The organism is Amycolatopsis sp. 505 (assembly GCF_031625235.1).
In the GTDB taxonomy this organism is placed as follows: Bacteria; Actinomycetota; Actinomycetes; order Mycobacteriales; family Pseudonocardiaceae; genus Amycolatopsis.
This window is the reverse complement of record NZ_JACKQP010000019.1, coordinates 1-57671: the sequence shown is the minus strand read 5'-3', so window position 1 is coordinate 57671 and position 57671 is coordinate 1. Positions and strand designations below refer to the sequence as shown.

Genomic DNA, 57671 nt, shown 5'->3' with positions numbered 1-57671 from the left:
CCGTCAGCGCGGTCGCCACGACCAGCGCGTCGAGGACGACCATGAACGACGCCACCGCGGTGATGACCAGCACCCATCTTCGCTGGGCGGCCCCCGCGGCCACGGGGGTGGGTGAAGTCGTGGTGCGCACTCGTGTCTCCTTGCTCCGGTCACCGGCGTCTCGCCGCTTCCGAAGACTTGGACACCGCGAAGTCCCCGAAGGAATCGGTGCTACCGCGGAACCGGCTCCTGCGCCGAGGCCGCCGGTTCCGCGAAGGTCCGGGCCAGGTGGTCCTGCAGGAGGCCGAACACGAGCCCGCTGACGAGGGTGTTGACCGCCGCCGTTTCCACCAGGTCGCCGAACTCCGGCGGGAACCCGTTCGCGACGGCCCGTCACCGGGCCGTGGCCCAGCCCGACGACGAAGCCGCCCAGCGGTGCTCTTCCTGGTGCTGCTGGCTTCCACGTGCCGCCAGGAGGCCCGCAGCGCCCCGGGACGACGTCGGTTCAGCCGACCGCCCGGCCGAACCTCGCTGCCAGCGCCCGGACGTGGTCGACGAGCTCCGGTGGCTCGTGCACCTGGAAGTCGAACCCCTTGCCGGCGACGTAGATCGCCAGCTCGTCGAGCGAGTCCGAGCCGGCGCGCAGGGTGCAGCTGTGCTCGTCGATCGGCTCCAGCGCCGCGGTGGTGGGGCTGATCCGCTCGGCCGCGGTCTCGGCGCTGACGTGCAGGGTGAACCGGCCCTGGTAGCGGTAGGCCGAGGTCGAGATCGCCCGGGAGGTGTACCCGCCGAGATCGGGGTCGGGCGGGGTGCGCGGGGTGAACCGGGGCCCGGTGGGCGTGCGGGGTTCGAGGCGGTCGACGCGGTAGGTGCGCCAGTCTTCGCGGTCGACGTCCCAGCCGATGAGGTACCAGCGCCGCCCGGTGTGCACCAGCCGGTGCGGCTCGGTGGTGCGGACGCTTTCGGTGCCGTCGTGGGCGCGGTAGCCGAAGCGCAGCCGCACCGAGTCGCGGACGGCGGCGGCGATGGCGGTGAGGGTGTCCGGGTCGGCGGTGGGGCCGGTGTTGGCGAGCGGCACCGTCGCCGACCGCAGGGCGTTGATCCGGTGCCGCAACCGCGACGGCAGCACCTGCTCGAGCTTGGCCAGCGCGCGCACCGACGTCTCCTCGATGCCGGTGATCGAGCCGCCCGCCGCCGTGCGCAGGCCCATCGCGACGGCGACGGCCTCGTCGTCGTCGAGCAGCAGCGGCGGCAGGTCCGCGCCGGCGCCCAGCCGGTAGCCGGCGGTGCCCGCGGTGGCCAGCACCGGGTAGCCGAGCGCGCGCAGCCGTTCGACGTCGCGGCGCACGGTCCGCGGGGTGATCTCCAGGCGTTCGGCCAGTTCCGCTCCGGACCAGTCGCGCCGGGTCTGCAGGAGCGAGAGCAGCCGCAGGAGCCGTGCCGAGGTTTCCCACATGAACTGCATTCTGCCCCGAAGCTAGGACCGAACCTGACCTAACCGGCTCCTAGGGTTGGAGACATGCAGAACAACGAAGAGATCCGGCCCTTCACCATCGACGTCCCCCAGGCCGAACTGGACGACCTGCGCGACCGGCTCGCCCGCACCCGCTGGGGCGCGGACCTGCCCGGGGTGGGCTGGAGCCGCGGGGTGCCGGTCAGCTACCTCAAGGAGCTGGCCGGGTACTGGCGCGACGGTTACGACTGGCGCGCCCACGAGCGGAAGCTGAACGCCTTCCCGCAGTTCGTCACCGAGATCGACGGGCAGGACATCCACTTCCTGCACGTCCGCTCGGCCGCGCCGGACGCCCTGCCCCTGCTGCTGATCCACGGCTGGCCCGGGTCGGTCGTGGAGTTCCTGAACGTGATCGGCCCGCTGAGCGAGACGTTCCACCTCGTGATCCCGTCGATCCCCGGCACGGCCTTCTCCGGGCCGACTCGCGAGGCGGGCTGGGACACCGGCCGGATCACCCGCGCCTTCGCCGAGCTGATGGACCGGCTCGGCTACGACCGCTACGGCGTCCAGGGCGGCGACACCGGCGCGGTCGTCGGCCCGGGACTCGGCCGGCTCAACCCGGACAAGGTCGTCGGCGTGCACGCGAACGGGCTCTACGCGTTCGGTGCGCCGGACGACGACGTCGAGCTCACGGACGCCGAAAAGGCGCGGCTGCAGCAGTTCGAGTACATGCGGACCGAGCAGGGCGGGTATGTGGCGGTGCAGACGACCCGGCCGCAGACGCTGGCGCACGGGCTGCACGACTCGCCGGTGGCGCAGCTGGCCTGGATCGTCGAGAAGTTCAAGGAGTGGACCGACCCGGCGGCCGAGCTGCCCGAGGACGCGGTGGACCGGGACCTGTTGCTCACCAACGTGATGCTCTACTGGCTGACCGGCACCGGCGGTTCGTCGGCCAACTGCTACTACGAGACGGCCCACGCCGGCGCGTGGGGCGCGAGCGAGCGGTCCCCGGTGCCGACCGGTGTCGCGGTGTTCCCCCTGGACCTGTCGATCCGCGGCGCGCTCGACCGCGAGCACACGATCGTGCACTGGTCGGAGTTCCCCCGCGGCGGCCACTTCGCGGCACTGGAGGCGCCCGATCTGCTGGTCGGCGACGTCCGGCAATTCTTCGCCGAACTGGCGGTGAGCAGCGGGTTCGCCCGCACCAGGTGAGGCCGGAACACCCGGGCCGGGCCACCGTGGGATGGCCGCCGCCCGTCTCCGGAGGTTCGCATGGTGCGTGCCACGCTCACCGATGTCCCGGCCCACCGGTTCCGCAAGCCCCGGCGGCGCCGGGGCCGGGACCGGCGCGCACCTGGCCCGTTCCGGGGACTCGCCGACCGGTTCGGCCGCGGCGCGCAACCGCCGCCGGTTCCGTGGCCGCCCGAGACCGGGCCCGGGACCGGCGGTGTCCCGCTCCCCCGCGCGCTCGTCGTGCTGCTCGGCGCCGCCGCCGCGGTGGTCGTGCTCGCCGGCGTCCAGGCCGTCGCCTGGTTCGCGGGGCCGGTCTTCCTCGCCCTCGTCGTCGTCATCACCCTCGACCCGGTGCGCACCTGGTTGCGGCGCAAGGGATGGCCTCGGTGGCTCACCGTCGGGGTTCTGGTCGTCACCGTCTACGCGATCCTGGTCGGCTTCTTCCTCGTGTTCGTGGTCTCGGTCGCGCAGCTGTCGGCCCTGCTCCCCCGCTACACCGGCCGCGTCGACGAACTGCTCCACGACGGCCTGACCGTCCTCGGCCGGTTCGGGGTCGGCGAAGCCGAACTGCGGGCCGTGCTGTCGTCCCTCGACACCGGGAAACTCGTCGGCCTGGCCGGTTCGCTGCTCGCCGGCGTCGGCGGCCTGGTCACCAACCTGGCCTTCCTGTTCGCCCTCCTGTTGTTCCTCGGCGCCGAAACCGCCTGGGCCGGGCAACGCCTGGGGCGGATCGCCCGCGACCGGCCGTGGATTTCCGCGGCCCTGCGCGGCTTCGCGGCCGGCACCCGCCGGTACCTGGTCGTGACGACCGTCTTCGGCGGGCTCGTGGCCGCCCTCGACACCACCGCGCTCGCTCTGCTCGGCGTCCCGGGGGCACTCCTGTGGGGTCTGCTCGCCTTCGTCACCAACTACATCCCGAACGTCGGCTTCGTGATCGGTGTCGCGCCGCCCGCGGTCATCGCGCTCCTGGACGGCGGCTGGCGCAGCCTGCTCGTGGTGCTCGTCGTCTACGCCGCGCTGAACTTCGTGGTGCAATCGCTCATCCAGCCCCGGTTCGTGGCCGGCTCGGTCGGTCTGTCCACTTTGGTCACCGTGCTGGCCCTGGTGTTCTGGACCTGGCTGCTGGGCCCGCTCGGCGCGGTCCTCGCCGTTCCGGCGACGCTGCTGGCCAAGGCGCTGCTGGTGGACGTCGACCCGCGAGCCCGCTGGGCCGAGGCGCTCCTGGCCGCCCCGCGCCGGGAATGACGGCTCAGGTCAAGCCGTGCTGGCGCGCCACCACGACCGCCGACCGCCGGTTGTTCACCCCGAGCTTGCCGTAGATCGCCCGCACGTGCGTCTTCACCGTGTTGACCGAAACCGTCAGGTCCGACGCGATCTCGTCCAGCGACCGCTGGGAGGGCAGCCGTTGCAGCACCACCTGTTCGCGGTCGGTCAGGCGGTTGGTCGGGGCGTGCGGGACGAGCCGGCCGCGGACCGCCTGAGCGAAGCGGTCCAGGGAGCCGAAGCCGCCGGAGTGGTCGATCAGCAGGTGGCCGACCTGCGGCTCGGCGAGGGCGAACGGCCGCACCAGCCCGTTCGGCCGGGCCAGGGCGAGCGCGCGGTCCAAAGCGTTGAGTGCTTTGGTCCGCCGGTGGGACCGCAGCGCCAGCGCGGTTTCCGCCAGGCACCGGTCGACGGGCGTGGCCGGCAGCAACGGCGTCGCCCCGGCGGTGTCGCGCAGGACCGCTTCCGCCGCCGCCGGTTCGTCCGCGGCCAGGTGGGCGCGCACCCGCAGGAGGGCCAGCTCGGCGCTGCGGGGCAGCCGCTCGTGCATCCACGCGAGCACCTCCGCCGCGTGCACGCCTTCGGCGAGGGCGAGGGCCGCGTGGTACTCGGCGACACCGCACACCCCGACGAGTTCGGGCGGCAGCTCCGCCAGACCGGCGAGCCGGTGCCGCGCCACGCGCATCACCTCCGAGCCCGCCGTCCGGTCGCCGTCGTCGAAGCGCACCATGCCTTCGAAGAACTCGCGCAGCGGGGCCGGCAGCGGGGCGCCGCCCGCCACTTCCGCCGCGGCCGCCTGGGCCAGCTCGCGGGCGGCGGCGACCGGCTCGGCGCGCATCAGGTCGTCGTAGGCCAGCATCAGGTGGCACTCGGCCACGCCCGGGGACCGGCGCCAGCCGTGCCGCCGCGCGACGGCGAGCGCCCCCGTGCAGGCCCGCCGCATCGCCGGGTGGTCCCCGCCGATCGCGGTCGCGACGGCCAGCGCCAGCCTGCTGTGGAGCACGAGGTGGTCCAGCCGGTCCCCCTGGGCCAGGCGCAAGGCTTCCTGCCCTTGGACAGCGGCGTGCCGCCGGGCCCCGCGACGCAGCGAGCGCCACGCGCGATCGAGGGCGACCCAGGCGTCGAACTCGGGCCGGGCCACCGGAGAACCGTGCTCCGGTGGGCGTTTCCCGGTGACCAGAGCGAGGTGGCGGACGGCGAGGGGCCACCGATCGTGGTCCCCCTCGCCGAGATCGGCCGCGGCTTCGGCGGGCAGCCCGCGCTGGATGTTCTCGAGCGCCGAGGCCAGCCGGAGCGAGGGGTGCGCGGCGACCGTCGTGGTACCCAGGTAGGTGAGCGCGATCCGCACCGGTTCGCCGTCACCGGCCAGCACCTGGCGGACGGCGTGCTCCCGCGCCAGGTCGAGGACGCGCTGCCGGTCGCGGCCCGCGACGGCGTGGCGGAGCGCCTCCCCGAACCGGCCTTCGCCGGCGTACCAGCGGGCGGCGATCCCGTGCAGCCGCGGCACCCGCCCCGGATCCCGCCGGGCCAGCTCGGCGCGCAGGAACCCGCGCAGCAGCGGCGGCAGCCGGTAGGTGTCGGCGGGGGTGCGCGTGACGAGCCCCATCGCGCGCTCGAGCTCGTCCAGCCGCGCCCCGGCGTCCGCGCGTCCGGAAAGACGGACGGCGAGCGTCGCACCGACGGCGTCACAGACACTGAGGCACAGCAGGAGTTCCGAAGTCGGCCCGGGCAGCCGCGCCAGGACTTCGTCGGCGAAGAACTTCGCCACGGCCCGTTCGTCGCCGGTCACCGAGGCGACGAGCCCGTCGGCGTCCTCGGCGTCGCGCATCGAAACCGCGGCCCAGCCCAGTGCCGCGGCCCAGCCCCCGGTGCGTTCGGTGAGCTCCCGGACGCGCTCGTCGCCCACCACGCTTCCGGTGGCCCGCACCAGGTTCGCCGTTTCCCGGGCGGTGAACCGGAGTTCGGCCGCCTCCACCCGGGACAGCGACCCTTCGACGTGCAGGCGGGCCAGCCGCAGCCGCGGCTCGACCTGGGTGACGAGGACCAGCCGCAGGGCGGCGGGCAGGTGGCGGGCCAGGGCCGCGAGGGCGTCCAATGGCTCCGCGCGGGAAATCTCCTGCAGGTCGTCGAGGACCAGCCGCACGGTGCCGGTGAGCGCGTCGTCCAGATCGGCCAGGAAGGCCCGCCGCCGCCCGGGTGACGGCGGGCCGAGCCGGTCCAGACCACGATCACCGGGCACCGCGGGACAGCGGCTCAGCGCACCGAGGATCGCCGTCCACAGCCGGGACTCGTCGTTGTCGTCTTCGTCCAGGGACACCCAGGCGACGTCGTGGCCGTCGCCGGCCCAGCCGGCGAGCGCGGTCGTCTTGCCGGCCCCGGCCGGGGCCCGGACCACCGTGACGGGCCGGGTGGTGGCGCGGTCCAGCACCGCCGCCAGCCGGGGCCGGGGGACGAAGCTGCCCGGCAGCCGCGGCACCGCGACCTTCACCCCGGGGACCGGCCGGAACTCCAGCGTCGTTCGATCGGGCACGTGAACCTCTCGGCTGTCGGGAGAATGCGCCCCGGATCCGCGGTCGACGCCGGGCGGAGGCCACGACTGTACTGATCACCGGCGTGCGACCCGGACGGGAGGGGTCACCAGATCTCGTAGGTGGCTTCGTCGCCGTGCACGATCACGGCCCAGATCACCAGGACGTCGAGGGCGATCACGATGACGCCCCAGAACGGGTACGCGGACAGGAAAGCCAGTTGCGCCAGCGCGTTGAACCCGGCGAGCGCGACCGTGACGACCCGCGCCCACTGCGCCCCGGTGAAGAGCGCGATGCCGGTCAGCACGACGAGGACGCCGACGATCAGGTGGAGCCAGCCCCAGCCGGCCAGGGAGAAGACGAGCAGGCCGGACGGGCCGATCACGTAGTAGTCGCGATCGAACAGCGCGACCGCGCCTTCGACCACGTTGAACAGTCCGGCCAGGACGGTGATCGCCCCGGCGAACCAGATCCAGCCGACCCGCCGGGACCGCGCGACGGCCCGGTCCGGCGGGAGCGGGGCCCGGGCGCCGGTCGTGCCGGCCCGGGGCTGCATGGGTTCGGTCATGATCCTCTTCCTCGTTCCTCGGGTGGGCTGCGGACCCGGGCGATCATGGTCGGTGGCCGGTCCGCCGGTCCTCGCCCGCCTCAGGTGAGATCGGCCGGTTCGGCGGCGGGCTCACACGGCGTGGGCGATGCCGCCCGCCCGCCGCCGGGAAACAGTGCGGCACGACCACCGATCCGCGAACCGAGGAGGATGTCGTGTCCACGTTGACCGTGTGGCGGTTCCCGACCGTCGAAGGTGCCGAAAACACCCTGGAGCTGCTCCGGCAACTGCAGAAGCAGCAGTTGATCTCGATCGCCGATGCGGCATACGTGAGCTGGCCCGAAGGCCGGAAGAAGCCGAAGACCAAGGACCTGGGCAACCTGACCGGCGCCGGTGCGCTGGGCGGGGGCTTCTGGGGCCTGCTGTTCGGCCTGATCTTCCTGGTGCCGTTGCTGGGCATGGCCGTCGGCGCGGCGATCGGCGCCCTGACCGGGTCACTCAGCCACGTCGGGATCGACCCGGAGTTCATCGACACCGTCCGGTCCCAGGTGACACCCGGGACGTCCGCGCTGTTCGTGATGTCGGACGACACCGTGCTGGACCGGGTCGTCGAGCCGTTCAAGGAAACCGGCGCCACGCTGCTGAGCACGAACCTGTCCGACGTCGAGGAAGCCCGGCTGCGCGAGGCGTTCGGCGAAGAACGGCACTGACCGCGGGCAGGACCGCGGCGACGCCCCCGAGCGCCGCCGCGGTCCCCGTGGGAGGTTCGCCCGCCCCGCGCGCTCCCCCGAGAGCGCCGGCGGGGCCGGCCGGACGGGATGGCGAAGCGCCGCGCCGGGCCGGGCCGGCGGGGAGATCCCCGTGGCGCACCCGCCGTCGGCCCGGCGTCCGCTCCGTCATCACCGCACCTCCACGGCTCACCCTGGAGCCCGCGCCGCCCCGGGTCGTCACCCGTGGTGGATGACTCCGCTTCACCCCCGGCGGGCGACGCCCCAGGCGCCTCCGCGCCCGACGATCCGTCCCATGACACTCACCGACAGAGACACCGGCAGGGACACCGCGGCGCCCGACGTGCGGATCGCCCGGGCCCGCGCCGCGCGCGCCGCCGTACCGGTGGACGGCCACGCCGAGTTCCCCAGCCCCGTCCGGCGGGCCGATCCCCTGACGCTGCTGGGCCGCCAGGACCGCGACGGGGTCCCGGCGCTGCGGCCGCTGCGCTACGGCCGGATGGCGGCTTCGCCGCTGGCCTACTTCCGCGGTGCCGCGCTGCCCGCCGCGGCCGACCTCGCGCTCACCTCGCGGACCGGGTTCGGCGTCCAGGCGTGCGGAGACGCCCAGCTCGCCAACTTCGGCCTGTTCACCGCCCAGGGCCGCCGGCTGGTCTTCGACTTCGCCGACTTCGCGGAAACCCTGCCGGCGCCGTGGGAATGGGACGTCAAGCGGCTGGCCGCGAGCTTCGAGGTGACCGCCCGGGAGCACGGCCACGCGACGGCCCTGCGCCGGCGCACCGTGCTCGCCGCCGTCGAGGCCTACCGGCTGGCGATGCACGACTTCGCGCGCCGCACGTCGCTCGACATCTTCTTCGCCCCGGCCGACGCCCGGACGCTGCGGGTGGTGGCGGCCCACCGGCTGGGCTCCGGGCCGCGCCGCGGCGCGGGCGTGCGGCGGCTCACCGAAATCCGCGACGGGCACCTGCAGCTGGCCGCGCGGCCGCCGTCGGTCGTCCCGGCGGGCCGGCTGGCCGGGGACGGCGACCCGGCGACGCTGCTCGACCGCCTCGACGCCGTGCTGACGCAGTACCGGCGCACCCTCGGCCCGGCGCGGAGGGCGTTGCTGGACCGCTACCGGCTCGCCGACGCGGCCCGCACGGTGACCGGACCGGGTGACGCGGGAACGCGGTGCTGGGTGGCGCTGCTCGTCCGCACCGGCACCGGGGATCCGCTGTTCCTGCAGCTGAAGGAGGCCCGGCCGTCAGTGCTGCAGGGGTACACGGGCGCCACCGCGGCGGGCGGCCCGGGCCGGCGGATCGTCACCGGGCAACGGCTGATCCAGGCCACCGGCGACGTCTTCCTCGGCTGGGCCCGCGCGGACTTCGACGGCCGCACCGCCGACTTCCACGTCCGCCGGCTGCGGGACGAGCCGCCCTCCGGCGACGTCACCACGATGACCCCGGACGTCCTGCGCGCGCACGCGCGGCTGTGCGGGTGGACGCTGGCCCGGGCGCACGCGCGCACCGGGGATGCCCTGGCGATCGCCGCCTACCTCGGCTCCGGCCCGGCGTTCGCCGAAGCCGTCCGGCAGTTCGCGGTGGCGTGCGCCGATCAGAACGAACGCGACCACGCGGCCCTGCGGCAGGCGATCCGGCTCGGCCACGTCACGGCGGCCGCCGCGTCGTGACGCGATCACGGCGCGCGGCGCACCACCGGCAGTTCGCGGACCCGGTGCACCGAATGCACGTGCATTCCGAGCGCTTCGAGCCGCCGCAGGACAGCGGGAAGGCTTTCCGGATCGGCGACGGTTCCGAAAACTATCGTATCCGGCGGGGCCGGCACGACGAGCACGCCGTGGAAATCCTCGACGCCTTCGGCCGCCCGTTCCGGAATGGCCCCGCCGACCCGGAAGACGTAATTGGCGGCCACCGCGGGGCCGAGGACGCCCGCCCGGCTCACCGGGCGTCCCGGTCGCGCCGGGCCCGGCCCGCCGAGAACCACGCGCGGGCGACGAGCGCCGCGTCGAGCAGCACCAGCAGCGCCGACCAGCCCCGGACCGGCAGGAAGATCAGCCGCGCGACCAGGTCGGCACCGGCGCGGACGCCGGTCCGCAGCTCGGTCACCGGGATCAGGGCGGACAGCGCGACGGCCAGCCCGAGCAGCACCGAACCGGCGCTGATCCGGCCGGTCCGTACCACGTCGAGGACCACGACCTCGCCCGGTCCGAGCCAGCAGAACTGGGAAACGGCGAATCGCCGTGGTTGTTTCCCGGGTGCATCTCCACGATTTTTCACCCGGCACACCATTGTGCCGGCCGCCGTTGTTCTCTTCGCCCGCAGCGGGTGAGCCGGGCCAATCGGGTGGCAGGATCCGCCGGGATTATCCGTAATCGATCGTGAAGGAGAAACGGACATGCGGCAGTGCCACGATGTCCCCGCCCGAAGACGGGTTCCGAGGACCAAGATCACCGTGCCCGCGCCACCGGCGGACTTCGTGTCGCGGCCGCGGCTGCTCGGCGTCCTCGACGGAGCGGGCGAAGCGGCCCTGGTCTTCGTCGGCGCCCCGGCCGGGTTCGGCAAGACCGTGCTGCTGGCCGAGTGGGCCCGGTACCGGGACGGCGACGCGGTCGCCTGGCTGTCGGCCGACGCGGATGACAACGATGACCGGCTGTTCTGGTCCGCGGTCCTGGAAGCTTTCGGCCGCTGCGGCCGGATCCCGGACGGCAACCCGCTGCGGCGGCTGGCCGTGCCGGAGGTGCCGAGTACGGATCTGGCCTTCCTCGCCCGGGTCGCCGACGCGCTCGACGCGCTGCCCGAGCCCGTCGTGCTCGTCCTCGACAGCGCCCAGGAGATCACCTCGCCCGGTCCGTGGCAGGGCTTGCGGGCGCTGGTCCGGCACCAGCCGGCGGGCCTGTGCCTGGCGGTCGCGAGCCGGCGGGAACCGCCGCTACCGCTGGGCCGGGCCCGGCTGGCGGACCGGCTCGTCGAAGTCGGCGCCACCCGGCTGCGGTTCACCGGCGACGAGGCGGCCGCACTGCTGGCCACCGCCGGCTCGGCCATCCCGCGGGACCAGGTCGCCGAGCTGGTCGCCCGGACCGGGGGCTGGCCGGCCGGCTTGCGGCTCGCCGCGGCGTCCGCCACCCGGCACGGCAGCCTGCGGGACTTCGCCACCGGCCGCGACAGCGCCGTCCTCGGCTACCTGACCGACGAGGTGCTCGCCGCCCTCACCCCGGCGCAGCGGGAGCTGCTGCGGACGATCAGCATCTGCGACGAAGTCCCGGCCGGGCTGGCGCCGGTGCTCTCCGGCCGCGCGGACGCCGAGGCGACGCTGCACGAACTGGCCACCCAGGTCGTCGACTCCGGCGGCACCCCACCGCAGCACCGGGTGCTGCCGATGCTGCGCACCTACCTGCGCGCGGAACTGCAGCGGCGGGAGCCGGACCGGACGCGGACCCTGCACGCGAAGGCGGCCCGCTGGTTCGCCGAGCACGACCGGCCCGCGCCGGCCCTGCTGCACAGCGTCCGTTCGGGCCATCCCGGCCGCGTCGGCGAGCTGTTGCGCGAGCACGCCGTGACGCTGTTCCTCGCCGGCGAGCACCACGTCCTGCGGCTGGCGCTGACCCTGCTGGAGGACCGGCGGGTCGCGGCCGACCCGCCGGCCGCGCTGATCTCGGCCGGGCTGTACCTGGAGGCGGCCGAGACCTCGGCGGCCGGGCTGCAGCTGGCCCGGGCGGAAGCGACGTGGCCGGAGCGGCCGGCGCCGGAGCTGACCGTCCTGCGGCAGCTGACGTACTCCTGGCTCGCCCAGCTCGACCACAGCCCGGCCCGGGCCGCCCGGGTGGCCGGGCAGGTCGACGAGGAGCTGGCCGACGGTGCCGGGCTGGGCGCCGTCGCGGCCCTGCACCGCGCCGGCGTCCTGATCGCCCGCGACGAGCGCGAGCCGGCCCGGGAAGCCCTGCTGCGGGTCCTCGGCACGGCCGAGCGGGGCCACCAGGACTTCACGGTCGCCCAGTGCCTCACCCTGCTGGCCGAGCTGGCCTGCCACGACGGCGACTACCGGGCGATGGAGACGCTGGCCCGCCGGGCCGGCGCCCGGCTGCCGCGCCAGGATCCGCCGCGGTCGCTGCAGGGCGCGCAGGCCGGGGCGCTGCTGGCGTACGGGGCGTTGCTGTGCGGGGAACCGGCGGACTGCCTCAAGCACGCGAAACGGGTCGGGCAGCTCCTCGGGGACGCACCCGCCCGGGCGGCCCGGGAGCTGCGGCTGTTCGCCGAAACCCTGCGGGGCGCCGCGGAGTTCGAGCTCGGCGCCTGGCACGCGGGCCTGCGGCGGATGCGCCGGGCCCGCACCCGGCTCGGCACCGGGCGCGCCTGCCCGACCCGGCACGCGGCCCTATGCGCGGTCCTGGAACAGCGCGCCGCCCTCCGGCTGGGTGCGGCGGGCCAGGCCCGGGAGACGGTCCGCTGGGCCCTGCCGATCCTCGCCGGTTCGGGTGAGCTGCTGCTGATGCGCGCCCGAACCCAGCTGCGGCTCGGCCGCCACCACGCGGCGAGCACGGTGCTGCGGTCCCTGCTGGACGACGAAACCCCGATGGAACTGCCCTGGGCGGCGATCGAGGCATCGTTGATCGGAGTGCAGGCGGCGCTGGCGGCCGGGGCCCGCGACCGGGCGGCCCGGGTGCTGGACGAGGCCCTGCGCGCCGCCGAACCGACCGGCGTCCGGTTCCCGTTCGTGTTCGCCCCGCCGGAGCTGATCGGGTTCCTGACCAGCCGGCTGGGCGGACTGGGCGCGGGCGAGCGGTTCGCGGGCGAGATATTGGCGGTCCGCCGCCGGCTGCACACCCCGCCGATGCCGGCCCCGCTGACCGAACGCGAGCGCAGCGTCCTGCGCCTGTTGCCCACGCAGCGGTCGATCGACGAGATCGCGCAGGACCTGACGGTCTCGCCGAACACGGTCAAGACCCACGTCCGCGGCATCTACGCGAAGCTCGACGTCCGCAGCAGGCGCGAAGCGGTGGCGATCGCCCAGGAACGCGGGCTCCTGGACGCCGAGGTCGCGGACTTCACGGTCTGAGCGGCGGTTCCCGCGCCGGGGAAGGTGCGCGGAGCCGCGGTCGCCGTGGCGAGCGATTCTGTTGCCGCAGCACGGTCGCGGCCCCGCGCGGCGGCGGGGAAGACCTGGGGCGGCCCGCCGAACCTCGCGGCCGGCGGCCGACGGTCGCCGCGGCGAAGAGGGGGCGAGCGGTTCCCCCGTCGCGGCGGCCAAGGTCTCGCGCGCCGAAGATGCGGCCGCCGCACCTCGCGGCCGACGGCGCCGAGGCCGCCGGCGTTGCGCGGCTGGGCGGAACGGGCCGCCGTGGCGAAGGCGCGGCGAAGATCCGGACCGGCGCAGCGGCCTGGGCAAGCCGCCGAGGCCGCCGCAGCCTCGGGCGCCGACGATGCGGCCCGCGACAGCGACCGCCACGCCTCGCAGCCGGCGGCCGCAACCGCCAACCTCGCCCAGCAAGGCGAAACCGCCCACCGCCCCCGATCGCGACCGCCGCAGCATCGCGCACCCAAGATTCGGCCCGCCGCCGCGACCGCCACACTTCGCAGCCGGCGCCGCGACCGCCAACCTCGCCCAGCAGGGAGACACCCCCCGGGTCGGCCCACCCGTGGCGGGTGAGGCGGGCGCCGCCGGGATCCGGTCGAGTGGGCCCGGCACGTGCGAGCGTGCCTGGCCCCCGATCCCGGACGAGGAGACATCATGGCCCTGGCGAGCGCGGAGTACCCGTTCCTCAATCTCATGTGGACGATGCTCGTTTTCTTCTGCTGGATCGCCTGGTTCTGGCTGCTGTTCGTGGCCTTCGGCGACCTCTTCCGCCGCGCCGACCTCTCCGGCTGGGCCAAGGCCGGGTGGACGGTGCTGCTCATCGTGCTGCCGTTCCTCGGCGTCCTGCTCTACCTGATCACCCAGGGGCGGCACATCGTCGAACGGCAGCGGGCCCGCGAGGCAGGCCGCTATGTGTCCACATCGGACCGGGCCGGCGCGGCGCAGATCGCCGAAGCCCGGCGGCTGCTGGAGGAAGGCGTCATCGACGACGCGGAATACCAGGCGCTCAAGCGGAAGGCCCTGGCGCGTTGAGCCGCCGGTGGCGGTTCGTCCACCTCGCGGTGCTCCGGCCGCTGCTCACGGTCACCGCGCTGGTCTGCCTCTACTACCTGCTCCCGGTCGACCAGCCCCTGCGGCCGTGGACCGCCGTCCTGTTCACCGCCGGGCTCGGGCTCGTCGTGCTGCTGGTCGCCGGCGAGGTGCGGATGATCCTGCGCTCGCCGTTCCCGGCCTGGCAGGGCGTCCAGGCGCTGGCGCTCATCCTCCCGCTGTTCCTCCTGCTGTTCGCCGACGGCTACTACGTGCTCGCCCACCACAGCGCGACGTCGTTCGGCACGGCGCTGACACGGACCGACGCGCTCTACTTCGCGGTCACCGTGTTCACCACCGTCGGCTTCGGCGACATCGCCCCGCTCGCCACCGGCGCCCGGGTGCTGGTGACCCTCCAGATGGTCGCCGACCTCGTGGTGCTGGGCGTGGTGCTGCGGGTGATCGTCACCGCCGTCCGGCGATCGTCCACGAAGGACGACTCACTCCGGCGAAGGCGACGGCAGCAGCAGGGCGGCGACCAGCCCGGCCACCGCCGCGACGCCGAGGGTCGTGAGGGCCAGCGCGAAGGAGCGCCCGCCGAGGTGGGGCGTGCCGGCCAGGACGGACCCGGCCAGCGCCGTCCCCACCGACGAGCCGAGGTTCGACACGCTGCGCGACACTCCCGAAATGTCGCTCTGCGCGGCGTCCGGGAAGCGGGACTGCACCAGGTTCACCGAGGCCGTCAGCATGATCCCGACGCCGGCGCCGAGCAGGAACAGGCCGGGCACCGCGCTCGCCACCCCGGACTCGGCCCGGACCAGCAGCAGCAGCACGAGGAGCAGGCCGGCGACGGTGACGACGAAGCCGGCGCGGACGAGCCCACGCTGCGGATGCCGGCGCGCCATCCGGCCGGCGGCCGCCGAGGCGGCCAGGATGCCGATCGTCGCGGGCGTCAGCATCAGCCCGGTTTCGATGGCGTCGTAGCCGCGGACCTGCTGCAGGAAGACGGCCACCACGAAGAACGAACCCTGCAGCACCAGCCACTGCACGTGCTGGGTCAGCAGACCGAGACCGGTGCCGCGGTCGCGGAAGAGCCCGGACGGCACGAGCGGTTCACGGCCCTTCCGTTCCCGCGCGCGGACGTGGGCGAAGAACCCGGCCAGGAAGACGGCGCCGACCCCGGCGAACAGCCACACCGGCGACAACCCGCCGGCGGGCAGCAGCACCACCCCGCCGATCGCGAAGTCCGCCCGTGACACCAGCCAGCCGTAGGTGCCCGCCTGCAGGACGCCGAAGACGACGAAGAACAGCCCGGCCGCCGAAAGGACCGCGCCGGTGACGTCGAACCGCCGTTCGCGCGCCGGCGACGGCGGTTCGGCGATCCGCAGGGCCAGCACGACGATCAGGCCGACCAGCAGCACCTGCAGGAGGAAGGAGGCGCGCCAGCCGAGCCAGGTCGTCACCAGGCCGCCGACGAGCGGACCGGCCGCGGCGCCCAGCGCGCCCGCGCCGCTGACCACGCCGAACGCCCGTGCCCGGGCCGGGAGATCGCGGCTGGTCACGGTGACCAGGATGTAGATCGGCGGGATTATCAGCGCCGACCCGATGCCCTCGAGCAGCGAATAGCCGGCGATCAGCAGGCCCGGTCCCGGCGCGGCCGAGGCGAGCAGCGCACCGGCACCGTAGATCCCCAGCCCGGCCAGGAAACAGCGCTTGCGGCCCAGCAGGTCGCTCAGCTTGCTGCCGGGCACCATGAGCGAAGCCATCGTCAGGGTGAACACCGTGATCGCCGTCTGCACCCCGATCACCGTGGTGCCGAGATCGGCGGCGATGGCGCTGACGGCCACGGTCATGGTGGTGGCCGCGTAGCTCGCGACGAACTGGGCGAGGGCCAGGGGCAGCACGATCATCGGCGGGCCTTCCTGCTCGGGTGGCGCACACAGTGGCGCGCGACGGCCCCGGGCCACCTCACCCCGCGGGGATGAGGCAGCGCGGTCCCGCTCCGGCGACGGTGCAGCCCAGGAGATCCCGCCGTCCCGATGGAGGAACGATGACCGAGACCACGATCGCCGAGCACGGCCTGATCGGTGACCTGCAGACCGCCGCGCTGGTGACGACCGACGGGTCGATCGACTGGTTCTGCGCCCCGCGCTTCGACTCGCCGTCGGTCTTCGGCGCCCTGCTCGACGACGAGCGCGGCGGCCGGTTCCGGATCCGCCCGGCGAGCGCCACCGCGAGCTCCCAGATGTACCACCCGGACACCGCGGTGCTGATCACCCGGTTCGCCGGCCCGGACGGCCTCGGCGAGGTGGTCGACTTCATGCCGCCCTGCGAAGGCGGCGCCACCACCCGGCACCGGATCGCCCGGCTCGTGCGCTGCGTCCGCGGCCGGATGACGTTCGACGTCGTGGTCGCGCCCCGGTTCGACTACGGCCGCCGGCCGCACCAGGCGATGCTGGTCGCGAACGGGGCCGTCTTCATCGCGCGCGAAACTTCCCTGGCGCTGCACGCGGTCCGCGAGCCGGGCGACGAGCACCTCGCCGACGTCCGCGTCGAAGGCGGGGACGTGCACCTGCAGCTCACCTTGACGGCCGGCCAGGTCCGCGGGGTCGTGCTCGAGACCGACGCCGCCGAGCCGCCGCGCGAGCTCCGCGTCGCCGAGTTCGAGGACCTCTTCCGGTCCACTGTGGACTGGTGGCGCGGGTGGCTGGCCCGCTCCACCTACCGCGGCCGCTGGCGGGAGATCGTGGCCCGCTCGGCGATCACGCTCAAGCTGCTGACCTACGCACCGACCGGCGGCCTGGTCGCCGCCCCCACGCTCGGGCTGCCGGAGCAGCTCGGCGGGGAGCGCAACTGGGACTACCGCTACACCTGGGTCCGGGACGCGTCGTTCTCGGTTTCGGCGTTGTTGTCACTCGGGTTCGCGGAGGAGGCGGCCCGGTTCGGGAGCTGGCTCGGCGACCGCATCCGCGAAGGCGGCGGCGGGACCAGCGGGCCGCTCGCCGTGCTCTACCGCGTCGACGGTACCTCGGACCTGCGGGAGGAGAGCCTGGCGCACTGGTCGGGGTACCGCGGGTCGAGCCCGGTCCGGATCGGCAACGACGCGGCCGGGCAGCTGCAGCTCGACATCTACGGCGAGGCCCTCGACAGCGTCTTCGCCGCCGACCGCGCCGGGTTCGAGCTCCCCCACCAGGGCTGGGAGGCGCTGCGCGCGGCGCTGGACTGGCTCGGCGAGCACTGGGACCAGCCCGAGGAGGGCATCTGGGAGACCCGCGGCGGCCGCAAGCGCTTCACCTACGGGCGGCTGATGAGCTGGGTCGCGTTCGACCGCGGCATCCGGCTCGCCGCCGTGCACGGCCGTCCCGCTCCGGTCGAGGACTGGACGTGGCAGCGCGACAGCATCCACGGCCAGCTCCTCGCCCGCGGCTGGCACCGGACGCGCAACGCCTTCGTCCAGCACGACACCGGCGAGGAGCTCGACGCGGCCCTGCTCCGCATGCCCCGCACGGGGTTCCTCCCGCCCAAGGACCCGCTGTGGCTTTCGACGCTCGACGCGATCCAGGCGGACCTGGTGACCGACAGCCTGGTCTACCGCTACGACCCGGCCGTCTCCCCGGACGGCCTGGCCGGCTCCGAAGGCACGTTTTCGTTGTGCAGCTTCGCCTACGTGGACGCGCTGGCGCGGGCGGACCGCCTGGAGGAGGCCCGCACGGCGTTCGAAAAGATGCTGACCTACGCCAACCACGTCGGGTTGTACGCCGAGGAGATCGCCCCGACCGGCGAGCAGCTGGGCAACTTCCCGCAGGCGTTCACGCACCTGGCCCTCATCGACGCGGCGGTCACCCTCGACACCGCCCTCGGATGAGGCCGGTCTCGCCCGCCGCGGGTGACCCGGCCGGCAGCCACGCGGCACACGATGAGGCACCCGTCGAGGCGAGCCTGGGAGGCCGACTGCCATGACCACCACCGACAGACCGAGCCGGTCCCCGGAACCCGCGGAGCCGCCACCCGCCGAAGGGGGCAGGCACGCCCGGCCGCCGGCCGCCGCGTGGATTTCCTGGGTTGCGCTCGCGCTGATGACGACCGGGTCCGTCGCGAGCCTGCGTCCTTCGCCGACGATGGCCGTGTACGGCCTGGCGGCCGTCTTCCTCTACGTCGTCCCGGCGATCGTGTTCCTGCTGCCGACGTCGCTGGTCTCGGCCGAGCTGGCGTCCGGCTGGCCCGGCGGGGTCTACAACTGGGTGGCGCTCGGGATCTCCAAGCCGGTGGGCTTCCTGGCCGTCTGGTGCCAGTTCGCGATGACGATCTTCTACTACCCGAGCCTGCTCGGATACGTCGCCGGCACGCTGGCGTACGTGTTCGACCCGGCGCTGGCGAGCAACGGGTGGTGGACGGCCGCGGTGATCGTGGTGGCGTACTGGTCGGGCGTCTGGATCTCTTCGCGCGGCACGAAGGGCGTGGCGGGGCTGGCCGGCGGCGGGCTCGTCCTCGGGACGCTGCTGCCCGGCGCGCTGCTGGTGGTCCTCGGCATCGTGTTCCTCGGGCAGGGGCGCCCCTCCGCGGCACCGATGTCGGCGAGCCACCTGCTCCCCGCGTGGGCCGGACTGGCGAGCCTGGTGCTGATCGTGAACAACTTCCTGTCCTACTCCGGGATGGAGATGAACGCGGTGCACGTGTCGTCGCTGCGGAAGCCGGGCCGGGAGTTCCCGCGCGCGATGTTCCTGGCGATGGGGCTGGTGCTGCTGATCTTCATCCTGCCCGCGCTGGCGATCAGCTGGATCGTCCCGGCCGATCAGCTTTCGCTGACGGCCGGCGTGATGCAGGCCTTCGACACCGTCCTCGCGGGCTTCGGCATCCAGTGGCTGACCCCGCTGATCGGCGTCCTGCTGGTGCTGGCGTCGCTCGGCGGGATGCTCACCTGGCTGGCCGGCCCGTCGAAGGGGTTGTTGCTGATCGCCCGGCAGGAGGGGTACCTGCCGCCGTTCCTGCAGCGGCTCAACGGCCGGGGCGTGCAGCAGAACATCCTCGTCACCCAGGGCGTGGTCACCACGCTGATCGCGCTCTGCTACGCGTTCATCCCGGACGTGTCGAGCGCGTACTGGATCTTCTCGGTGATCACCACCCAGGTGTACCTGATCATGTACCTGCTGATGTTCGTCGCGGCGGTGCGGCTGCGGCGCAAGTTCCCCGACCACCCGCGCGGGTTCCGCGCGCCGATGCTGCTCGGCCTGTGCGGCATCGGGTTCTGCGCGTCGCTGGCCGCGCTGCTCGTGGGCTTCGTCCCGCCGTCGCAGTTCGGGGCGGGCAGCCCGTGGGGGTACCTCGCGATCGTCGCGGGCGGCGCGCTGGGGCTCGGCCTGCTGGTGCCGTTCCTGTTCCACCGCCTGCGCAAACCGTCGTGGCGGCAGCCGGAGGTGACCCCGTCATGACCAGTGTGGACGAACAGTCGACGCGGCCGCAGCGGGTCTCGCTCTACGTCGTCGTGGGCGCCGTGCTGGGCGGCCTGCTCGTGGCCGGGTACCTGCTCCACCGTCCGGCGCGGCTGGACGCCGCCGCGGTCTGCGCCGACCCCTACGCCGCGCTCGTCCGGGCGGCGAACGTCAGCGCCGGCGGCCCCGGGCTGCTTCCGCCCGAAGCCGTGCGCCACGCGCACCTGCGCGTGCTGCTGGCGCACTGCCACGAAAAGGCCGGGTGAGCGCGGTGGACCTCCGGAAGCGGGTCGACGGGCTGATGCCGCGGGCCCGCGACGAACTCGCCGAGCTCGTCGCGCTGCGGTCGGTCGCCGACCCGCGGCAGTTCCCGCCCGAGGAATGTCACCGCGCCGCGCGCTGGGTGGCCGGCGCGTTCACCGGGGCCGGGTTCGACACCCGGCTGGCCGACACCCCGGACGGCAGCCGGGCCGTGCTCGGGTCCCGGCCGTGCGCCCGGGAGGACGCCCCGACCGTGCTGCTGTACGCGCACTACGACGTCCAGCCGCCGCTGGCGGACGACCAGTGGCGGACACCGCCGTTCCGGCTCACCGAAGTGGACGGGCGCTGGTACGGGCGCGGGGCGGCCGACTGCAAGGGCGGGATCCTGATGCACCTCACCGCACTGCGGGCGCTCGGCGACGACGTCCCGGTGCACCTCAAGGTGGTCGTCGAGGGGTCCGAGGAGCAGGGCACCGGCGGGCTGGAGGCGTTCGTCCCCGCGCACGCCGAGCTGTTGCGCGCCGACGCGATCGTGGTGGGCGATACCGGGAACGAGGCCGTCGGGTACCCCGCCGTGACGGTCAGCCTGCGCGGCATGGTCAACGTCGTCGTGCAGGTCGACGCGCTGCCGGCCGAACTCCACTCCGGCATGTTCGGCGGCCCCGCCCCGGACGCGCTCGCCGCGCTGGTGACGGTGCTCGGCACCCTGCGCGACGAGGCGGGCGACACGACCATCCACGGCGTGCCCGGCGACGGCCGCTGGCCCGGCGCCCCGTACCCGGCGGCGCGGTTCCGGGCGGACGCGGGCCTCTCCCCCGGTGCCGTCCTGCTCGGCAGCGGCGAAGTCGCGGACACGCTGTGGGCCCGCCCGGCGCTGACGGTGCTGGGCATCGACTGCCCGCCGGTCGTCGGCTCCACGGCGGCCCTCACGCCGTCCGCCCGGGCCCGGCTGAACCTGCGCGTCCCGCCGGGCACCGACCCGTACCGGGCGGCGGCCGCGCTGAGCGAGCACCTGATGGCCGCGGCGGCGTGGGGCGTGGACCTCTCGGTGGAGGTGGAAGCGATCGGCGAGCCGTTCCACGCGGAGACCGGCGGGCCGGCCCACCGGGCGATGGCCGAGGCCATGGAGGCCGCGTACGGCCGCCCGGTGAGCCTGCTCGGCCAGGGCGGTTCGATCCCGCTGTGCACGGTTTTCGCCGAGACCTACCCCGACGCCGAGATCCTGCTCATCGGTGTCGAGGAACCCGAGGCCCGCATCCACGCGCCCAACGAAAGCGTGGCCCCGCAGGAGATCGCGGCGATGGCCCTGGCCGAAGCGCTGTTCCTGCAGAACTACGGAGCTGCATCCCGCTGAGGCGTTACGGCCGGGGTCGTCGACGCAGCCGCAGTGCGACGACGACCGCGGCCACCACCACGACGACGGCGATCAGGATCCACACCCAGGCCGGAACGCTGGTGCCGATCTCGCTCGCCGGATCCGGCTTCGGCGTCGCGGACGCGGTGGTGGCCGGCGCGGCAGCCGCCGAGGTCGGCGCCGCGGAACTGGACGGGACCGGCGCGGTGAGCGTGAAGTGCACCTCGGCCGTCACCTTGTCGCCGTCGTCCGAGACGACCTTGTAGGTGAGCGTGTAGGCGCCGGCCGGGCCGGCCGCGGTCACCGGGGCCGTGATCACCGCGTCGACGACCGAAGGTGTGCCGACCGTCCACTTCGCCCCGCCCGGGCCGGTGATCGAGATCGGATCCGGCTGGAGGGTGACGGGCTCCTCGAAGGTGAGCTCGATCTTGCGCGGCGCGGCGGCGAGGCTCGCCCCTTCGGCGGGCGAACTCGACTTGAGCTCGGTGTGGGCCGACGCGGGCCCGGCCACCAGCAGCACGCCGGACAACGCGAGCACCAGCGCTCCGAACAACCGGGCGATCTTCATGCGAGTCCCTCGATTCGACGACGGCCGTACCGGAGCAGTCTGGCAGCACCCGGCCGGGCTGACCCGTCAGGGCGCCACCTCCACCTCCATTCCCATGATCCGCGTGGTCCGGCGCCGCCGGAGCCAGCCGCGGGCCGGCGAGCCGTCCGGGACTTCCGACAGGAACGCCTTGCGCTGCGCCGACGTCGCCGAGCGCCAGCGCATCGCCAGCACCGGGCGGACCGGCGCGATGTAGGCCCGCACCCGCTCGTGCGCGCCGGCCACGCGGGTCTCGTACTCGCGGTCCGGGCGGTAGGCCAGTTCCAGGTCTATCAGCGGCGCGGGGCCGCCCGCACGGTGGTGGCAGCGCGACAGCATCCGCGCGAGCTCGTCCATCGCGCCCCGCACGCGGCAGGGCATCTGGTCCTGCCAGCGGCCGAGCCGCGGGACGGACGCGGGGGCGGCGGTCACCTCGTCGGCGAGCACGACCAGGGCCCGGATCGCCGATCCGGCCAGTTCGACGCGGATGCGCCGCCCGCCGGCGTCGACGAAGAAGCGCGGCACCCGGCCGGCCACGACGGTGCCCGAACGCCGCCGCACCCACTCCTCGACGGCGTCGGGCGACGGGCAGGACGACACGAACGTGAACGCCAGCTCGTCACCGGCGAGGTTCATCGTCACGGGGAACAGCGAGCCGATGTCGTGCACGAACGCCGAGCCGATCACGAGTGCGGCGCGGGAGCCGCCTCCGGTCATCCCCGGCTACACCTGCAGATCCGCTTCGATGCGTTTGAGGTAGTGCCGGGCCAGCGCCAGGTTCGCCCGGTCGCGGTCCAGCACCAGGTAGAGGAACAGCGAATTGCGCGAGCCGACCGAATTCATCAGGCGGATCAGGTGGTATTGCCGGTGCAACGTGATCAGGATGTCCTCGATGGAATCGTTGAGCGCCAGCGAGGACATGACCCGCAGTTTCGACCGGACGACCTCGGTGTTCCCGGCCGCGGCGACCTCCAGGTCGAGCCAGTCGCCGCCGCCGCTGGTGCCGAGCGACATCCCGCTTTCGTAGTCGACCAGCGCGACGCCGACGGCGCCGCTGATGGACATGGCTTCCTTGAGTGCCGTGTCGATGTTCATCATCTGCTGCATCCTTTCGTGGACGGGGTGACCGGCCGGCGGGCTACGCGGCCAGGATCGAGCCGATCCGCTCGATGACGGGCCGGGATTCGAACAGCAGGCGCCCGACGTTCAGGCCCTTGTCCCCCAGCACGACCATCAGGGCGAGCCGCCCGATGGCGTAGACGGCCATGTAGCCTTCGCTGCCGAACACGACGGTCTGGTGCAACGTCCCCTTGCCGGTGATTTCGGCGGCCTGCCGGGCAATCCCGAGATCGGCCGCGGCGAGCGCGGAGATCTTCGCCGGATCGATGTCATCGGCGGCATCGGCGATGATCGGAATCCCATCGACGGCGGCCAGCACCGTATCGGTCACCCCGGCGACGGTTTCCCGCAGGTTCCGCAGCTCGCCGGCCAGTGCTTCGAAATCCAAGACTGTTTCTTCCTACTCCGAATTTGCGGAAGGCGAGGTGGCGATAATCAACCATTCGGGTTGTTCTCCAGGCCACGACCTTACCGTCGCCATTACTTTTCGCCAACAAGCACCCAGCCCCGAATTTCAGCGTCACACGATCGAGTGAAACAGATTCGGAGTCGTAACAGAAATAAGTAACCATGTCCATTGATCACGAATCCGGAGATTTCGATGTTCGACGTTTCCGGAAGCAGCCGGGAAAAGCCACGACGCGACAAGCGGGCACAGGGCGGCCCCCACGCGCCGCCCACCACGAGCCCCAGGGCAACCCGAACCAGAGGACCCTGCACACGCTGAGCAACGAAGGGCCGGCGCAAGCCATCGCCCATCCGGAGGCTTGCCACCCAAGCCGCACCCAGCAAGGCCCCCGGCCACACCCCCCTGCCGAACCGATACGCAGCCGCCTCAGCGGCCGGCAGGCCGTGTCAAGGCACGCTTTCCCGCCTTGACACGGCCTGCCGGCCGTTGAACAATCCGGCGTTCGGGTCGGCGGAGGAACACCAGCCGCGCTCGCGGAGGCTCTTCACGCGCCCGCAGGGCAACCCATCACCCACAAGGTGAATCCTTTCGAGGGATCAAAGCCTCTTATCAGGCGTGGTCACCTCAACAGGAAGAGAACCGATGGCGTGGGTGAGCGAACAGCTCGTGGCAGCGGCACAGGACGGCGACCTGGAGTCGCTCACCGCGGTGGTGCACGGCGCCCACCCGCACGTCCGCCGCTTCGCCGAAAACCTCTGCGCATCCCCCCAGGACGCCGAAGACGCAGCTCAAGAAGCCCTGATCGTCCTCTACCGCAAGATCGGCTCGCTGCGCGCCACGGCGGCCCTGGCCTCGTGGATGTTCCGCATCGTCCGCAACGAGTGCCTCCGCCGCGCCCGGCGCCTCCACGACGACACCACCGACCCCGGCCAAGCCGCGTCAGCCGAGGACGAGGCCCTCAAGCGGCTCGAAGCCGAGCGCGTCGCCGAAGCCATCCGCGAACTACCCGACGTCCAGCGCCGCGTCCTCGTCATGCGCGACGTCCTCGGCCACCCGGGCCGGGCGGTCGCCGACACGCTCGGCCTGAGCACCGCGGCCGTGAAGTCCCACCTGCACCGGGCCCGGGCGGCCGTCCGGGCCCGGCTGCACACCGTCTGAAAGGAAAGCAAGATGCTCGAAGCCGGATCACCCGCCCCGCACCTGGAACTGGAGGACACCGACGGCCGGACCGTCGGCGTCCCCGGCGGCCGCGCCACCCTCCTCTACTTCCTGCGCTCGACGACCTGCCCGGTCTGCCGCCACCACGTCCGCACCCTCGCCGAGGACGCCGCCGCACTGGAAGCGGCCGGCGTCCGCGTCCTGATCGCCGTCCCCGAGGACCGCGAGACGGCGGCCGCGTGGCGGGCGAAGCACGACGTCCCCTTCCCGGTTCTCACCGGCCGGGAGAACTCGCCCCACGAGCTCGTCGGGCTGCACCGGGCCGTCTTCGGCACGCTCCAGCGGTCCGGCAGCGTCCTCGTCGACGCCCGGGGGGTGGTCCGCCACGCGCACAGCGCCACCCTGCCCACCGCCGGCTTCGACCGGGCGGGCTTCGCCGCGGCCGTCGCCGCGCTGGGCGCCCCGGCCTGACGGTCAGCGCAGCGGCTCGAGCGCCTTCGCCAGCGGCTCCAGCACGGCCGGGGTGTGCGGCGGCGGCAGGTACACGATCGCCAGGTCGAGGCCCACTTCCGCGAGGGCCTCCGCCTCGGCGGCGACCTTCGCGTAGTCGAGGTCCGGCTCGAGCCGGACGTGCGAGGACAACGTGATCTCGGCCGGGTCGCGGCCGACGTCGGCGCAGTGGCGGTGCAGGACGTCCCGCTTGCGGGCGAACTCCTCGGGCGGGCCGCCGACGAAGTTCCAGTGCTGGGCGTACTTCGCCGCCGTGCGCAGGGTGCGCTTCTCGCCGCTGCCGCCGATGCAGATCGGCGGGTGCGGCTTCTGGACGCCCTTGGGCTCGCAGCGGGCGTCGGCCAGCTGGTAGTGCTCCCCCTGGAACGTCGTGGTCTCCTGCGTCAGCAACCCGACGAGGACCTCGCAGGCTTCCTCGAACCGGTCGCTGCGCTCCTTGATCGTGCCGAGCTCCATGCCGTAGGCACCGGACTCCTCTTCGTTCCAGCCGGCGCCGATGCCGATCTCCAGCCGCCCGCCGGAGACGATGTCGAGCGTCGCGGCCATGTTCGCCAGCAGCGCCGGGTGGCGGTAGTGGATGCCGCTGACCAGCGTGCCCAGCCGCAGCCGCCGGGTGGCCTGCGCGAGCGCGGTCAGCGTCACCCACCCTTCCAGGCAGGGACCGGTCGAGTCGGAGAAGATCGGGTAGAAGTGGTCGAAGGTCCACCCGGACTCGAACAGCTCGATCTCGTCCGCGGCCTGCCAGACGGCGAGCATGTCGGCCCACTGGGTGTTCTGGGGCGAGGTCTTGATGGCGAATCGCATGATCTTGATCGTAAACCCGGAGTTCCTCCAGGCTGCCGGTTTTTGTCGGTGGTGCCCGGTAACGTCACTCCCGTGAACAGCCAGCAACGCATCCAGGAGCTCGCCGACCGCATCACGGTGCTGCGCGACGCCTACTACCGTGGCTCGCCGCTGGTGGCCGACGCGGAGTACGACACGGTCGAGGACGAGCTGCGGAGCCTGATCGAGGCGCACCCGGAGCTCACCCCCGACCCGAACCCGCTCGACCAGGTGGGCGCGCCCGCGGTGCTGCACGCGCCGATCCGGCACTCGCGCCCGATGCTGTCGCTGGAGAAGGCCACCAAACCCGAGCAGGTCGAGGCGTTCTTCGCCCGCTTCCCGGGTCAGCCGGTGGTGGTCATGCCGAAGCTGGACGGGCTGTCGCTGGCCGTCGTCTACGAGAACGGGCGGCTGGCCAGGGCGGTCACCCGCGGCGACGGCACGACCGGTGACGACGTCACCGTGCTCGTGCGGGCCCTGACCGACGGGATCCCGGAGCAGATCGACGCACCCGGCCGGGTCGAGGTCCGCGGCGAGGCGGTCATGCTGCGGTCCACCTTCGCCGCCTACAACACCGCCCACCCGGACAAGCCGCTGATCAACCCGCGCAACGCCGCCGCCGGCACCCTGCGCGCGAAGGACCCGGCCACCGTGGCCGAGCGGCGGCTGCGGTTCTTCGCCTTCGACCTGCACACCGAGCCCGACAGCGCGGAGACCGACCTCGGCAGCGCGCTGCACACGCTCGGCTTCACCGCGGCCGACATGCGGCGCTGCGCCGACGCGGCCGAGGCGCAGAGCGTGATCGGCGAGATCGAACAGCAGCGCAACGACCTTGACTACGACCTCGACGGCGCCGTCCTGCGGCTGGCGAGCCGGGACGCGTACGCGGCGGCCGGCACCCGGTCGAGCTCACCGCGCGGCGCGCTGGCGTTCAAGTTCGCGGCCGAGGAGAAGACCACCGTGCTGTCCGATGTGGTCTGGGACGTCGGCAAGACGGGCAAGATCGCGCCGGTCGCCTGGCTGGAGCCGGTGTTCGTCGGCGGCGGCACGGTCACCCGCGCGACGCTGGCCAACCAGGAGGTGATCCGCGCCCGCGGCATCAAGATCGGCGACACCGTGCTGGTGCGCCGCGCCGGCGACGTCATCCCGTTCGTGGCCGGCGTGCTCGACGCCTCGAAGCGCACGGGCGCCGAGCGGGAGATCGTCCCGCCGGACGCGTGCCCGTCGTGCGGGCAGCCGCTGACCGAGCAGGGCAACAGCCGGGAACTGTTCTGCACCAACGTGTCGTGCCCGGCGCAGACGGTGCGGCGGCTGATCCACTGGGCGTCGCGCGCGGCGGCGGACATCGACGCGATCGGCGGCGTGTGGATCGAACGCCTGGCCGAGGCGGGGATCCTGGAGAACCCGTCGGATTTCTACGGGCTGACGAAGGAAAAGCTGCTCGAATTCGACCGGATCGGCGAGGTTTCGGCCACCCGGATGATCGAGTCGATCGACGCGAGCCGGGCGGTCGGCCTGCGCCGGGCGCTGATCGGGCTGGCGATCCCGATGGCGTCCGAGGGCACCGCCGCCCGCCTGTGCCGGGCCGGGTTCGGCTCCCTGGAGGACGTCGCGGAGGCGGGCGTCGACGGGCTCGTGGCCGTGGACGACATCGGGCCGAAGGTCGCCGCATCGCTGATCGAGCACCTGACCCGGCTGCGTCCCGAGCTCGAGCGCCTGCGGGAAGCGGGGGTTTCGCTGGACGTGCGCGAGGAGGACCTCCCGCCGGTCGTCGCGGCGGGTGCGCCGCTGGCGGGCAAGACGGTGGTGGTCACCGGCGCGATCAGCGACCCGAGGTCCGGCGAGAAGGTCCCCCGCCCGACGTTCCAGCGGCTCTGCGAAAAGGCGGGCGCGACCACGGCGACGTCGGTCTCGGCCGGCACGGACCTGCTCATCACCGGCGCGGACGTCGGCGCGAGCAAGCTGACCAAGGCCGAAAAGCTCGGCGTCGAAGTCGTCGACCAGGGCGAGATCTGGCAGCAGCTGATCGCGGCGGGCATCGTGTAGCCGGCCCGCGTCCCGCTTCTCGGACACAGGTCACCCGGTCGGGAAAGTCCACCAAGCGCGACACTGAGCGTGCGAACCGACTCCGTCAGAAGGGACCGCGATGACCACGTCCGACCTCATGGTCGCCCGCCAGCTCGGGGTGCACGAGTTCCTCACCGCACGGGGCTGGCTCCTCGACGGCGACAGCGACCCGGCGAGGGTGTGGTTCGCCGACGACGTCCGGGCCGGCTGGCACTACCCCGAAACCTACGGCGGCCGGCGCATCAACGAGGTGGCCGACACCACGCCGGTCCGGCTGCAGAGCTACTTCACGTTCGACAACGAGGGCGACGAGGTCTTCGCCGTCGTCCCGGCGGGCAACCTCCGCGGCAGCGGCTGCCCGGAACACGACACCCGCGAGCGGTTCTTCCCGCTGACCGCGGGCGGCGTCGTCGACCTGGAACGGATCGCCGCCCTGCTCGACACCCTCGAGCCGCGGGCGCGGGCCCTCGACCCGCGGGCGCTGATCGAGTGCCGGTACTTCGGTCCCTGCAAGCAGTGAGCCGGGATCCCCGGCGCTTGACGTCGCTGATCAGCTGACGGGGTCGACCCGAACGACGTCCGTCGCCGGCGACGGCGGCGGGCCCACCCGCAGGTCCAGCCCGGTGACCTGGGCGACCACGCCGTCCAGCAGCGCGAACGCTTCGGCGTAGCCCGGCAGGTCCGCGGCCTCGTACCAGGGCAGCAGGACCGCACCCGAGCCGGTGATCCGCAGGTCGCGGAGCCGGTCGTCCGGGCTCGGCAGGATCGACGGCGCCTTCGGGAAGCCCGCGGTGCGCAGGGCGCCGGTGAGGTGGTCGAAGAAGGCGGGCTCGACGCGGGCCGTCCAGGCTTCGGCGCCTTCGCGGCTGTGGCGGGACAGCCGCAGCTCGCCGCCGGGCTCGACCTCGAGCGTCACGCGGCCGAACGGGTCGGCCGGGTTGTGCTCGTTGCCCGCCTCGTACCACACGTGTGCCAATGCCTCTCCTCGGTCAGGGGACGGTCAGGTCGTGGCCACCGCTGGTGTCGCGGCCCTCGGTGGGCTCCAGGACGAAGTTGACTTCGCCGAGGTGCCGGCCGTCGGCGGCGCACCGCTCGAAGGTGCCGTGCTGGGTGTCGACAGCGTAGAGCGTGCCGGTCGCGGAATCCCGGTACACGCTCCGGTTGTTGATCGAGCTCAGCCTGCTGTCGTAGGTCCAGCCGTTGCCCTCGGCCACCGTGCCCGCCGTCTGCTCGACCCGGGCGACCCGCTCGTTCGGCGACAGCCGGCGGATCTGCTCCTGGAACACGGCGTTGTCGAACGCGCCGGTGCCGGCCGCCCCGCCGGTGCGGGCCTCCTCGATCCGGCCGAGCAGATCGGCGGCCCGGCTTTCCAGCAGCACCCCCTGTTCGGTCGCGGCCAGTGCGTTCATCCCGCCGCTGCGGGTCGCGCTGTCCGGGGAGACGTCGAGGAAGACGTCCCGCTGCTCGCCGTAGGCCATCCGCAACGCCCGCGCCTCGCCCTGGAACCGGGTGGCCAGCTCAGGATTGCGGCGCAGCATGGCTTCGACGGTCTTGATCCGCTGGTCGGCGGCGGCCAGCACCTCCGAATACCGGGTCGGCAGGCCCTCGCCGCCCGCGGTCAGCGCGTCCGGGGCGGGCGCCGTCTCCCGCGGGCCCGGCGCCGGTGCGCCGCCGGTTCCGCCCGCGGCGCGCGCGGCGTCGATGTCCGCGCCGAGCTGGTCGAGGTGCCGGTCCTGCAGGCGGGTCGCCGGGTCGGCCACCGGGTTGCCCGCGGCGTCGCGCACCGGGTTGCCGGCGGCGTCCCGCAGCCAGAAGTCGCCCATCAGGCTGCCGTCCCGGTGCACCCCCGGCGCGGTCGCGGTGCCCCGGTTGACCGTCCGCGGATCGACGTACTCGTCGAGGAAACCGAGCTGGTGCCCCAGTTCGTGGGCCAGCGTGGTCGGGTTGTCGCCGGCGAACCAGCGGCTCTGGTTCGTCGCGCCGGTGCCGGGCTCGACGGTCACGTTGAGGTGCGCGTCGGCGGCATCGGTGACGAACTCGACCGTCACGTGCAGCCGGTCGCCGTTGGGCAGGGTCTGGCCGTTGTTGTAGTGCTGGTCGACCCCGGCGTGGACGTTCTCCTGCAGCCGGGCCAGCTCCGCCGGGGTGACGCCGGGCCGGCCTTCGAGCCGGACCTTCATGGTCACCTCGGTGAGCCGCCCGCCCGGGCCGTAGTCGAACGAGCGGACCTCGAAGCCCTGCTGGACGCCGTAGCCGTACGGGCTGCCGTCCGGCTGGGTCCGCGGGGTGCCCGAAGCGTCCACCATCTGGTCGATCCGGGTGCCGCTCACGTCGGTGGACACCGCGGCCTCGCGTTGCTGGTTCTCGTAGAACGCACGCAGGTCGGCCATGCTCTGCTCGTGCGCCGGGCCGCGGTCGACGCCGGTGGCCCGCTCGACCTGCTCCTGCATCGGCGTCCGCGAAGGCGCCTCGACCGGTTCGGCGACGGTCGGCTCGGTCAGCGGGGCGTCCGGGCCCGAGACGGGTTCGCGTTCCGGGACCGGCGGTGCGGTCTCGTGGCCGCCGCCTGCCGCCGGGGCGGGTTCGGGGGCCGGAGCCGTCCGGGCCGTCGACGCGGCGGCCTCGGCCGGCGTCACGTTGTAGGCCATCCCGGCATCGACCATCGCGCCGCGGGCGCCTTCGGTGGCCGCGTGGATCCGGCCGCCGACGGCGTCGGACACCATGATCCCGCTGACCGCGGCGTTCAGGAGCAGCCCGCGGTCCCAGTGGTCGAAGGCGTGGTCCCAGCCGCCGCCGGTGCCGTCGGCGACGACGTTCTGCACGACGCCCATGCCGACGCCGACCACGACGTTCGCCACCTTGCTCGCGGCTTGCTGCGTCGCGGCTTCGGCGAAGACGCTGCGCGCGACGCTGTTGAGGATCGTGCTGCCGGTGCGGGCGCCGATCGCGCCGCTGACCCCGGCGCCGAGCGCGCCGCCGGCCGCGCCGAACACCGCGCCGAAGAACATTTCCTTGCCGACCTCGGCCCAGCTCCACGGGTGGTTGCCGGCGTACTTCCCGGTGCCCGCCGCGTAATCGGTGGCGTTGGACGCCAGCGCGGACGCGGCCCCGGCGACCGCGCCGGCCAGGATCAGCGCGCCGATCCCGGTGCCGCAGATCGCCACGATCGCGATCGTCACCAGCAGCCCGACGACGAGACCGGCGATGAACCCGGGCGTCAGCGCGTCCCAGGCGTCGCGCAGTTGCGACAGCAGCCAGCCGTCCTCGACGCGGCTGCGGGCGCGCTCGGCGGCGTCGGTCATCCGGTTGTCGAGCGAGGTCAGCGGTTCGCCGGTGCGGGTGCGGGCTTCGCCGGCGTGCTGTTCCAGCCGGGTCCGCAGGTCGCGGACGGCCTGACCGAAGCCCTGGTCGACGTCGGTCGCGGTCCGGAAGACCGATTCGGCGGTGCCGTCGACGACCTGGTCACCCTGGGCCACGGCCTCGCGCATCAGGGTCGTGAGCTGCCGGGACAGCCGTTCCTGCAGACCCGCGGCCTGCCGCGCGCCGCCGGCACCGACCGAGCCGGCCTGAGCGGCACCGGCCGTACCCGCTTCGCCGATCGACTCGTGCACCTGCGCCGCGGCCCGGCTGAACTCGGACGCGATCTGCCCGGACATCGCCCGCGCCTGCCCGGCGGACATCCCGTAGGCCTCGCGCAGCGTGCCGGCGAGGGTGTCCCCGAGCTGCCGCGCGAACCGGCGCCGGACCGGCCGCCCGGTGACCTGCGCCAGGATCCCGGCGGTGGTCTCGCGCCCGGCGGCGGCGGTCTGGGCGCCCTGCTCGGCGAGGGCGGTCTCGACCTGCCCGGCGCTCTGCTGCACGGCGGTCCGTCCCGAGGCGGCGCGGTGCCGGATGGACGTGCGGACGGTCGTCAGCAGCCGGGTGAGCCCGGCCGAGACGGAGCTCCCGATCTCCGCCACGGCGGCGGCGCCTTCGCCCGCGGCCCGGCCGATCGAGCCGGCCGCCTGCTCGGTGGTCCGCGCGAGCTGCCGGTGCACGGGCCCGGTCTGCAGGCTGACCTGCCCGGCCAGCGCGGCGGCCTGCCGGAGCAGATCGCTGCGCACCTCGGGCCCGGCCCCTCGCAGGTCGGCGTCGGTGTGGCCGAGGCTGCCGCGGATCTGTTCGGCGGTCTGGCCGGCCACCTCCTGCGCGGCCCGGCGCATCGCGGTGGTGGATTCTTCGCTTTCGCCGTGGAAGGAGCCGAGCCGGGCGGCACCGCGCCGGCGGGCTTCGTTCGCTTGGCCGTCCACGGCCCCGCGCACGGAGTCGGCGACGCTGTCGGCGGTCGAGACGGCCTCGTCGCCCCGCGTGGTGCCGGATTGCCGGACGCGCGCGGCTCCTTCGGTGACGAGCGCCCCGGCCTCGGCCTGCTGTGCGGTGTGGCGGGAGGCGAGCTCGGCTCGGGCACCGGACCCGGCCGCGGCAACGGCGGCTTGCGCGGCAGCGACGGCGCCGGCAACCCGCTGCCGGGCGGTGGTGACGGCTTGCCCGACGGCGCCGAGTTCGGCCTGTTCGCGCTGGATGAGTTGTTCTTGTTCGGTCGCGACGGCGGCGCGGTGGCCGGAGAGGGTCTCCTGGAGGGCGGCTTCGAGTTCGGCTTGGCCGGCATCGTCGTGGGTTCGGATCTCGTCGTAGAGCTCCGCGGCGGCCGGGGCGAGCGGTCGCTCCACGGGGACGGCGGGCGCCGGTGCGACGGTGGTTTCGGCGGCCGGGGTCAGCTGCGGTGTTTCCTCGGGCTCGGCGGCTTCCGCGGCCGCCGGGACGATCGACCGCGCACCCACCGCACTCCCCGACGGCTCGGCAACGTCCGGCGACGCACCGGCAGCCCCGGCGACGTCCGCGGCGGGGCCGGTCAGCGAACGGGTGACCGCCTGGTTTCCCGCCAGCCGCTGCAGGTCCAGAACTCTCTGCTGCGCTCCCGGCGGTTTCGGCCTGCGCTGCTCACCGCGGCTGCGCTCGGCCGGTTCGTCGCCGGCTTCGGCCTTCCCCCGCATGGTTCCATCTGAACCGCCGCCCCTCTCCTCGGCAACGGCCTGCCGGGCGGTGGCGCGGGCATGCTAGGCCGCCCGAACAGGCGCCTGCCGACACTCTCCGTGCCCCGGGTGGGTTGCATGTCGGTTACGCATCTCACTCCGATGCACCCCATTCATCCCTTCGACGTCCTCCCAGTGACGTTACGTAACAGGGGGAGGCGTCGGAGATGACACGACTGGTGCGGCGGCCGGGAACATGGTTCACCGTCACTCTGGCGCTCGCCTTGGCCGGAGTCCTGATCCTGACCCTCGACCGCGGCCACGCCGGACCGGCCGCGGCCACCAGCGGTCCCTCGACGCCGACTTCCCCGTCCACCACGCCCATCGAAGCCAAGCCGCCGGAGTGGCTGCGTCCGCTGCGGCCCGGCGAGAAGCCGCCGCAGTTCGTGCTCTTCTCCTTCGACGGGGCCGGCTCGCACGAACACTGGGGCCGCTACCTCTCCCTCGCCAAGTCCGTCAACGCCCACTTCAGCGGATTCCTCTCCGGCATCTATCTGCTGACCGACCAGCAGCGGACGCGCTATACCGGCCCCGGCCACAAACCGGGCTCCGCCTCGATCGGGTTCGGTGGCAGCGCCGAGGAAGTCGCCACCCGCGTCCAGGACCTCAACGCCGCCGTCGCCGCCGGGCACCAGATCGGCACGCACTACAACGGGCACTTCTGCGCCGGCGCCGAGCCGAGCGTCGGCCGCTGGAACACGCAGGGGTGGACCGACGAGATCGGGCAGTTCAGCCGCTTCGTCGACGACGCCCACGACCGGCTGGGGCTGCACCTGTCCGCCAAGGACGTCACCGGCGGCCGGACGCCGTGCCTCGAAGGCAACTGGGCCGCCGCCTTCCCCGCCATGCGGGCCGCCGGTTACACCTTCGACTCCAGCCAGCCGTCCGACGGCGTCAAGTGGCCCACGCAGCTCGACGGCATCTGGGAGTTCTGGATGCCGTACGTGAAAGTGCCCGCGCTGCACAAGAAGGTCATCATGATGGACTACAACCTGTGGTACCAGCTCGGCCACTCGAAGAACGACAGCGGCCAGTACACCCAGGCCACCCTCGAGACCTACCGCGGCGCCTACAAAGCCGCCTTCGACGGCAACCGGGCACCGCTGGTCATCGGCAACCACTTCAACGACTGGGCCGGCGGCGCCTTCTCCCGGGCCGCGGAAGGCTTCATGGGCGAGGTGTGCGCCAAGCCCGAGACGGTCTGCGCCACCTACGCCGAAGTCACGAAGTGGATGTCGCTGCAGGACCCCGCCGTCCTGGACCGGTACCGGTCGATGCCGCTCGCCCAAGCCGCCTGAGCGACGGCGTCCCGTGTGACGTTGGCCACCGGGTGTCCCGGAGACCACCGTCGTCCTCGGCAAACCGCGCCGGACCAGGCGCGGCCGCGGGAATCTGCGTACGTTGGCATCGCAAACCGGGCCGCGGGCCGTATCGTCTGTGACCAACCGCTTAGTAGGCTCGCGGGCACGAGCCCGCTTCTCAACGACGAGGAGGTCCCCCGTGACCGATTCCCCTTCCCGTGTCGCCGTGGTCACCGGTGCCGGCCGCGGCATCGGTGCCGCCGTCGCGGCGCGGCTGGCCGATGACGGCTTCGCCGTCGGGCTGCTCGACCTGGACGAGGCCGGTGTCAAGCAGGGCGCCGAGGCCATCGTCGCCAAGGGCGGCAAGGCCGTCGGGGTCGCCCTCGACGTCAGTGACGCCGAGCAGGTCGAAGCGGCCGTCGCGCAGGTCGCCGCCGAGCTCGGCCCGCCGGTCGTGCTGGTCAACAACGCCGGCATCACCCGCGACAACCTGATCTTCAAGATGACCGAGCAGGACTGGGACTCCGTGCTCGGCGTGCACCTCAAGGGCTCGTTCCTGATGACCCGCGCGGTGCAGAAGCACATGACCGAGCAGAAGTACGGCCGGATCGTCAACCTGTCGAGCACGTCGGCGCTGGGCAACCGCGGCCAGGTCAACTACTCCGCGGCCAAGGCCGGCATGCAGGGCTTCACCAAGACCCTCGCCATCGAGCTCGGCAAGTTCAACGTCACCGCGAACGCGATCGCGCCCGGCTTCATCGCCACCGACATGACCGCGGCGACCGCCGAGCGGCTCGGGATGAGCTTCGAGGACTTCAAGGCGGCGGCCGCGTCGCAGATCCCGGTGCAGCGCGTCGGCACGCCCGAAGACATCGCCAACCTGACGTCGTACCTGGTCAGCGAGGGCGCCGGATTCGTCTCCGGCCAGGTCATCTACGTCGCCGGCGGACCGAAGGACTGAGGCCGATGCGGGAATTCGAGAACCTCGACAGTTTCGCCGCCGCAGCCGGCGAGCACCTCGGGTACAGCGAGTGGATGACGGTCACCCAGGAGCGGGTCAACCAGTTCGCCGACGCCACCGACGACCACCAGTGGATCCACGTCGACGAGCCGATGGCGACCGCGGGACCGTTCGGCGGCACCATCGCCCACGGCTTCCTGACGCTGTCGCTGCTCTCGGCCTTCGGCCCGAAGATCTACCGGGTCAACGGGATCAAGATGGGCATCAACTACGGCCTCAACAAGGTTCGCTTCCCGCAGCCGGTGAAGGTCGGCTCGAAGGTGCGCGCCGGAGCCGAGCTGGTGGAGATCACCGACATCCCGGGCGGCAAGCAGGCGGTTTCGCGGTGGACCATCGAGATCGACGGCGAGGCGAAGCCCGCGTGCGTCGCCGAGTGGGTCACCCGGTTCCTGGCGTGAACGCCCGGCCGGGGTGATCCCGGCCGGGTCCGCTGTACTACATACCGACTAGTCGGTATGCTCCCCCGGATGAAGCTTGAGGAGGCTGGATGAACCCGCCAGGACTCGACCTGGGCCGCCTGCGCGCCCACCTGGACGCGCAGCGGCCCGGCCTGGTCGCCGGGGAGCTGACCGCGGACGTCGTGGAGGGCGGCCGGTCGAACCTCACCTACGTGGTGGGCGACGGCCGGTCGCGCTGGGTGGTGCGCCGCCCGCCGCTCGGGCACGTGCTGCCCACCGCGCACGACATGGGCCGCGAGTTCCGGGTGATCTCCGGCCTGCGCGACACCGCCGTGCCGGTGCCCGAAGCGCTGCTGCTCTGCGACGACCCCGACGTCATCGGCGCGCCCTTCTACGTGATGAGCTTCGTCGAGGGCACGCCCTACCGGACCGCGGACCAGCTGGGCGAGCTCGGCCCGGAGCGCACCCGGGCGATGGCCGACGCCCTCGTCGGCACGCTCGTCGACCTGCACGCGGTCGACCCGGCCGCTGTCGGGCTGGGCGACTTCGGCCGCCCGGACGGCTTCCTGGAGCGGCAGCTGCGGCGGTGGAAGAAGCAGCTGGACGCCTCCCGCAGCCGGGACCTCCCGGGTGTCGACGAGCTGCACGACCGGCTCGCGGCGGCGGTCCCGGTGTCCGGCCGGCCGTCGATCGTCCACGGCGACTACCGCCTCGACAACGTCCTGGTCGACCGGAACGACAAGATCTCGGCGGTGCTCGACTGGGAGATGTCGACGCTGGGCGACCCGCTGACCGACGTCGCGCTGCTGGTGGCCTACGCCGAGCGCGACAAGGTGTCGCTGCCGTTCGTGTCCAACGCCAGTTCGGCGCCGGGCTACCCGGGCACCGACGAGGTCGTCGCCCGCTACGCCGAGCTGTCCGGGCGGGACGTCTCGCAGCTGAACTGGTACGTCAGCTTCGCCTTCTTCAAGCTCGCCGTGATCCTGGAGGGCATCTACTACCGCTTCAGCAAGGGCCAGACGGTCGGGGCGGGCTTCGAAGGCGTCGGCGCCGGGGTCGCGCCGCTCATCGCGCACGGCAACGAGATTCTCAAAGAGGAGAAGTAAATGGACTTCGCGTTCGACGAGAAGACCGAGGAGCTGCGCGGGAAGCTCCTCGAGTTCATGGACTCGCACATCTACCCCGCCGAGCCGGTGTTCGAGCAGCAGCTCGCCGAACGCGACGACCCGTGGGCCATCCCGCCGGTCGTCGAGGAGCTCAAGGCCGAGGCCCGCAAGCGCGGCCTGTGGAACTTCTTCCTCCCCGGCGACCACGGCGCGGGCCTGACGAACCTGCAGTACGCGCCGCTGGCCGAGATCACCGGCCGCAGCATCCGGCTCGCGCCGACCGCGCTCAACTGCGCCGCGCCGGACACCGGGAACATGGAAGTGCTGGCCATGTTCGGCAACGAGCAGCAGCAGAAGCAGTGGCTGGAACCGTTGCTGAACGGCGAAATCCGGTCCGCCTTCGCGATGACCGAGCCGGACGTCGCCTCCTCCGACGCCCGCAACATCGAGACGGCGATCCGGCGGGACGGCGACGAGTACGTCGTCAACGGCCGCAAGTGGTACATCTCCGGCGCGATGAACCCCGCGTGCAAGATCTTCATCGTCATGGGCAAGACCGATCCCGAAGCCGCGCCGCACAAGCAGCAGAGCATGATCCTGGTCCCCCGCGACACGCCCGGTGTGACGGTCAAGCGCGGGATGCACGTCTTCGGCTACGACGACAGCGACCACGGCGGCCACGCCGAGGTGCTGTTCGAGGACGTCCGCGTGCCGGTCGAGAACCTCATCGCCGGCGAGGGCGACGGGTTCGCCATCGCCCAGGCCCGGCTCGGCCCCGGCCGGATCCACCACTGCATGCGCGCCATCGGCATGGCCGAGCGCGCGCTGGAACTCATGTGCCGCCGGGCGATCTCGCGCGAGGCGTTCGGCAAGCCGATCGCCCAGCAGGGCGTGGTGCAGGACTGGATCGCCGAATCGCGGGTCAGGATCGAGCAGCAGCGGCTGCTCGTGCTCAAGACCGCGTGGCTGATGGACACGGTCGGCAACCAGGGCGCGCACACCGAGATCCAGGCCATCAAGATCTCCACGCCCGCCGCGGTCGAGTGGATCCTCGACAAGGCCGTGCAGGTGCACGGCGCGGGCGGCGTCAGCCAGGACTTCCCGCTGGCCGCCATGTGGGCCGGGAACCGCACGCTGCGCCTGGCCGACGGGCCGGACGAGGTCCACAAGCGCTCGCTGGCCCGGCGCGAGCTGAAGAAGTACCTCTCGGAGGGCGCGAAGTGACTGTCACCGCCGAAGATCTGACCCGCCAGGCCACCGAGTTCCTGGCCTCGCACGACCCCGCGTCGACCGACCGCCTGGAGTTCCTGCGGGCCCGGTTCGACGCCGGCCTCGCCTGGATCCACTTCCCCGCCGGGCTCGGCGGGCAGAACGCGCCGCGCGCCCTGCAGTCCGTGGTGGACAAGGTGTTCACCGACGCGGGCGCGCCGGACAACAACCCGCGCCGGATCGGCATCGGCCTCGGCATGGCCGCACCGACCATCCTCGCCTTCGGCACCCCGGAGCAGCGCGAACGCTTCCTGCGTCCACTGTGGACCGGCGAGGAGGTGTGGTGCCAGCTGTTCAGCGAGCCGGGCGCGGGTTCCGACCTGGCCGCGCTCGGCACGCGGGCCGTGCGTGACGGCGACGACTGGATCGTCACCGGCCAGAAGGTGTGGACCTCCGGGGCGCACGAGTCGCAGTGGGCGATCCTGGTCACCCGCACCGACCCGGACGTGCCCAAGCACCAGGGCATGACGTACTTCCTGTGCGACATGACCGCGCCCGGCGTCGAGGTCCGGCCGCTGCGCCAGATCACCGGCGAGGCCGAGTTCAACGAGGTCTTCCTGACCGATGTCCGCATCCCCGACACCCAGCGCCTCGGCGCGGTCGGCGAAGGCTGGAAGGTCGCGCAGACGACGTTGATGAACGAGCGCGTCGCGATCGGCGGGCACGTCCAGCCGCGCGAAGGCGGGCTGATCGGGATCGTGGCGAAGACCTGGCGCGAACGGCCCGAGCTGCGCACGCCGGAGCTGCGTGACCGGCTCGTCCAGCGCTGGGTCGAGGCGGAGACGCTGCGGCTGGCCGGCACCCGGCTGCGCCAGCAGCTCGCCGTCGGCGCGCCCGGGCCGGAAGGCTCGGCGATGAAGGTCGCCTTCTCCGAGCTCAACCAGGCCCTCACCGGCCTGGAGGTCGAGCTGCTCGGCGAAGAGGGCCTGGCCTACGACGACTGGACGTTCCGGCGCCCGGCGATCGTCGACTTCACCGGCCGTGAAGCCGGTTACCGCTACCTGCGCGCGAAGGGCAACTCCATCGAGGGCGGCACCTCGGAGGTCCTGCGCAACATCATCGCCGAGCGCGTGCTGGGGCTGCCCTCGGAGCCGCGTGTCGACAAGGACGTCGCCTGGAAGGACCTCCCCCGATGACTGACCTGCTGTATTCGGACGTCGAAGAGGACCTGCGGGCTTCGGTCCGGGACCTGCTCAAGGCCAAGGCCGGTGCCGAAGCGCTGCTGGCGCGCGTGGAGACGGCCGAGCCGTACGACCTGAAGCTGTGGCGCACGCTGGCCGACGAGGTCGGCGTGGCCGGGCTGGCGGTGCCGGAGGAGCTGGGCGGGCACGGCGCTTCGGCCCGTGAGGTCGCCGTCGTCGCCGAAGAACTGGGCCGCAGTGTCGCGCCGGTGCCGTTCCTCGGCAGCGTCGTGCTGGCGACGACGGCGCTGGTACACGTCGGCGCTCGGGACTTCGTCGGCAAGCTGGCGGCGGGCCAGGCGATCGGCGCGCTGGCCGTGCCTCTGTCGACGGCGCCGGGCGCGGGCTTCCCGTCGTCGGTGACGGCTTCCGCGGACGGGACCTTGAGCGGCCGCGTGGGCACGGTGGCGGACGCGTCGGTGGCGGACCTGCTGGTCGTCCCGGCCGCCGGCCCGGACGGTCCCGCGCTGTACGTGGTCGAGGCGACCGCGGCGACGGTGTCGGAGCTGGTGTCGTTCGACCTGACGCGGCGGGTGGCCGACGTGGCGCTGGACAACGCCCCGGCCACGTTGGTCGCCTCGGGCCCGGAGGCCGCGGCGGCGCTGGAGCAGGCGCTGCTGTTCGGCGCGGGCATCCTCGCGTCGGAGCAGACGGGCGTCGCCGAGTGGGCGCTCACCGAGACGGTGACCTACCTCAAGGGCCGCTACCAGTTCGGCCGTCCGGTCGGCGGGTTCCAGTCGCTCAAGCACCGGCTGGCGAACCTGTACACGGACCTGGTCCTGGCCCGCGCGGCGGCGCGCAACGCCGCGGACGCGCTGGCCACGGGCACCGACGTGCCGATTTCGGTGGCGGTGGCCCAGGCCCGCAACGCGCCGATCGCCGTCCGCGCGACGGAGGAGGCGATCCAGCTGCACGGCGGCATCGGGATGACGTGGGAGCACCCGGCCCACCTGTACCTGAAGCGCGCCAAGGCGGACGAGCTCGCCCTCGGCACCCCCGGACGGCACCGGGCCCGGCTGGCGGACCTGATCGACCTGCCCGCCTGAGTCTTCCCGGAAACGGCCCGTTCCCACGAACGGGCCGTTTCCGCAACTCATTCGGCCGTGCCGGGCGGTGCGGCCGCTGCCGTACCCTGACTGCCATGGCGCAGGCCATCCAGATGCACCTCAACCAGGCTCTGATGCGCATTCCCCGGCGGGCCGAAAGCGCGGACCGTCCGACACTGGCCGCCACCTACGTCGCCGCGGGATCGTTTTCCGCGATGATCAATTCCGCCGACCACCAGATCCTGTTCGGCCGCCGCGGCACCGGCAAGACGCACGCGCTGCTCCACCTGCAGGAGCTCGTCGAGCGCACCGGTGACCTCGCGATCCACCTCGACCTGCGGACGATCGGGTCCACCGGCGGCCTGTACGCCAACACCGCGCTGAGCGCGGCCCAGCGGGGCACGCAATTGCTGGTCGACACCCTCGAAGCCGTGCACGACCGGCTTTTCGCCTACGCCGTCGACGGCCGTTCCGCGGATCAGGACGCGCTTCTGCGCGGTCTCGACGCGCTCGTGTCCGCGGCCACCGAAGTGGAAGTCATCGGCGAAACCGAACAGGAACAGACTTTCGGCGACGCCGTGGAACGGGAATGCTCGGCGGAATTGTCGGTGACGCCGAAAGGCGGGGCCCGGGCCGCCGCCCGGCAGAAGACGTCGGCGACGGCGTCGAGCCGCCGCAAGCGCACCGGCGTCGAGCAGCACCGGGTGCTGTTCGGGCCGCTGAGCCGGGCGGTCCAGGCCGTGGCCGACGGCGTCCGGCCCGCCCGGTTGTGGCTGCTGCTCGACGAGTGGAGCAGCGTGCCCGTAGACCTGCAGCCGTTCCTGGCCGACCTGCTGCGGCGCAGCGTCCTGCCGGTCCGGGGCGTCACGGTGAAGATCGCCGCGATCGAGCACCGCGCGCGGTTCTTCGTCCCCCTCGAAGACGACTACCTCGGCATCGAGGTCGGCTCGGACGCGGCGTCCGCCGTCAGTCTCGACGACGCTCTGGTCTTCGACCAGTCACCGGAGGCGGCCCAGGCGTTCTTCCGGGAGCTGTTCGCCAGCCACGTCCGGCCGATCCTCGCCTCGATGCTGCGGACGGCGGTGCCCGGCGAGTTCGTGGACGCCGCCTTCCACCGCGGCGCCTTCCCCGAGCTCGTCCGGGCGGCGGAGGGCGTCCCGCGCGACGCGATCAACATCGCGGCCCTGGCCGCCCAGCAGGCCCGCGACGGGCGGATCACCCTCGCGCACGTCCGCCGGGCGGCCCGGGACTGGTACCTGCGCGACAAGCAGTCGGTCATCAGCCGCGACGACGAGGCCGACCGGGTCCTGGGCCTGCTGGTCGACGAGGTGATCGGCCGGCGCCGCAGCCGGACGTTCCTTCTGCCGGCCCGGGACCGCCCGGCGGCGATCGACACGCTCTGCGACGCGCGGCTGCTCCACATCCTCCGGCGCGGCGTCGTCGACCCGCGCCGCCCGGGGCGGCTGTACGACGGGTACGCCATCGACTACGGCTGCTACGTCACCCTGCTCGGCGGCGCGGCCGCGGACTCGGCGAAGCACCTCCCGGCCGACGTCTTCACGTTCGACAAGGCCGTGCTCGACCTCCGGCGACTGGGCCAGTTTTCATGAAGAAAGTTCAGTTTCTTTCGAAGTTCGTGCTCACCTGAGCGAAAATCTTGTGAGCCAGGCCACTTCACGGGTAAAAGGGTGACAAAAATGCCCTTCTTCCCATGGTTCTTGTCGACGCCCGGATCTAACCTGTGCGCCATGGAAACAGCCGTCGCGCCGACGGACGCCGGGGTGCTGGAGCGATTGACCGTGACCGTCGGTGGTCACCGCCACAGCGCGCTCGCGGCCGGACCCGCGTCGGGCGAGCTGGTCCTGCTCCTGCACGGCTGGCCCGAGTTCGCCGACGCCTGGACCGAGCAGCTCCACGCCCTCGGCGAGGCCGGCTACCGCGCGCTGGCCGTCGACCAGCGCGGGTACGCGGCGGGCGCGCGCCCGGAGGGTGTCGAGCACTACACGCTGGACCACCTGGTCGGCGACGCCTTGGCGTTCGCCGAAAGCCAAGGCGCGGACCGCTTCCACCTGGTCGCCCGCGACTGGGGCGGCATGGTGGCCTGGGCCCTCGCGGCGGCCCACCCGGACCGCCTCCGGTCGCTGACGGTGCTGTCCACGCCCCACCCGGCGGCGCTCCAGCGCGCGGTGGCCACCGACGACGGCCAGTCCCACGACCTCGGCTACATCCGCTTCTTCCGCCGCGAGGCCGGGAAAGCCGAGAAATACCTCTTACGCGACGAAGCCGCGCAATTACGGGCTGTTTACAGCCGTCGCATTCCGAAAGCCGTCGTCGAAGGCACGGTGACGAGGCTTTCCGAGCCGGGCGCCCTCACGGCGACGCTGAATTGGTACCGCGGAGCCACGAACGACGAGTTCGACATCCCGGCGGGCCGCATCAAGGTCCCGACGCTCTACCTGTGGGGCCGCGAGGACCCGTACCTCGGCCAGAGCGCGGCCGAGCAGACGGTCCACCACATCGACGCGGAGTACCGCTTCCAGATCATCGAGGGCGCCAGCCAGTGGATGGCCATGGAGGCCCCGGACGAGGTCAGTGCCCTGCTGCTCGACCACGTCCAGCGGCACTAGCGGGTGCTCACAGGTCGCTGAGCGAGGTCCCGGTGACGGTCACCTGCCCCGCCGGACCCCGCCGCGGCCGCCTCGTCCCGGGCGCAGGTGGGTCCCACGCGAAGTTCGCCTGGCCGGCGAAGCCGGAGACGGTGCCAGCCACGTGGTGCTGCGCCAGCACCTGCCGGATCCGGCCGGGCAGCGGGCCGTTCTCGGTCCAGCAGCCTTCGAGGACGACGCGGGCGCCGGGCGTCAGGAGGCCGTGGCCTTCCACCAGCGGTGCGACGACGTCCGCGAAGTTCGCGTCGTCGATCAGCTCACGGCTGGGATTGGCCGCCGACCCGGTGATCGCGACGATGAAGTCGCCGCGGTCCCCCGCGCCGTGGCCGACGAAGCCGAGGGTGCCGACCCGGGCGCCCTGCCGGGCGAGCTCCTGCGCGATCCGCCGCAGTTCCGCCTGGACCCCGGCGACGCTCGACGCGGCGACGACGTAGTCGGCCCCGGCGGACCGGGCCCGCAGCCGGAACATGTCCGTCATCGTGCGCGGCCGCCGGGGATGCCGGCCGGCGGTGCCGATGAACCGGGGTTCCGCGCGGTCGCCCGTGGTGATGACGTAGATGCTGACCACCCGCTGCGGTGCTCCCGGAGCGGGTGGAGCGGCCGGACCGGGCCGGGACTGACGCTGGAGGAACACGCGCACCAGGTCGCCGACCGCGGCGTTGCCGGCGGTGCGCTGGAGCAGCAGCAACGGGTCGGCCGGGACCGCACCGGTCCGGGCCTCGCCGGTGACCTCCTCCCGCCGCACCGGCGGCCGAGGCTGCCGCTGGTGCCCGGACGTCCCCTCCACCCGGCCAGTATGCGGACCCCCTCCCGGGCGGGGAAAGACTTCATCCGGCTGACACGGGCCTCAGGCCGAGGGCGGGCGCAGAGCGTCCAGCAGCAGGTCCGCGTAGTGGTCGCCGATCTGCCGGGCCGTCAGCGAGCCGCTCCGCCGGTACCACGACCCCAGGTGGTGCACCGAGCCGAAGAAGAAGTCGACCACCACGTCGGCCGGCTTGTCCGTGCGGAACTCCCCCGACGCCTGCCCCTCCTCGACCAGCCCGCGGAACCGCTCGTGGTACTTGCGGCGCTCCGCCCGGACCGCCTTCTGCTTGTCCGGGGACAGCTGGTGCATCGACTGCAGGAAGATCGTGTTGTCGTCGAGGTTGTCGATGCTCGACACCACCACGTCGGACGCCGCCGCCGCGAGCCGCTCGCGCAGGGGCGCGGCCGACGAGGCGACGCTCTCCAGCTGGCGGGTCTGCTCGCGCAGCACCCGGGCGTAGATCTCGTAGAGCAGGTCGTCCTTCGAGCCGAAGTAGTGGTACATCGCGCCCTTGGTGACGCCCGCCGCCTCGACGATCTCCTGGACCGACGTGCGGTCGAAGCCCTTCTTGGCGAACAGCTTCGTGGCGTGCTCCAGCAGCCGCCGGGGCACGGCGGCCTGGTCGTCGCCGGTGGCCTCGCCCGGCTTGCGGGTGCTTGCTCGAGTCACCGCAGGACCCCCTCTCAGGACGCACCAGGATAACGCCACGACAGGAACCGCCGCGGGTTGTCCACGAGCATCGTCGTGATGTCCGCTTCGGACACTCCGCGCTCCCGCAGCGCCGGCAGCACATCGCGGGTGATGTGCAGGTAGTGCCAGTTCGGCGCGATCACCGGCAGCTGCGCCGCGGGCAGCCAGTCGATGTAGCAGGACGCGTCGTGCGAGAGCACCATGCTGCCCGCGTACCCGCGTTCGCACAGCGCGGCGACCGTGTTCACCCGCTCCTCGAACGGCAGGAGCAGGTCCAGGCCGAACCGGTCCATCCCCAGCAGGGAACCGGAGTCGGCGAGCTCGGTCAGGTAGCCCAGGTCCGCCGAGTCGCCCGAGTGCCCGATCAGCACCCGGGTCAGGTCGACGCCTTCGGCCGCGAAGATCTCCTGCTGCTCCAGCCCGCGCCGGGTGCCCGCGTGCGTGTGCGTCATGATCGGCGCGCCCGTCTCGACGTGCGCCTTCGCCACCGCGCGCAGCACGCGTTCGACGCCCGGTGTCACCCCCGGTTCGTCGGTGGCGCACTTGAGCAGCCCGGCCTTCACGCCGGTGTCGGTGATGCCGTCCCGGATGTCCCCGACGAACATCGCGATCAGCGGGTCCTCGCCCTGCAACAGCGTCCCGGGCCCGCGGAAGTGCAGGTAGTGCGGCACGTCGTGGTACGTGTAGAGCCCGGTCGCGACGACGATGTTCACGTCCACCTCGGCCGCCACCCGCTGCACGCGCGGGATGTAGCGGCCCAGGCCGATCACCGTCGGGTCGACGATCGTGTCGATCCCGGCTTCCTTCAGCTCCGTCAGCCGCCGGATCGCTTCGGGGACTTGCTCCTCCTCGCGGAACCCTTCGTGCTCCGGGTAGTTGTCGGCGAATTCGGGGCTCAGCACGAAGAGGTGCTCGTGCATCAGCACCCGGCCCAGCGCCTCCGGCGCGATCGCGCCGCGCACCGTGTCGATCATCAGCCCCTCGCCCGCAGCTCGCGGCGCAGGATCTTGCCGCTGGTCGTCTTCGGCAGCTCGTCGAGGACTTCGACGGTGCGCGGGTACTTGTAGGCGGCGAGCCGTTCCTTGCACCAGGCGACCAGCTCCGCGGGATCGGCGGTGGCCCCGGGCGCCGGGCTGACGTACGCCTTGACCGTCTCGCCGCGGTATTCGTCGGCGATCCCGACGACGGCCGCCTCGCGGACCGCCGGGTGCGTGTACAGGACGTCCTCGACCTCGCGCGGCCAGACCTTGAAGCCGGACGCGTTGATCATGTCCTTCTTGCGGTCGACGACGTAGACCCAGCCGCGTTCGTCCATGAAGCCGATGTCACCGGTGAGCAGCCGCCCGCCGGGCAGCGCCTCGGCGGTGGCCTCCGGGCGGTTCCAGTAGCCCGAAACGACCATCGGACCCTCGACGGCGATCTCGCCCGCCTGGCCGGGCGGCAGCTCTTCGCCGTTCTCGCCGAGGATCCGGACGATGGTGTCCGGCACCGGCAGGCCGATCGAGATGGTGCCGGATTCCGGGTCGATCGGTGCTTCGAGGGTGCCGGGGACGACGACGCAGCCCGCGGTGGTTTCGGTGAGGCCGTAGCCGTTGTGGATGTAGTGCCCGGTCTTCGCCCGGAAGGCCTCGACGACGGCGGGCGGCAGCGCGGCACCGCCGGAGTACAGCAGCGCGAACGAGTCGAAGTGCGCACGGCTGAACGACGGGTGCGCCATCAACGCCATGTAGGCCGTCGACGGCCCCACCGTGTACGACGGCTTGTGCTCGAGGAACGCGTCGAGCACGACGCCCGGCTCGAAGCGGTAGGCCAGCGCCAGGGTGCCCTCGATGTCGATCGCGGAGCCGAGCTCGCAGACCATGCCGGTGATGTGGAACAGCGGCGCGAGCCCGAACAGCGTCGACCCCGCCGGCAGGCCGCTGAAGGAGCCGAGGCCCGCGGCGTTGGTGCCGATGTTGCCGTGGGTGTTGGTGGCGCCCTTCGGCGTGCCGCTGGTGCCGGAGGTGTAACTGATCAGCGCGGTGTCGTCGAGGGCGAAGGCGGGCTCCGGCGGCTTCGGGCCCGGCGTCGCCGCGGCTTCGAGGAGCTCGGTCGCGCCCGGCGTCTCCTCCCGCTCGACCTTGGCCAGGACGCGCTCGTCGTCGCGGGTCTGGAACTCGAGTTCGCTGGTGGTGAGCGCGATGCCGACGCCGTTCGCGGCCGCCGTCTCGCCGATGTAGGCGTTCCAGCCGCGCTGCGAGCAGACGACCGCCTTGACCCCGGCGTCGGTGAACACGTGCGTGAGCTCGCGCTCGCGGTACATCGGGTTGACCGGCACCACGATCCCGCCGGCCTTCCACGCGCCGAGCAGGGCGATCACGAACTGCGGGATGTTCTGCAGCACCAGGGCGAGCCGGTCGCCGCGGGCGAAGCCGTGGGCCGCCAGGTACCGCGCGACGCCGTCGGAGAGCTCGTCGACCTCGCGGTAGCTCAGCCGCGCGTCGAAGTACGCGATCGCCGCTCGGTCCGGGACGTGGTCCACGGCCCGGCGGAACGACTCGGGCAAGGTCGTCGGCTTCGCCGGTTCCGCGTCCCGCACCCGTTCGTCGTAGCTCGCGAGCCAAGGCTTCGCGTCGTACCAGCTCATCCAGCGACCTCCTTTGGACACCGACCGGTCGGTATGGCGACGCTAGGAGGACACGGCGGCCCGCGTCAAGCCCGCGCGCGCACGCCGGAATTGCGCACGACAATTCTCGTGCGCGGAACCGTGCCAAAACAATGCGGCCAGATGCCGCCGTCACAGGGGTACACGTACCCCGGTTCGAAATGGTTCAGATCTTCTTTTCCGCCCGGATCACACTGGACAAACCCCTGATCGAGAGGTCACCATGGTCGTCGGCGACCAGATTGGTCCGCCCCATCCGAATACTCCGCCGTATCCCCCGAAGACGGCGGAGCACCCATATGTTCACGCTAACTCAAGCACGAAAACGGAGTCATTCATGCCTGCTTCCGGTGGACGACACCGCCTATCCAAGCGGACGAAGATCGCGACCGGGGTCTTCGCCCTCGCGATCGCGGGCGGAGCGCTGGCCGTCGCCACGACCTTCGGCGACCCCGGCGCCGCCAACGCCGCCTCGGGCGGCCAGGCGGCGGTCGGCCAGATCAGCTGTCCCGACGTGGCGAGCAAGCTCCCGGCCATCCCCGCGCAAGCGCAGGCCGAGGTGCAGCGCAACCTGGAGCTGCTGAACACCCAGATCAACGAAGCCAACAACCGGCTCCGCACGAGCGTCGGCCAGGGCGGCCCGAACTTCGTCCAGAACGCCATCCTCGGCCCCCTGGCGGACAAGCGGAAGTCCACGATCGACCGCATCGCCATCTCGATCGGGCGCCGGGCCGAGAAGCCCCAGGGCCTCGACAGCCTGGCCACCTGCGCGGTGGGCGGCGCCGGTGCCGCCGCTCCGGCACCGGCCCAGGGAACCGGCAACGGCGGCCAGAACGGCAGCACCGGGAACAGCGGCCAGAACGGGAACCAGGGGAACACCGGCAACGCCGGCGGAGCCGGCAAGATCTCCTGCCCGGACGTGGCGAGCCGGCTGCCCGCCATCCCCGCCCAGGCCCAGGCGGAGGTGCAGCGCAACCTCGAACTGCTGAACACCCAGGTCGACGAAGCCAACAACCGCCTGCGGACGACCGTCGGCCAAGGCGGCCCCAACTTCGTCCAGAACGCCATCCTCGGCCCGCTGGAGGACAAGCGGGTGGCGACGATCAACCGGATCGCCACCGCCATCGGCCGCAACGCGGCCAAGCCGCAGGGACTCGACGCGCTCGCGCCCTGCAGCCGGTGACCACCGCGGTCCGGCGGGGGGTGCGCCCCGCCGGGCCCGCGGTCACCGGGCCAGCAGCGCGCTGATCCGCAGGAAGCCCGTCGCGATCATCGTCACCCGCACCTCCGTGGTGACGACCGGATCGAATGCGAACGACGTCGGGTCGTTCGAGCCGGTCCCCCACGTGATCCGCAGGTTCCGCACCGGCTCGAGCCCCCGGGCCGTGCGGTGGGTGACTTCGACGGCGACCGGCCGCGCCAGCTTCGCGTCCACCACGAAGTTCGCCGTCACGGCGCTGATCCGCTGGGCCGACGGCCACGCCAGGGACACCCAGTCCTCGGCTCGCGGCCGGCTCACCGCGGCCAGCGTCGACGTCGCCTGCTTGACGTACTGGTTGGACCAGCCGGTGGCCGGGTTCCCGTCCAGCATCGCGGCCGGCAGCGTGTCCGGGGCGCCCGAGTAGCTCGCGTCCGCGGTCGAGACGACCGCGGCCACCGGGACCTCGACCGCCCGCGCTCCCGGCCCGTTGCGCTGCCCGAGGGACGTGCCGGGCAGGGTGAGCTTCCCCGGCGTCAGCCCCGGGGCGCTCGCCGTCACGGTGATCGGCCCGCGGCCGCCGGTCGCCGCGACGACGGCGACGGCCAGCCCCTTGAACGCCGGGATCGTCGGCTGCTGGTAGCTCTGGGCGAGTTCCTGCCGTCCGTTGTCGACGCCGGCGACCCGGCCGGGCCCGGCGACGGTGAACCGCAGCACCGGCCCGTCTCCGGGCACGACGACCCCGTGGGCGTCCACGACCGACGCCGTCACGAACGTCATCGCCCCGGCCACCACCCGGCCGCCGGGCTCGTCCACCCGCAGCCGGATCGCGCGCGGCGGGCCGGCCGTGACGAGCTCGTCGCGGGCCACCTCGCGGCCGCCGGACCGGGCGATCGCGGTCAGCGTGCCGGGTGCGAAGGGCACGGTCCAGGTCAGGTGCAGCTTGCCGGTGCTGCCGTTCGGGCTGGTGTAGCTGCCGGAGGGGTCGTTCTTGTCGTCGCCGGCCGGCTCGGTCGTCTCCAGGTACGGGCGTCCGTCCACAGTGGTCTTGCGGTCGAACTTCCGCACACCCAGGGACTTCCCGTTGAGCACCAGCTCGACGGTGTCCACAGTGGAATAGGCCCACACCGCGACGGGCTCGCCGGGCCGGTGGTTCGTCCAGTCCATCGGGGTCAGGTGCACCATCGGCGCGGTGGTCCACTGGCTGCGGAAGAGGTGGAAGGCATCTTTGGGCAGGCCGGCGCTGTCGACCGCGCCGAAGAAGGACGTCTTGACCGGGAAGACGTCGTACGGCGTCGGCTCGCCGAGGTAGTCCTGGCCCGACCAGAGGAACTGGCCCTGGCAGAACTTCCGGTCGCGGTCCTTCTTCAGAGAGTACTCCCCGCTGAAGGTCCACGAAGCCAGGTTGTTGTCATAGGACGACGTCGCCCGCTTGCCCGGCGTGTGGTTCTCGCCGGTGTTGAGCAGATCGGGTTCCTGGTAGACCCCGCGCGTCGAGGTCTCCGACGACGATTCCGACTCGAAGAAGAACTTGTCCGGGTACTGCCGGTGCAGCCCGTCGATGGACTGGGCGGTGTTGTAGTTGACGCCGAGGCCGTCGAGCTGCTTCAGGATGAGGTCCTGCGGCGAGCCCGGCGCCGGCACGCCGCGGTAGCGGTCGGAACCCATGACGACCGGCCGGGTGGTGTCGATCGCCCGGACCGCGGCGATCAGCCCGGCCGCGATCTCCGGGCCGCCCGCCATCGACGCGTCCGGCACCTCGTTGCCGATCGACCACAGCACGACCGCGGGCGAGTTCTTGGCCGCGTGCACCATTTCGGCGATGTCGCGCGCGCTCCACTCGTCGAAGTCGCGGTGGTAGTCGTATTCGAGCTTGCCGGTCCGCCAGCAGTCGAAGGCCTCGACCATCATGACGATCCCGAGCCGTTCGCAGACCGTGACCAGCTGCGGGTCCGGCGGGTTGTGCGCGGTCCGCAGCGCGTTGACGCCCATCGCGAGCATCAGCCGCATCTGGTGTTCCAGCGCGGCGGGGTCGATCACCGCGCCCAGCGCGCCCTGGCTGGAGTGCAGGTTGACCCCGCGCAGCTTCATCGGCTCGCCGTTGAGCGAGAACCCGTGGTCCGGGTGGAATTCGGTGTAGCGGAAGCCGAAGTCGGCGGTGGTCGTGTCGAGCACGCGCCCGGCGACGACGACGTCGGTGCGCAGCCGGTACAGCTTCGCGGCGCCGATCGACCACAGCTGGGGCTTCTCGACCCGCAACCCGGTCACCGCCGTCGTCGTCCGCCCGCCGGGGACCGCCACGGTCGTCGACCCGTTCGCGACGACCCGGCCCGCCGGGTCGGTGATCGTGGTGCGCACCTGCGCGGTGACCGCGGTGCCGGAGTCGTTGACGACGTCGGTGGTCACCCGCACGGTGCCCCGTCCGGCGGCGATGTCCGGGGTGGTGACGAACGTGCCGTGCCGGGCCACGTGCACCGGCTCGGTGACGACCAGGCGGACGCGGCGGTGGATCCCGCTGCCGGAGTACCAGCGGCTGCTGGGCAGCGGGTTGGTGGCGCGCACGGCGAGGACGTTCGGCGTCCGCCCGTCGGTGTGCAGCCGGCCGGTGAGGTCGAAGGCGAACCCGGTGTAGGCGTACGGGTGGTTGCCGAGCAGCTCGCCGTTCAGGTACACGTGGGCGTCGGAATAGACGCCGTCGAACTCGACCGACACGCGCCGGCCGGCCGGCGACGGCGGGACCGTGAACGCCTTGCGGTACCAGCCGAGGCCGCCGCGGAAAAAGCCGGACCCGCTGCTGGTGCCCCGGTCCGTCGGCGGGAGCTCGATGCTCCAGTCGTGCGGGAGGTCGACGACCTGCCACCCCGAGTCGTCGAAGCCGGGTTCCGGGGCGTCGGCGAAGCGGCCACCGGGATCGGTGACGCCGTCGGGATTGGCCAGTGCGAACCGCCAGCCGGCCGTGAAATCGCTTTCCCGGGCCGCGCCCGGCTGCGCGAGCGCGTCGGCGGCCCGGGCGACCGGCGCGACGGCCGTCACGGCGACGGCGGCACCCGCCCCACCCAGCACGACCCGTCTGCGGAGACCGCTCGGTTCTTCTTGCGACATCGGGCGAGCCCCTTCCAGCGCGGCGATGTGCGGGCGGAAAGCACTATGGCACAGAGGTTTCCGGACAATCAAAGGGTTCGACATTTTCGAACCCGGTCCTCGACAGCCATCCGAGCGACCGCTTAGTATGGTGCCCGAACTCGAGGAGGCGGCGATGTCCACTGTGGATGGTGTCCGGTACGAGGCGGACGGCGCGGTCGCGACGTGCACGTTCGACCGGCCGGCCTCGAGCAACGCGATGGACGTGCCGATGCAGGCCCGCTACGGCGCCCTGCTGCGGCAGGCGGACGCCGACCCGGCGATTCGCGCGGTCGTCGTCACCGGGGCGGGCCGGGCCTTCTGCCCCGGCGCCGACCTGGGCCTGCTGGACAAGATCGCCACGCGGCCGCCGCTCGAGGACAACTTCCGGGACGTCTTGGTGGCCGCGGCGGTGGGCGTCCCGGTGGTCGCGGCGATCAACGGCGGCTGCGCCGGCCTGGGGTTCGTCATCGCGTGCTCGGCGGACGTCCGGTTCGCCGCCGCGGGCGCGAAGTTCACCACCGCGTTCGCCCGCCGCGGCCTGATCGCCGAGTACGGCATCGCCAAGCTGCTCCCGGAGCTGGTCGGCCAGGGCCGGGCCCGGGACCTGCTGCTGTCCGGGCGGACGTTCACCGCGGAGGACGCCCTCGGCTACGGCCTGGTCCAGGAGGTCGTCCCGCCCGGCGAGCTGCAGCTGCGCGCGCACGCGTACGCGACCGAGCTGGCGACCTACAGCGCACCGCGGTCGATGGCCGTGATGAAGCGGCAGTTCGCGCACGAGGCGTCGCTGCCGCTTCCGGAGGCCGCCCGCTCGGCCACGGAGCTGATGCTCGAGTCGTTCGGCCGCCCGGAGCTGGCCGAGGGGCTGGCCAGCTGGAACGAGCGCCGCCCGCCGCGGTTCCCGCCGGCTCCCGCCGACCGATGAATTTCCGCGTCGCCGGGCGTCAGTAGGGGCATGGCCAAACTGCTCTACGCGTTCAGCTGCTCGATCGACGGCTTCATCGCCGGCCCGGGCGGAGACATGTCCTGGTTGACGCCGTACCTGGGGCCGCCACCGGTGGACGTGGTCCCCCGCATCGGCGCCCTCCTGGTGGGCCGCCGCACCTTCGAGGGCGACGACCCGCACCGCGGCGGCCCGGGCGAGGGGAAGGCGTTCGGGGGCGGCTGGGAGGGGCCGCAGTTCGTGCTGACCCACCGTCCGGCCGACCCGGTGCCCGGGGTGACGTTCCTGGGCGACCTGGGTGCGGCGGTCTCGGCCGCCAAGGCGGCGGCCGGGGACAAGTACGTCAACGTGCTCGGCGCTGACGTCGCCCGGCAGTGCCTGGAGGCCGGGGTGCTGGACGAGGTGCTGGCCCTGCCGGTGCCGGTGCTGCTGGGCAGCGGGGTCCGGATCTTCTCGCGGGTCGGCCCTCCGGTGCGGCTGTCCGAGGTCGGTCCGTGCTGGTACCGGGTGGATTCCTGAGGGCTCACGCGACCTTCGGCGCGGCCCGCATGCCGATGTAGGCGCAGGCGGTGCCGTCGGCCAGGGTGGCGAACACGACCGGCAGCCAATCGTCGCTGAAGGCGCCGTCCGCGCGGCCGGCGTACACGTCCTCCGACACCGCGATGAGGTCCGACTCGATGGGCGGGGCCAGCCCGGCCATGCCGTCGACGAACGCGTACCGCAGGTGGGCCGCGCCGGCACGCTCGGAAACGGTGATCTCCACGCCTTCGCGCCGGTAGACGCCGGCGCGATCGCCGAGGGCGGCCGGTACCGGCTGGGCGGGCGGGCCGAACGGTTCGGGCATGCGGACGCCGGCGAGTTCGTGCAGCAGCTCCCGGACCAGACCGGAGTACAGCCGGCGAGCGCCGCCGCCGTTGGTGAGCAGCACGACGGCGACGCCGGCGTCCGGTGCGACGCGGAGGAAGCCGTACTGGCCGATGGTCGCGCCGTCGTGGCCGAAGCCGGGGGTGCCGTCCCAGTCGTAAAGCGTCCAGCCCAGGCCCCAGCCGTCGGAATCGACCGTCCACTTGTCGGGGCAGCCGGTCTCGCGGTGCCGCATCGCGTCGGTGGTTTCCTTGCGCAGCAACCGGGTTCCGTCCGGGGCGACCCCGCCGTCGAGGTGCATCCGGGCCAGCCGCAGGACGTCGGCCGCGGTGGCGCACAGGACACCGCCGTACGGGCCGGCCGAGCGCGGCAGCGGGTTCCACACCGGCGCCGGATCGGGGTCGGCGCCCCCTTCGCCGAGGTGGCCCATCGCGGCCCGGAACCGCAGGGCGTCTTCGGGCAGCGTCACCGTGTGGGTGAGACCCAGTGGTGCGCAGAGCCGCTCCTGGAGCGCGGTGTCCCAGGTCTGGCCGGTGAGCACCTCGACGATCCGGCCGAGCACGTTGTAGCCGACGCTGCTGTAGGAGATCGCCATCCCGGGCGGGCAGTCGAGCGGGACGTCGCGCGCGGCCTCGACGTAGGCGGCGAGACAGTCGTCGCCGCGGCCGGTGTCGCGGGTGAAGTCGCAGGTGAGCCCGCTGGTGTGCGAGAGCAGCTGACGTGCGGTGATCGTCTCCGACGCGGCTGGATCGGCGACGGTGAAGCCGGGCAGGACGTCGCGGACCGGGGCGTCGAGGTCGAGCCGGCCTTCTTCGGCCAGCTGCAGCACGAGCGTCGCGGTGTGGATCTTGGTGATGGAGCCGACCTGGAACACCGAGTCGGTCGTCGCCGCGACCCCGGTGCCCCGGTGCAGCACCCCGGAGGCGAGTTCGTGGACCTCGCCCCCGGCGAGCACCGCCAGGGTCGCGCCGGGGACGTGGTGGGCGGCGCGGAGCTCGTCGAAGCGGCGCTGCCAGTGGTCACGGTCGAAAGTCGCGGCTTCTGCGTACACTGTTCCGGTCATGCGAACACTGTACGCATGCTGGTTCGCCGTGCGCAAGGGCGCACGGCGTGCGCTACGGTGACGTGCCGGAAGGAGGCCTCATGGCGGCCGAAGAACCCGTGGTGTCGGTGTGGACGCGCCCGCGGCGCCGCCGGGAGCAGCCCGCGTTGAGCCGGGCGCAGATCGTGGCCGCGGCGCTCGAACTCCTGGACGCCGAAGGGCTCGAGGCGCTGAGCATGCGGACGCTGGGCGCCCGGCTGGACGCGGCCGCGACATCGCTCTACCGCCACGTGGCCAACAAGGACGAGCTGCTGGAACTGGTCGTCGACGAGGTGTACGGCCAGATCGAGGTTCCGGAAATCCGGGACGGTGACTGGCGGCGCGCGGTGACGGCCTGCGCCGCGAGCACGCGGGCGGCCCTGCTGCGGCACGCGTGGATCGCGTCGGTGCTCGGCCAGACCGGCCTGGCCTACCTGGGGCCGAACGTGATGCGCCTGAACGAGCGCATGCTGGCTCTGTTCGAGACGGCCGGGTTCCGGCCGGCCGAGGCCGACCGCGCGCTGGGCGCGGTGATGGCGTACGTGATCGGCACGGCGACCACGGAAGCGGCGTGGCTGACCACCGTCGCGCGCAGCGGCCGGACCGAGCAGGAGTGGATCGACCGGCTCCGGCCCGCGCTGCGGGAGGCGACGAAGCCGTACCCGCGGCTGCATGCACTGGCCACAGCCGAGGGCGGCGACGCCGAGACGTCCCGCGGCGACGGCTTTGCCTACGGCCTGGAGCGGATGCTGGACGGGCTGACCGCCCGTCTCACGCCCACTGAGTGAGAGCGCTCCCAGCAAAGCGTGCATATAAAGCCACCGAACTGCTCACGGCGAGCAGGTGATGCTTTACACCGTCGAATCGACTCTTTACCCTCCTTTCTGGAAGCGCTCCCAGGCTCAGGAGGCGGCGTGCGCACTTCGACGACGAAGTCGATGACCCGGACAATCGTGGCGCTGCTCGTGCTCGGGCTGGCCGTGGTGGTGCCGGGAGGGCCCGCGGCCGCCGCCGGGAAGTTCAACTACGGCGAGGCGCTGCAGAAAGCCGTCTGGTTCTACGACGCTCAGCGCTCCGGTGCGCTGCCCGCCGACAACCGGGTCTCCTGGCGCGGGCCGTCGGCCCTCGACGACGGCAAGGACGTCGGACTGGACCTCACCGGCGGGTTCTACGACGCCGGTGACCACGTCAAGTTCGGGCTGCCGTTCGAGTTCAGCATGACCATGCTCGCCTGGGGCGCGCTGGAGAACCGCACCGCCTACCAGAACTCCGGCCAGTGGGCGGCCCTGCTGTCGAACCTGCGCTGGGGCAACGACTGGCTGATCAAGGCGCACCCGCAGCCCGACGTGCTCTACGGCCAGGTCGGCAAGGGCGACGACGACCACAAGTGGTGGGGCCCCGCCGAGACGATGACCATGGCCCGGCCCGCCTACCGCATCGACGACTCCTGCCCCGGCTCCGACCTGGCGGGCGAAGCCGCCGCGCAGCTGGCCGCCGGCTCGATGGTGTTCCAGGCCGGCGATCCGACCTACGCGGCGACCCTGCTCACCCACGCCAAGCAGCTGTACTCGTTCGCCGACAACCACCGGGGCGTCTACTCCAACTGCATCACCGACGCCCAGAACTTCTACAAGTCCTGGAGCGGCTACCAGGACGAGCTCGTGTGGGGCGCGATCTGGCTCTACAAGGCCACCGGCGACACCAGCTACCTGACCAAAGCGCGCGCCGAGTACGAAAAACTGGGCACCGAACCGCAGACCACCACCCGCTCCTACCGCTGGACGCTGGCCTGGGACGACAAGTCCTACGGCGCCTACGTCCTGCTCGCCCAGCTCACCCGCGACGCCGAGTACGTGACCGACGCCAACCGCTGGCTGGACTGGTGGACCACCGGCGTCAACGGCCAGCGGGTGCCCTACTCCCCCGGCGGCCAGGCCGTGCTCGACCAGTGGGGCTCGCTGCGGTACGCGGCCAACACCGCGTTCGTGGCGCTCGTCTACTCCGATTGGCTGCGCAGCACCGATCCCACGCGCGCCACGACGTACCACGACTTCGGCGTCCGGCAGATCAACTACGCGCTCGGTGACAACCCGCGCGGCGCGAGCTTCGAGGTCGGGTTCGGCGTCAACCCACCCCGCAACCCGCACCACCGGACCGCGCACGGTTCCTGGGCCGACAACATCAACGAGCCCGCGCAGAGCCGGCACACCCTCTACGGCGCGCTCGTCGGCGGCCCCAGTTCGGCCAACGACGCCTACACCGACGACCGCACGAACTACACGATGAACGAGGTGGCGCTCGACTACAACGCCGGCTTCACCAGCGCGCTGGCCCGCCTCTACGGCGAGTACGGCGGCACCCCGCTGGCCTCCTTCCCGCCGCGGGAAACCCCGGACGGCCCGGAGATCCTCGCGCAGGGTGCCCTCAACCAACCCGACGGTGGCACGTTCACCGAGGTCAAGGCGTACGTGCTCAACAAGTCGGCGTGGCCGGCCCGCACGTTCACCGGCTCGCTGCGCTACTTCTTCACCCTCGACGGCGCCACCACGCCCGGCCAGATCTCGGTGACCTCGGCGTACAACCAGTGCGACGCGCCGACCGTGCACCAGTTCTCCGGCGCGGTCTACTACGTCGAGGTGCCGTGCTCGGGCGGGGTCGCCCCGGGCGGGCAGTCCCGCTACCGCAAGGAAGTGCAGTTCCGGATCACCAGCGCCGGCACCTGGAACCCGGCCGACGACTGGTCGCACACCGGCCTCGCCGCCGCCGGATCCGCGCCCGCGGATTCCTCGCGGCTGGTGCTCACGCAGGGTTCCGCGGTGCTGTGGGGCACCCAGCCGGGACCGTCCACAGCGGACACCACCCCGCCGGCCGCTCCCACCGGGGTCACCGCCGTGCCCGGCAGCACCACGGCCACCCTGACCTGGACGGCCGCCACCGACGACGTCGGCGTCGCCGGGTACGAAGTGCTGAACGCGGCCGGTGCGGTGATCGGCAGCGCCACCGGAACCAGTTACCAGGTCACCGGCCTCACGCCCGCCACCGCGTACACGTTCTCGGTGCGCGCCCGGGACGCGGCCGGCAACCGGTCCCCGGCCAGCAGCCAGGTGTCGGTCACCACGACGACCGGCGGCGGTGACCCCGGTACCGGCTCGCTCGCCGTGCAGCAGCGCGGCGACAGCGCGGCCACCGGCAACCAGATCCGCACCGGCCTCCAGGTCGTCAACCGGGGCAGCACCCCGGTCGCCCTCAGCGGCGTCACCGCCCGCTACTGGTTCACCGGCGACGGCACCAGCCCGAGCTACCAGATCTGGTGCGACTACGCGGTTCTGGGCTGCGGCAACGTCTCCCTTCGCGTGGTGAAGCTCGGTTCGCCGCGCCCCGGGGCCGACGCCTACGTCGAACTGAGCTTCACCGGCGGCACCCTCGCCGCCGGCGCGAGCACCGGCGAGGTCCAGGTCCGGGTCGCGAAGGCCGACTGGTCGGCGTTCAACCAGGCCGACGACTACAGCTACCGCGCGGCGGCGTCGTTCACCGACCTCACCGCCGTCACCGCCTACCGCTCGGGCACCCTCGAGTGGGGCATCGAGCCCTAGTTGTGATGTCCAGGGACGTTGTTCCGAGTCGAGGTGACCCGGTGTCGGCCTGTCGTGCTGACAGGTGAAGGCCTCCGGTTGTGAAGTGGAGCTGTCTAGGAACCACATCACCCGCCGGAGGCCTTCGT

At 72.7% G+C, this 57671-nt stretch carries 48 protein-coding genes and 1 pseudogene (1 of these 49 running past the window's edge); 29 read left to right on the top strand and 20 right to left on the bottom strand.

The window, feature by feature from the left end; translation table 11 throughout:
• Window positions 1–130, bottom strand: the 5' portion of a protein-coding gene (locus H5965_RS44040) for a DHA2 family efflux MFS transporter permease subunit (RefSeq protein ID WP_310977258.1). It extends 1286 nt beyond the left edge of the window; the window shows 130 of its 1416 coding nt (coding positions 1–130); the start codon lies at window positions 128–130; its stop codon lies beyond the left edge, outside the window.
• A gap of 354 nt (window positions 131–484) precedes the next feature.
• A complete protein-coding gene (locus H5965_RS44035; protein ID WP_310977257.1) occupies window positions 485–1435 on the bottom strand; it encodes a WYL domain-containing protein in 951 nt (316 codons plus the stop codon).
• Between the two features lie 63 nt (window positions 1436–1498).
• Between H5965_RS44035 and H5965_RS44030 the strand changes: the two genes are divergently transcribed.
• Together H5965_RS44030 and H5965_RS44025 are read left to right on the top strand one after the other, a co-directional pair.
• Window positions 1499–2644, top strand: a complete 1146-nt coding sequence (locus tag H5965_RS44030) for an epoxide hydrolase (protein ID WP_310977256.1) — start codon at window positions 1499–1501, stop codon at window positions 2642–2644.
• Window positions 2645–2704: 60 nt separating this feature from the next.
• Window positions 2705–3910 (top strand): AI-2E family transporter, encoded by a 1206-nt coding sequence (locus tag H5965_RS44025; RefSeq protein WP_310977255.1) that lies wholly within the window; start codon window positions 2705–2707, stop codon window positions 3908–3910.
• Between the two features lie 4 nt (window positions 3911–3914).
• Here the strand turns inward: H5965_RS44025 and H5965_RS44020 are convergent, their stop codons facing one another.
• Both H5965_RS44020 and H5965_RS44015 read right to left on the bottom strand, forming a co-directional pair.
• Entirely contained in the window at window positions 3915–6458 is a 2544-nt protein-coding gene (locus tag H5965_RS44020; protein WP_310977254.1) for a LuxR C-terminal-related transcriptional regulator, read from the bottom strand.
• A 104-nt stretch (window positions 6459–6562) separates the two neighbouring features.
• The gene (locus tag H5965_RS44015; protein ID WP_310977253.1) at window positions 6563–7024 is read right to left on the bottom strand and encodes a hypothetical protein; all 462 of its coding nucleotides are present in this window, start codon (window positions 7022–7024) and stop codon (window positions 6563–6565) included.
• A 194-nt stretch (window positions 7025–7218) separates the two neighbouring features.
• On the opposite strand from H5965_RS44015, the gene H5965_RS44010 reads away from it, so the two are divergent.
• Both H5965_RS44010 and H5965_RS44005 read left to right on the top strand, forming a co-directional pair.
• The gene (locus H5965_RS44010; protein WP_310977252.1) at window positions 7219–7713 is read left to right on the top strand and encodes a DUF1269 domain-containing protein; all 495 of its coding nucleotides are present in this window, start codon (window positions 7219–7221) and stop codon (window positions 7711–7713) included.
• A gap of 313 nt (window positions 7714–8026) precedes the next feature.
• Window positions 8027–9400 carry a DUF2252 domain-containing protein gene (locus tag H5965_RS44005; RefSeq protein ID WP_310977251.1) on the top strand — a complete coding sequence of 458 codons (1374 nt, stop codon included), beginning with the start codon at window positions 8027–8029 and terminating at the stop codon, window positions 9398–9400.
• Between the two features lie 5 nt (window positions 9401–9405).
• Here H5965_RS44005 and H5965_RS44000 read toward each other — a convergent pair whose 3' ends face one another.
• Window positions 9406–9672, bottom strand: a complete 267-nt coding sequence (locus H5965_RS44000; protein WP_310977250.1) for a hypothetical protein — start codon at window positions 9670–9672, stop codon at window positions 9406–9408.
• The gene (locus H5965_RS43995) at window positions 9669–9923 is read right to left on the bottom strand and encodes a hypothetical protein (protein ID WP_310977249.1); all 255 of its coding nucleotides are present in this window, start codon (window positions 9921–9923) and stop codon (window positions 9669–9671) included. Before H5965_RS43995 ends, H5965_RS44000 begins: the two co-directional genes overlap by 4 nt.
• Window positions 9924–10125: 202 nt before the next feature.
• Here H5965_RS43995 and H5965_RS43990 point away from each other — a divergent pair, with 202 nt between their 5' ends.
• From H5965_RS43990 to H5965_RS46285, 3 genes and pseudogenes are all read left to right on the top strand, one after another.
• Window positions 10126–12783, top strand: coding sequence for a LuxR C-terminal-related transcriptional regulator (locus H5965_RS43990; protein WP_310977248.1), 2658 nt, complete (start codon window positions 10126–10128; stop codon window positions 12781–12783).
• 672 nt (window positions 12784–13455) lie between these two features.
• Window positions 13456–13833 (top strand): SHOCT domain-containing protein, encoded by a 378-nt coding sequence (locus tag H5965_RS43985; protein WP_310977247.1) that lies wholly within the window; start codon window positions 13456–13458, stop codon window positions 13831–13833.
• Between the two features lie 173 nt (window positions 13834–14006).
• Window positions 14007–14249: pseudogene (locus tag H5965_RS46285) on the top strand (ion channel); the annotation flags it as partial.
• Between the two features lie 81 nt (window positions 14250–14330).
• On the opposite strand, the gene H5965_RS43975 reads toward H5965_RS46285, so the two are convergent.
• Window positions 14331–15740: an MFS transporter gene (locus tag H5965_RS43975; protein ID WP_310977245.1), complete on the bottom strand. Its 1410-nt coding sequence runs from the start codon at window positions 15738–15740 to the stop codon at window positions 14331–14333.
• 140 nt (window positions 15741–15880) lie between these two features.
• On the opposite strand from H5965_RS43975, the gene H5965_RS43970 reads away from it, so the two are divergent.
• The 4 genes from H5965_RS43970 to H5965_RS43955 all read left to right on the top strand — a co-directional run bounded on the left by H5965_RS43970 (window position 15881) and on the right by H5965_RS43955 (window position 20874).
• Entirely contained in the window at window positions 15881–17695 is a 1815-nt protein-coding gene (locus tag H5965_RS43970) for a glycoside hydrolase family 15 protein (RefSeq protein ID WP_310977244.1), read from the top strand.
• A 91-nt stretch (window positions 17696–17786) separates the two neighbouring features.
• Window positions 17787–19259, top strand: a complete 1473-nt coding sequence (locus H5965_RS43965) for an APC family permease (RefSeq protein ID WP_310977243.1) — start codon at window positions 17787–17789, stop codon at window positions 19257–19259.
• Window positions 19256–19525 (top strand): hypothetical protein, encoded by a 270-nt coding sequence (locus tag H5965_RS43960; protein ID WP_310977242.1) that lies wholly within the window; start codon window positions 19256–19258, stop codon window positions 19523–19525. Before H5965_RS43965 ends, H5965_RS43960 begins: the two co-directional genes overlap by 4 nt.
• Window positions 19522–20874, top strand: a complete 1353-nt coding sequence (locus H5965_RS43955; RefSeq protein ID WP_310977241.1) for a dipeptidase — start codon at window positions 19522–19524, stop codon at window positions 20872–20874. Before H5965_RS43960 ends, H5965_RS43955 begins: the two co-directional genes overlap by 4 nt.
• Before the next feature lie 4 nt (window positions 20875–20878).
• Here H5965_RS43955 and H5965_RS43950 read toward each other — a convergent pair whose 3' ends face one another.
• The 4 genes from H5965_RS43950 to H5965_RS43935 all read right to left on the bottom strand — a co-directional run bounded on the left by H5965_RS43950 (window position 20879) and on the right by H5965_RS43935 (window position 22967).
• The gene (locus H5965_RS43950) at window positions 20879–21442 is read right to left on the bottom strand and encodes a copper resistance protein CopC (RefSeq protein WP_310977240.1); all 564 of its coding nucleotides are present in this window, start codon (window positions 21440–21442) and stop codon (window positions 20879–20881) included.
• Between the two features lie 66 nt (window positions 21443–21508).
• Window positions 21509–22177: a hypothetical protein gene (locus tag H5965_RS43945; RefSeq protein WP_310977239.1), complete on the bottom strand. Its 669-nt coding sequence runs from the start codon at window positions 22175–22177 to the stop codon at window positions 21509–21511.
• A 6-nt stretch (window positions 22178–22183) separates the two neighbouring features.
• Window positions 22184–22555 (bottom strand): hypothetical protein, encoded by a 372-nt coding sequence (locus H5965_RS43940; RefSeq protein WP_310977313.1) that lies wholly within the window; start codon window positions 22553–22555, stop codon window positions 22184–22186.
• Window positions 22556–22598: 43 nt separating this feature from the next.
• Window positions 22599–22967, bottom strand: coding sequence for a roadblock/LC7 domain-containing protein (locus tag H5965_RS43935; RefSeq protein ID WP_310977238.1), 369 nt, complete (start codon window positions 22965–22967; stop codon window positions 22599–22601).
• A gap of 663 nt (window positions 22968–23630) precedes the next feature.
• Between H5965_RS43935 and H5965_RS43930 the strand changes: the two genes are divergently transcribed.
• Window positions 23631–24146 carry an RNA polymerase sigma factor gene (locus tag H5965_RS43930; RefSeq protein WP_310977237.1) on the top strand — a complete coding sequence of 172 codons (516 nt, stop codon included), beginning with the start codon at window positions 23631–23633 and terminating at the stop codon, window positions 24144–24146.
• Window positions 24147–24158: 12 nt separating this feature from the next.
• Complete coding sequence (locus H5965_RS43925) at window positions 24159–24617, top strand: redoxin domain-containing protein (protein ID WP_310977236.1); 459 nt, start codon at window positions 24159–24161, stop codon at window positions 24615–24617.
• Between the two features lie 3 nt (window positions 24618–24620).
• Here H5965_RS43925 and H5965_RS43920 read toward each other — a convergent pair whose 3' ends face one another.
• Window positions 24621–25460 carry an LLM class F420-dependent oxidoreductase gene (locus H5965_RS43920; protein WP_310977235.1) on the bottom strand — a complete coding sequence of 280 codons (840 nt, stop codon included), beginning with the start codon at window positions 25458–25460 and terminating at the stop codon, window positions 24621–24623.
• Between the two features lie 72 nt (window positions 25461–25532).
• Here H5965_RS43920 and ligA point away from each other — a divergent pair, with 72 nt between their 5' ends.
• Window positions 25533–27524: an NAD-dependent DNA ligase LigA gene (ligA, locus tag H5965_RS43915; protein ID WP_310977234.1), complete on the top strand. Its 1992-nt coding sequence runs from the start codon at window positions 25533–25535 to the stop codon at window positions 27522–27524.
• Window positions 27525–27624: 100 nt separating this feature from the next.
• Window positions 27625–28065 carry a hypothetical protein gene (locus H5965_RS43910; RefSeq protein ID WP_310977233.1) on the top strand — a complete coding sequence of 147 codons (441 nt, stop codon included), beginning with the start codon at window positions 27625–27627 and terminating at the stop codon, window positions 28063–28065.
• Window positions 28066–28095: 30 nt separating this feature from the next.
• Here the strand turns inward: H5965_RS43910 and H5965_RS43905 are convergent, their stop codons facing one another.
• Window positions 28096–28521 carry a hypothetical protein gene (locus tag H5965_RS43905; protein ID WP_310977232.1) on the bottom strand — a complete coding sequence of 142 codons (426 nt, stop codon included), beginning with the start codon at window positions 28519–28521 and terminating at the stop codon, window positions 28096–28098.
• A gap of 13 nt (window positions 28522–28534) precedes the next feature.
• Window positions 28535–32578 carry a hypothetical protein gene (locus H5965_RS43900; protein WP_310977231.1) on the bottom strand — a complete coding sequence of 1348 codons (4044 nt, stop codon included), beginning with the start codon at window positions 32576–32578 and terminating at the stop codon, window positions 28535–28537.
• Between the two features lie 206 nt (window positions 32579–32784).
• Here H5965_RS43900 and H5965_RS43895 point away from each other — a divergent pair, with 206 nt between their 5' ends.
• The 9 genes from H5965_RS43895 to H5965_RS43855 all read left to right on the top strand — a co-directional run bounded on the left by H5965_RS43895 (window position 32785) and on the right by H5965_RS43855 (window position 42566).
• Window positions 32785–33915, top strand: coding sequence for a polysaccharide deacetylase (locus tag H5965_RS43895; RefSeq protein WP_310977230.1), 1131 nt, complete (start codon window positions 32785–32787; stop codon window positions 33913–33915).
• A 202-nt stretch (window positions 33916–34117) separates the two neighbouring features.
• Complete coding sequence (gene fabG / locus H5965_RS43890; protein WP_310977229.1) at window positions 34118–34879, top strand: 3-oxoacyl-ACP reductase FabG; 762 nt, start codon at window positions 34118–34120, stop codon at window positions 34877–34879.
• A 5-nt stretch (window positions 34880–34884) separates the two neighbouring features.
• Window positions 34885–35337, top strand: a complete 453-nt coding sequence (locus H5965_RS43885; RefSeq protein WP_310977228.1) for a MaoC family dehydratase — start codon at window positions 34885–34887, stop codon at window positions 35335–35337.
• 89 nt (window positions 35338–35426) lie between these two features.
• Entirely contained in the window at window positions 35427–36443 is a 1017-nt protein-coding gene (locus tag H5965_RS43880; protein ID WP_310977227.1) for a phosphotransferase family protein, read from the top strand.
• Window positions 36444–37667: an acyl-CoA dehydrogenase family protein gene (locus H5965_RS43875; RefSeq protein ID WP_310977226.1), complete on the top strand. Its 1224-nt coding sequence runs from the start codon at window positions 36444–36446 to the stop codon at window positions 37665–37667. It begins immediately after the preceding gene.
• Entirely contained in the window at window positions 37664–38848 is a 1185-nt protein-coding gene (locus H5965_RS43870; protein WP_310977225.1) for an acyl-CoA dehydrogenase family protein, read from the top strand. Before H5965_RS43875 ends, H5965_RS43870 begins: the two co-directional genes overlap by 4 nt.
• Entirely contained in the window at window positions 38845–39939 is a 1095-nt protein-coding gene (locus H5965_RS43865) for an acyl-CoA dehydrogenase family protein (protein ID WP_310977224.1), read from the top strand. Before H5965_RS43870 ends, H5965_RS43865 begins: the two co-directional genes overlap by 4 nt.
• A gap of 95 nt (window positions 39940–40034) precedes the next feature.
• Window positions 40035–41549: a hypothetical protein gene (locus tag H5965_RS43860; protein WP_310977223.1), complete on the top strand. Its 1515-nt coding sequence runs from the start codon at window positions 40035–40037 to the stop codon at window positions 41547–41549.
• Window positions 41550–41687: 138 nt separating this feature from the next.
• On the top strand, window positions 41688–42566 hold the full coding sequence (locus H5965_RS43855) for an alpha/beta hydrolase (RefSeq protein WP_310977222.1): 879 nt from the start codon (window positions 41688–41690) through the stop codon (window positions 42564–42566).
• Between the two features lie 7 nt (window positions 42567–42573).
• On the opposite strand, the gene H5965_RS43850 is transcribed toward H5965_RS43855, so the two are convergent.
• Genes H5965_RS43850 through H5965_RS43835 form a run of 4 tightly spaced genes read right to left on the bottom strand, consistent with a single transcriptional unit; the run spans window position 42574 to window position 46726 of the window.
• Entirely contained in the window at window positions 42574–43392 is an 819-nt protein-coding gene (locus H5965_RS43850) for a hypothetical protein (RefSeq protein WP_310977221.1), read from the bottom strand.
• A gap of 60 nt (window positions 43393–43452) precedes the next feature.
• On the bottom strand, window positions 43453–44079 hold the full coding sequence (locus H5965_RS43845) for a TetR/AcrR family transcriptional regulator (RefSeq protein WP_310977220.1): 627 nt from the start codon (window positions 44077–44079) through the stop codon (window positions 43453–43455).
• A 14-nt stretch (window positions 44080–44093) separates the two neighbouring features.
• Entirely contained in the window at window positions 44094–45074 is a 981-nt protein-coding gene (locus tag H5965_RS43840; protein ID WP_310977219.1) for a phosphotriesterase-related protein, read from the bottom strand.
• The gene (locus H5965_RS43835; protein WP_310977218.1) at window positions 45074–46726 is read right to left on the bottom strand and encodes an AMP-binding protein; all 1653 of its coding nucleotides are present in this window, start codon (window positions 46724–46726) and stop codon (window positions 45074–45076) included. The genes H5965_RS43840 and H5965_RS43835 overlap by 1 nt, the downstream gene beginning before the upstream one ends.
• A 355-nt stretch (window positions 46727–47081) precedes the next feature.
• Between H5965_RS43835 and H5965_RS43830 the strand changes: the two genes are divergently transcribed.
• Window positions 47082–47927: a hypothetical protein gene (locus H5965_RS43830; RefSeq protein ID WP_310977217.1), complete on the top strand. Its 846-nt coding sequence runs from the start codon at window positions 47082–47084 to the stop codon at window positions 47925–47927.
• 42 nt (window positions 47928–47969) lie between these two features.
• Here H5965_RS43830 and H5965_RS43825 read toward each other — a convergent pair whose 3' ends face one another.
• Window positions 47970–51044, bottom strand: coding sequence for a glycoside hydrolase family 2 TIM barrel-domain containing protein (locus H5965_RS43825; protein WP_310977216.1), 3075 nt, complete (start codon window positions 51042–51044; stop codon window positions 47970–47972).
• Window positions 51045–51198: 154 nt separating this feature from the next.
• Between H5965_RS43825 and H5965_RS43820 the strand changes: the two genes are divergently transcribed.
• Complete coding sequence (locus tag H5965_RS43820) at window positions 51199–51987, top strand: enoyl-CoA hydratase-related protein (RefSeq protein WP_310977215.1); 789 nt, start codon at window positions 51199–51201, stop codon at window positions 51985–51987.
• A 30-nt stretch (window positions 51988–52017) separates the two neighbouring features.
• Window positions 52018–52524: a dihydrofolate reductase family protein gene (locus tag H5965_RS43815; protein ID WP_310977214.1), complete on the top strand. Its 507-nt coding sequence runs from the start codon at window positions 52018–52020 to the stop codon at window positions 52522–52524.
• A 4-nt stretch (window positions 52525–52528) separates the two neighbouring features.
• Here the strand turns inward: H5965_RS43815 and H5965_RS43810 are convergent, their stop codons facing one another.
• Window positions 52529–53932: a serine hydrolase domain-containing protein gene (locus tag H5965_RS43810; RefSeq protein ID WP_310977213.1), complete on the bottom strand. Its 1404-nt coding sequence runs from the start codon at window positions 53930–53932 to the stop codon at window positions 52529–52531.
• 80 nt (window positions 53933–54012) lie between these two features.
• Between H5965_RS43810 and H5965_RS43805 the strand changes: the two genes are divergently transcribed.
• Window positions 54013–54738 carry a TetR/AcrR family transcriptional regulator gene (locus H5965_RS43805; protein WP_310977212.1) on the top strand — a complete coding sequence of 242 codons (726 nt, stop codon included), beginning with the start codon at window positions 54013–54015 and terminating at the stop codon, window positions 54736–54738.
• A gap of 126 nt (window positions 54739–54864) precedes the next feature.
• Complete coding sequence (locus tag H5965_RS43800; RefSeq protein ID WP_310977211.1) at window positions 54865–57543, top strand: glycoside hydrolase family 9 protein; 2679 nt, start codon at window positions 54865–54867, stop codon at window positions 57541–57543.
• Window positions 57544–57671 lie beyond the last annotated feature (128 nt).

Excerpts from the sequence above, each read along its gene's own strand:
- H5965_RS44035 (WP_310977257.1), bottom strand. The coding sequence starts at position 1,435 with ATGTGGGAAACCTCGGCACGGCTCCTGCGGCTGCTCTCGCTCCTGCAG.
- H5965_RS44030 (WP_310977256.1), top strand. The coding sequence starts at position 1,499 with ATGCAGAACAACGAAGAGATCCGGCCCTTCACCATCGACGTCCCCCAG.
- H5965_RS44025 (WP_310977255.1), top strand. The coding sequence starts at position 2,705 with ATGGTGCGTGCCACGCTCACCGATGTCCCGGCCCACCGGTTCCGCAAG.
- H5965_RS44015 (WP_310977253.1), bottom strand. The coding sequence starts at position 7,024 with ATGACCGAACCCATGCAGCCCCGGGCCGGCACGACCGGCGCCCGGGCC.
- H5965_RS44005 (WP_310977251.1), top strand. The coding sequence starts at position 8,027 with ATGACACTCACCGACAGAGACACCGGCAGGGACACCGCGGCGCCCGAC.
- H5965_RS43990 (WP_310977248.1), top strand. The coding sequence starts at position 10,126 with ATGCGGCAGTGCCACGATGTCCCCGCCCGAAGACGGGTTCCGAGGACC.
- H5965_RS43985 (WP_310977247.1), top strand. The coding sequence starts at position 13,456 with ATGGCCCTGGCGAGCGCGGAGTACCCGTTCCTCAATCTCATGTGGACG.
- H5965_RS43975 (WP_310977245.1), bottom strand. The coding sequence starts at position 15,740 with ATGATCGTGCTGCCCCTGGCCCTCGCCCAGTTCGTCGCGAGCTACGCG.
- H5965_RS43970 (WP_310977244.1), top strand. The coding sequence starts at position 15,881 with ATGACCGAGACCACGATCGCCGAGCACGGCCTGATCGGTGACCTGCAG.
- H5965_RS43965 (WP_310977243.1), top strand. The coding sequence starts at position 17,787 with ATGACCACCACCGACAGACCGAGCCGGTCCCCGGAACCCGCGGAGCCG.
- H5965_RS43960 (WP_310977242.1), top strand. The coding sequence starts at position 19,256 with ATGACCAGTGTGGACGAACAGTCGACGCGGCCGCAGCGGGTCTCGCTC.
- H5965_RS43950 (WP_310977240.1), bottom strand. The coding sequence starts at position 21,442 with ATGAAGATCGCCCGGTTGTTCGGAGCGCTGGTGCTCGCGTTGTCCGGC.
- H5965_RS43945 (WP_310977239.1), bottom strand. The coding sequence starts at position 22,177 with ATGACCGGAGGCGGCTCCCGCGCCGCACTCGTGATCGGCTCGGCGTTC.
- H5965_RS43940 (WP_310977313.1), bottom strand. The coding sequence starts at position 22,555 with ATGAACATCGACACGGCACTCAAGGAAGCCATGTCCATCAGCGGCGCC.
- H5965_RS43930 (WP_310977237.1), top strand. The coding sequence starts at position 23,631 with ATGGCGTGGGTGAGCGAACAGCTCGTGGCAGCGGCACAGGACGGCGAC.
- H5965_RS43925 (WP_310977236.1), top strand. The coding sequence starts at position 24,159 with ATGCTCGAAGCCGGATCACCCGCCCCGCACCTGGAACTGGAGGACACC.
- H5965_RS43920 (WP_310977235.1), bottom strand. The coding sequence starts at position 25,460 with ATGCGATTCGCCATCAAGACCTCGCCCCAGAACACCCAGTGGGCCGAC.
- H5965_RS43910 (WP_310977233.1), top strand. The coding sequence starts at position 27,625 with ATGACCACGTCCGACCTCATGGTCGCCCGCCAGCTCGGGGTGCACGAG.
- H5965_RS43900 (WP_310977231.1), bottom strand. The coding sequence starts at position 32,578 with ATGCGGGGGAAGGCCGAAGCCGGCGACGAACCGGCCGAGCGCAGCCGC.
- H5965_RS43895 (WP_310977230.1), top strand. The coding sequence starts at position 32,785 with ATGACACGACTGGTGCGGCGGCCGGGAACATGGTTCACCGTCACTCTG.
- H5965_RS43885 (WP_310977228.1), top strand. The coding sequence starts at position 34,885 with ATGCGGGAATTCGAGAACCTCGACAGTTTCGCCGCCGCAGCCGGCGAG.
- H5965_RS43880 (WP_310977227.1), top strand. The coding sequence starts at position 35,427 with ATGAACCCGCCAGGACTCGACCTGGGCCGCCTGCGCGCCCACCTGGAC.
- H5965_RS43875 (WP_310977226.1), top strand. The coding sequence starts at position 36,444 with ATGGACTTCGCGTTCGACGAGAAGACCGAGGAGCTGCGCGGGAAGCTC.
- H5965_RS43865 (WP_310977224.1), top strand. The coding sequence starts at position 38,845 with ATGACTGACCTGCTGTATTCGGACGTCGAAGAGGACCTGCGGGCTTCG.
- H5965_RS43860 (WP_310977223.1), top strand. The coding sequence starts at position 40,035 with ATGGCGCAGGCCATCCAGATGCACCTCAACCAGGCTCTGATGCGCATT.
- H5965_RS43855 (WP_310977222.1), top strand. The coding sequence starts at position 41,688 with ATGGAAACAGCCGTCGCGCCGACGGACGCCGGGGTGCTGGAGCGATTG.
- H5965_RS43840 (WP_310977219.1), bottom strand. The coding sequence starts at position 45,074 with ATGATCGACACGGTGCGCGGCGCGATCGCGCCGGAGGCGCTGGGCCGG.
- H5965_RS43835 (WP_310977218.1), bottom strand. The coding sequence starts at position 46,726 with ATGAGCTGGTACGACGCGAAGCCTTGGCTCGCGAGCTACGACGAACGG.
- H5965_RS43830 (WP_310977217.1), top strand. The coding sequence starts at position 47,082 with ATGCCTGCTTCCGGTGGACGACACCGCCTATCCAAGCGGACGAAGATC.
- H5965_RS43825 (WP_310977216.1), bottom strand. The coding sequence starts at position 51,044 with ATGTCGCAAGAAGAACCGAGCGGTCTCCGCAGACGGGTCGTGCTGGGT.
- H5965_RS43820 (WP_310977215.1), top strand. The coding sequence starts at position 51,199 with ATGTCCACTGTGGATGGTGTCCGGTACGAGGCGGACGGCGCGGTCGCG.
- H5965_RS43815 (WP_310977214.1), top strand. The coding sequence starts at position 52,018 with ATGGCCAAACTGCTCTACGCGTTCAGCTGCTCGATCGACGGCTTCATC.
- H5965_RS43810 (WP_310977213.1), bottom strand. The coding sequence starts at position 53,932 with ATGACCGGAACAGTGTACGCAGAAGCCGCGACTTTCGACCGTGACCAC.
- H5965_RS43805 (WP_310977212.1), top strand. The coding sequence starts at position 54,013 with ATGGCGGCCGAAGAACCCGTGGTGTCGGTGTGGACGCGCCCGCGGCGC.